Consider the following 55,463-nt stretch of genomic DNA (forward strand, 5'->3'; position numbering starts at 1 on the left):
TTTGCTGTTCCACGCCATCGCCTCGCCCTTTTCCATCCCGTTCGTGTACCGTTCCGTCGGGATTGGACACGATTTGTTCCCCGGCAGCGACTTCCCGATCGGCGGGCTCGCCCGCGACATCGTCACCCACCAGCGCTGCTTTGCGCGGAAAAACCGAATCAACTCGCCGAGTGCGTGAGCGTACGAGAACACCGAGACGCCGTTCTTACGGGCGTCCGCGAAGTCCTTCGCGAACTTCTTTATCTTCTGATACTCCTCGTGGACGTCTTTCTCCGCGTCCGGGTCGAACAGGTTCCCCGCCTCGTCGACGAGAATCGACGTCCAGTGATTGAACTCGGAGAACTTGATGCGAGCCTGGATAAACGCGAACCACCACTGGTCCGCTGGCGTCGACGACGACGGCCCCGGCTCTCCGACCGGCGTCACCCGGTTCGGACCGTGGAACGCGTGTCGGCTCGCCTCCTCACACCCGCGGTGGAGCGGGTCGGGATACACGACGTAGAACTGTCCCTCGAGGAGCTGGTTAAGCAGGTCACGCGGCGACTCGTACCGGACCACGTCCCGACAGATATCCGCGAGGTCGACGTGGAACGGCGCCACCTGTGGCGACTCCGGGACGATCCGCACGTCGATCGGGATGCCCGCCGGAACCGCTATCGTCGCCCACGGCGCCAGCGGGAGCCACTCGAGCCGTTCGTTCGTCCCGCTGTCGTCCATCGTGTCCGCGAGAAGCACGGTCTCGTTGTTCAGCTGCATGAGCCACGAGACCGTCGCCTGCATGAGCGTCGACTTTCCGCGCCCCGGCGGTCCGTACGCGAAGTAGTCCGACCCTCCGGCCGTCCACGCGTCGACCGTCCGCGCACCGGAAGAGCCGAATCCCGTCCGGTCGCCCTCGTCGTCCGCGATCCATTCGAGCGCCTTCGCCCGCGGGAGCGGGTATCGCTCGAGCGCCTCGTGAGACGGGTGCGGGTCGTTCGGGTCGTACTCGACCTCTCCGACCAGCTGCTCGAGCAGTTGGATCTCCCGTTCCTTGAGGTGGATAAGAGGCGTCGCCCACGCCGACGGGTAGGTGGCGACGTTCTGGTCCCGCTTCTCGCAGAGTGCGAGGTACTTGTGGAACGGCGCCATACTGAGCCGCTTGTACATGTCCTCGCCGTCGTTGTGGTTCGACAGCGTCGGGTCTCCGAGCGCCTGCGCGCTCTTCTCGTGCGTGTCGAACACCCGCTCCATCTGGTCGCGGATCTCCGCCTCCGTTGATACCTCCTGTATTAGTTGTGTCTTACTCATGAACTCGGGTACTCCACCGCTGAGTGGTCCGTCGTCTCGCCGCCGGAGATCGCCTCCCCGGCCCGGTCCGATACCTTCGCTACCGCCGTGTTGAACGGCGGGAGGAACTCCGTCGCGAGGAACGACTCGCGAAAGAACTCCGCCGCCGTGTCGTCTCGTGCCGTGAACATCTCGCGGAGCGGCCGCTCCGACCAGAACGCTCCCGCGAGGTCCTCGTCGAGCTCGCCGTACGACGCGTGGATCGCCGTCGGGATCCACGTCTCCACGATCTCCTCGAGGCTGCCGAACCCGCGGAGCCCCTGAGTGACCACCCATCGCTGTCGGTCGGCCACCTCTCCGAGCCCCGGCCGCATCGCCGGCGCCTCCTGGTCGTCGACGTCCACGACCGTCGGGTCGTCCGTGTCGTCGTCGTCCGCGTATTCCACGGCCGACCAACGCACCTTTCGGAGCGCACGTTGACACGCCGGGACCAGGTCCCGAGACGCCACCGCGAGACGCCACTCGCGGGCTCTCTTCTGTGAGAGGAGCGCGTCCTCCTCGACCCACCGCTCGCGCTCCTCCTCGACCACCAGGAGCGTCGACAGCTCCGACAGCGACATGAGCCGGTCGATGTGCCACTCCGGCGGGAGTTGCCCGAGCGTCGCCACAGTCGCCTCGTGCGACCACAGGAGGAGGTCCTCCCGCGAGCCGAAGCCCGACAGCCACGACGAGATGAGCTCCCGCTGGTCTCGCGAGAGCGTCTCGAGCGCTGGCCGTGTCGGCGACTCGAAACGCGGCGCCTCGAGTATCGACGCGGTCCCCTCCGCATACGGGTCGTCCGTGTCGACGTCGTCCGCGAGGTCATCCCACTCAGTCATCGGCCGACGCACCTCCTTTCGAGGTCGCGTCGTCCGCTAACACGTCCGTCAGCGATTCCGTGTCGCCGTCCTCGAGCGCACCGATCACCTCGTCGAACTTCCGGAGCTCCGTCTCCTCCCGCGCCTGTTTGCGTTCGGCGACGTTGCTCCCCTTCTCCGCAAAGTAGTTCTCTTTGAACCACTCGCGGTCCGCCAGTTCCTCCAGCTCCTCGCCAGCCTGAATCATTTGGAGCACGACCGACCCGAACATCCCTGGCGCCGCGTTGACCTCGCACCGACCTTTGACCGGTCGTGCGACGTACATAGCGCCCGGGACTGTCGCCGCTGCTGCCCCCAGGACGCCAGCGGAGAACACCGCCGCTCCGAGGAGGTAGCCAGCAGAGACGATCCCGAGGAACGCGAGCACTTCAGCCCACGCTACTCCCTCGAGGTAGATCGCCAGCCGGTCGATCGACGTCGCATCGTCCGGGATCTCCTCCGGGTCCGGAGACCGGTACAGGTGCGATATCGACCAGCCCTCCCGCTCGAAGTTGATCGGGTCCGGATCGAACGGGTCGGTGAACACGATCTCGTCGGCCCTCCCCGTCCCGTTGTACGTCACGCTCGCGTCCCCGCCGATATCGAACTCCGGGATCGCTCCGCGGGTCCGTGCGAGGTAGGCGCTAATGCCCTCGAGGACGACTCCCTCCGTCTTCTTACGGCCAGCTCCGCCGACCTCCGCCAGCGGCCACGTCGACGTGTGGATGTCGAACCCGCCCGACCCGTCTTCTTGGACCTCCGGATCGTCGAGCTTGAATTGGATCACCTCGACCGTCCGGGTCTCGTCTCCCCACCAGGTCACGGCGGCGACAACCGTCACGAGCGCCACCACCGGGATGAGTATCCACGGAGCCTCCGCGAGGGTGTTTATGACGTTCTGCCAGCCGAGTAACACCGTCATGAACCCGATCGGGATCGCCGCCGCCCCGTAGAGCCAAATCGGGTATCCCGGACCGGCGCCCGCGTTCCGGTGGAACTGCCGCGCGACGTAGAGGCTCGCGAGGATCACGACCAGCGCCGCACCGAGTACGCCCGCGATCCATAGTGCGAGGTCGCTCCGCGTGTCCACCGCCACCGGCTCCGCCGCCCGCGACGTGTGTATATCAAACGTCCACTGAGCCGACCCCTCCGAGCCCTCAACGAACATCGTGGCCCGCCGCGGCTCGTCGTACGACGCCGCCAGGTCCACCTCAGTCTCCGCGTACGACTGCGGTATCTCCACCGTCGTCTCTCGTACCTCCTGGTTCACCGCCGCTGGCTCGTATCGCACGTTCCCGTCCGCGTCCTCCGTCCGCACCTCTCCGCGTTCCCACGTCACGATCGTCACGTCGAGCTCCTCTCCGCCAGCACCCCAGCCGAAGGAGCCACCGAGGTACAGCGACGATCGTTCGATCGTCGTCCGCGGCTCGAGGTAATCCCACGTCGCCGGGTCGCCGCCGACACCGGCGATACCGCTCGGGACGTAGCGAACCCACAGCGACCCCGCCTGTCCCCACCGACGCGTCGACGCCGGAGCCGCCTCCGACGCTCGCACGCCAGCGTTGTCGAGCTCGTCGAGGTCGTACGGCCCCGTCGCCTCGACCGTTGTTCCGTTCCGTTCCTGGTCGTCCTGTGCCGCCGCCATGCCCGACGCTCCCGCGACGACCAGGACCGCCAGCACCGCGACCACCGCGACCAGAGCGCCGCGAGAGCGTCGCGACATCTACCGGGTTCCCCCGTTCGTCAGCGCCGTCGACGCCACCAAGACGCCGACCACTAACAGGCTAAACCCGACGACGCCAACCTCGATCCATCCCTGGAAGCCAGCGATCGCCAGCGCCCCGAGCGCCAGTTGCGTCACGCCGCCCGGGAACATCGACACGACGTCACCGACCACTCCGAGGAGCCCCGCCAGCTCCACGAACGCGATCGCCACCGCGAGCACCGCGCCCGAGATAACAGCGACCACTCGCCGAGAGGTCTTTCGCGTCGCCTCCGGCGCGTCGACGCTGTCCTTCCGGTAGTTCCGGACCCACAGACCGCCGACCGTCGCGACGCCAGCCAGCGCCGCCACCGCCGCGAACGTCAGCATCCAACTACCGCCTAACATCCCTCTACCTCCGTCTCTCGACCCCCACCCGCATGCGGGGGGCTCTCTCCGTCTCGACTCGCCGTCGTTGTGTGTTTCATAATCTCTCTGATAAGGACCGCCGACTCCGGCGGACCAACTGAATTAGTGCGACCAGCGCCAGGAGGAGCGAAACGACGGTAAACGCCGTCCGAATCTCCGCCGCTGGAAGCCACGATACGTCCGGAGCCGCCGCGACGAGACGCGACAGCAGCAGGTACACGAGACCGCTTTGCTCCGCCGCGACCATCACGATCGCCAGCACGATCTCCCCGCCGTTGATGAGGAGGTCCGCGAGCACCGCGAACACCGAGCCGACTCCTCCCGCGAGGAGCCCGTCGCGAGCGCTCATATGAATCTCACCACCCGGTAGATACCCCAGACGATTCCGGCCACGATCGCCGCCGTTAGCGCGAACGCCAGCGCGGTCACCAGTGGAGCCAACGGTCCCGCGCTGGCCGCGACTCCCTCGACCGTCTCAAGCGGGAGCGCCACCAGCGTCGCCAGTGTCGACCATATCGAGTCCATGTTCCCGAGGACTGCGCTCCCGGATCGCTCGAGCACACCGCGGAACATCGCCGTGATATCCAGCCCGAGCTGCACCGCGAACGTCAGCGCCGACAGGAGCCCGCCGACGAACACTCCGAGCACGATCTCCCGGATGTACCCGCGCGGGTTCGAGAGGAGCGACGACGCTTCCGAACCGAGCGCGAGCGTGTCCTCCTCACCATAGTTGACGTCGTCCGACTCGCGGAGGTCGTCGTCGAGGATCTCTCCGCTACCGGACAAAGCGGTTCACCCCCCACAAGACCAGAAGGACGCTCGCGACGACGATAACTACCGCGGCCGGGAACGCGAAGATACCGAGTGACGGAACGAACGCCGCTGCCGACGCGAACGACGTCGTTATCACCGACTCGCCCGCGACGAACGGCGCCCGAACGACGCCACCGATCGACTCGCCCGCTGCCGTCATGTACGCCACGACACCCGTCGAGACGAGGTTCAAGAAGTCCGCGATCGCGATCGCGACCAGCGTCACGAACGCGCCCGCTGCCGTCTCCGTGAGAGCCGCCCACCGAATCGACCCGTCGTCGATGAACTCCTCCGACTCCGGCGGCTCCGCATCGGGCTCACCTCCACCCCCGTCTAACAGGTTCGTACTCATGGATCTAACTCCGGCGCTCGCGGACCAGTTGTAACGGCGACACGGAGATCCGCCGCAGGAACATCAGGAACAGGAACATCCCGGCGAGTGAGACGCCCATAGCCACCGGGAACGCGAACGGTCCGAGGAGCGCTCCGGTTCCCTCGAGGAACGACGTCGCGCTCGCCGTCGCTCCCGCGTCAGTCACCGAGACCGGCGCGAGGAGCGTCCCGCCGATGAACGTCGACATGCCGCTCGCGAACGCCTGTACCGGCGCGAGAAGCGTCGACGGGATCCCGATGAGGATCTCCACCATCGTAATCGCCAGCGCCGTCGCTCCGCCACCGAACACGACGGCGCGACTGTAGTCCACGACGCCCTCCTCTCGGACTCCGTCCGCGCCCTCGTTGACCACCTCCTGAGCGTCGTAATCTGAACCTGATTCGGAAGTCTCTGAATCACTCATCTTACCTCCCCACTGCGGACGCCGCCCGGCGACGGGCCAGCGCGATCGCGCCGACGAAGCCGGTCACGATCGCCGCTGCCCACCCCCACAGGTTCGACATGACACCCCCGCTCCCGCCGAGCGCCGGCGCGCCACCGCCGCCCGCCGACATCGACATCGCCGACACGATCTCCTCGTCCTCCGTGAGGTCGTAGTGGAGCCCGATCGTGTCTCCCGCGGAGACCGTCGTCGACAGCGTCACCTCGTCACCGATATCCGCGTCCTCGAGGACGCTCGTCGCGTCCGTCCACGAGATATCGTCGAGGTCGTCCATCGTCGGGACCTCCGTCAGATCGTGCGCGTACTCCACCGTCCGGTACACGTCCTCCGGGTGCCGCACCTCGTCGGTCAGCTCTCCCGGCTCGACGACCTCCACCTCGTAGAGACCGCCCGGGAGCTCGAGCGCGCCGACCAGGTGGTACCGCTGGTCGTACGAGCCCCGCTCGACCTCCTCGACCGTGACCTCGAAGTTCGACACCGGCGCCTCCGACGCCCGGATCTCCACATCGTACTCTACGTCCCCGAGCGTCGCGTCCGTGAACTGGTTCGTCAGCGACGTGAGAGAGACGATTCCGGTCCGACCCGTCGGCTCGACCAGCGTCTCCTCGACGACCTCCTCGTCCCCCGTGTCGTACACCTGCCGCGTCCCGAACGACCACTCCGAGTCGAGCTCGAGATTCAGCCCGTGGACCGTCAGCGCCGCGTTCGCGTCCGACACCGAGACGACGATCTCCTCGAGCGTGTCCAGCGTCGACCCGTCGGGGAACTCGCCGATCTCCGTTTGGAACACGACGCCCGACCCCTGCGAGGTCGCGATCGTCGACGCCGCCGCACCGTCGGCGTCCGGGTCGATCGTCGCCGCCACCGACGCGCCGCCCGCGTCGACGACCTCGACGTCCACCGTCGCACCCGCCTCGAGCTGGTCCACGTCGACCACGAGCTGCAAGACCTTCCGCGCCTCTCCCGAGTCGATCGTGAAGTTACTGAACGTCGCCGACTGCGACGCACCGGCCGCCAGCGCGTCCGACTCGAGCACCAGAGCGTCGCCGTCGTCCGAGATAAGGAGGTCGCCCGTCCACTCCTCCGCGTCGAGCGCCGACACGTCCTCCTCCTCGTCGTCCGCGGTCGTCCGCGTCACTCCGCGCGGGAACGCCGTGTACTCCGAGGTGTCGATGAGCGACGGGTGGAACGAAACCGGGTTGTGCGTCTCACCGTCCTCTTCCGGGTCCGGCGCGAGCACGGCGCCGTACTCCGACGTGAGACTCCGCACGTTCCCGTCGTTGTCGACGTAGTCCAACTGTTCCATGTCCGCCGTGTGCTCGTCGGTCCGCCACCGACCGGCGTCGACTCCCGGGAACGGCGTGTACTCGTTCCCGAAGTCCGGGACCAGCCCCGCCTCCTGTGCGGAGACCGTCCCCGCGCCCGCTGCCGCCGCCGCCATCGCACCGACGCCCGCCATGAACACGCGCCGGTTCATGGGGTCGTTGAGCGCGTCCGCTGCCGCTGTAGTTTCTACCTGTTCTCCCTCGTCTGCCGATGTTGCTGACATAGTCTCTGAAAAGTGGGCGTTTCCGCCGCCCGCGGCGTAGTTGCTCGTCTCTCTGAGGTCCTCGACGTAGTCCGCGAACGCGTCGCTGACCACGATCCCGTCCGGATCCCAGGTCATGCGTCGTCCCTCCGGTCGCCTCCGTCAGTCGCTGGTGTTGGTTCGGGATCGGATTCGACGCGGTCTGTCGACGAGCTCGACCCGAACGATATCGTCCCCGTTTGGGTGAGCGTGAGCGCTGTAAACGCAACGACGATGACCGTCTCGGACGCGCTCGGACTCGCGGCCGTGCCGAAGGTAATGTACCAGAACAGCCCGGTCATCGCAACGAGTATCGCGGTCCCAGCGTCGCTGACATCGAAGTTCATGCGCCAGTTCCCCGCATCCGGGTCGGTTCCGAAAGCGCTAGAACAGCGCCGCCGCCCGCGATTAGCGCTCCGCCGGTAACGACCGAGTCACCGAGCATCAGGAGTCCGCCCGCGAGCACCACGAATCCCGCCTCGAGGTCCTCGTCGACGTCAAAATAGCGAGCGACTGCCGTCACGCGTCGCCCCCGTGGTTAGACCAGTCTGTCCACCGCCTCACCTCGCCGTCGGCGGGCTCTTCCCCCGAGCCCGTGTCGTCGTCTTTCATACCTGTCACCGGCCCGCGACACGAGCCGATATAAAAGACGACCCGTCAGCGAGGGGATAAAACGGCAGAACCGAACGGGTGTGAGGGGGTCTTCGCCTAGTTGGTCGCTTGGTGGTTCTTCAGCATGCGTTTCGCCTCGTACTTGGGGATAGCCCACTTCTCCACGACGTACTCGATCTGCCGCTGTGTGACCTCATCCGTAGATTGTTCAGAGTCCATAGCTCAGGAACCCCACGACGCCCGCGATGATCGTCGCCGCGAGAACCCAGAGCGGCGGCGCTATCGGTCCGATCTGCGGATCTTCGCCCGACTCTTGCTCACGGTTCATAGTGCCCCCGTCATCCATACGATCGCGGCCACGACCAGCGCGAGGAAGCCGACCAAGAGGCGGAACCGAACCGTGCTCGCGACCTCGAGGCCCGCTTTGACTCCGGAAAGGAAACCGCGATCATCATCTACAGCGGATTGATCCCGGATCACGCGAATCCCGCCTCCTCGAAGGCGTCGTTTACGACGTCGGGCGTCGGCGCGTTCAGGTAGGGCTCGATCGCCTGGAAGGAGTCCCACCCGCCGACCTGCATGACGACGCGCGGGTTCACCTGTTTATCGACGAGGAGCCGTTGAGCGAACCGCCGACGGAGATCGTGGCTCGACACGTGGTGAAAGTCCTCGTCGCCGGTCGCGTCGGCCGCGCGCTTGGCCGTGCGTTTGACCACCGCCCGGATACCGCTCTCGGAGAGGTCCACGATCGGATCGTGGCGGCCGACGTCCTCCGACCGGACGTACCGGTGGATGTCGCCCTCGACCTCCCGCGGGAGGTAGGCGTCGCGAGGCTTCCCGCCGCTTCCGGTCGTGTCCTTCCCCTCCGGGACGCGGAGCCGGAAGTGGTCGCCGTCGGGAGTCCGCTTCACATGTTTCGGCGCGACCTGCGGGATCTCGAAGGCGCGGAGCCCGACGAATCCGCCGAGCTGTATCACGAGGTCGTCGCGGTGACTCCCCGCGGCGCGGCGGAGCTCCTCGAGGTCGTCGTCCGTGAGCCACACTTTGTGCTGGTCCGGTTTCGCTGTCGCCTCTAAGCGCATACGACCTTCCAAAAGAAGCTATCACTTAATGCGGCAGAACCGAGCGGGTCCACGGCGTGATCGGGGCGGTTTCGAGGGTCTATTTATCGACTTGTATAACAAGTCGGGAACCTTGAAGTATCACCTTACTCAGCATCCGATACATGACACGTGACGGCGAAGTCGACAGCGACGTGAACCCTGCCCTCTGGCAGATCGGTTGGAACTGGCTCTACGTGTTCGTCGGAGCTCCGATCCTCGGGATCGTCCTCGGGTACATGATCGGCGGCGGGCTCGGGTGGGCGATCGGTCTCCTCGCGTTCTTCGGCGGCCCGGCGATCGCGATCGCGGGACTCGCCTACGTCCACATGAACAAGAGCGACGCCCTCGCGGACGGGACCGAAGTCGTGAAGCGCGAGGCGGCGGAGGTCGCCCGTCTCGACGGCGACGAAACTGAGACGTACTCTCTGGTCACCAATATCGGCGACAGCCTTCCGCTCCTCCCGAAGCCGAAACGGGCGGTCGCGACTCTGGTCGTCGATGATGCGCTCCTCCTGGTCCACGACAGCGCCGCGGTCGATCTCCCGAGCCTATCGTGGAGCGTCGGCGACAGCACGAACGAGTTCTACTACGACCAGGTCTCCGGCGTGAACTACAACCCGGTTGAGGACAAGGACGAGGAAGGCGGCACGTTCTGGGTGAACCTCTCCAATGGTAACGGACAGTCGTGGGACACGGTGACGGACGCGAAGGACGCCCTTAGCGCGGTGCAGGACCGTATCCGAGCGTACAAGACTCAAGTAGGAAAGCAGACTGCGTAGCTATTCTCCGTCTGCTTCCTCGAGGTCGTCAGCGTCGAGCTGGCCAGCGAGGTAGTCGCGGCCGCAGCCAGTAATCTCGTAGTAACCGCGTTTTGGTTTGTCTACGAGCCCGTAGTCCGTAAGATCGGAAAGTCGCCGACTGACATGGGTCCGTGATTTGTCGATGTTCTCGGCGATCACTGCCGGCGTGAGTCGGAGCCCACCTTCGAGCGCCTCAAGAATGCGGTCGTCAGTAGGCATCTGCATCCATTCCGCCGGTTTTCGCATGCGAAACGCTGCTCAGAACTGCCAGATAGTCGTGTTGATACGGTCTTTTTGCGATACTTAAGGGTAGCATAAATGTAACCAATTAGTAGAAGAGCTTAATACCCCCGAACCTACAAGTGACATTCACGGACCCTGACTGGTCACTAAGTAGACCTGAAAAGTGCGGGCCGCGCTGGTGGATCAGCTGGCCCGTGTGGGGTTCCGTGAGACAGCACGAAACCCATGTACGGAAACACTACGGGCGGGCTTGAAACCCCCGGCCGACGACGCGCATCGCGCTTTACTACCACTCCCGATCCGCTCGCTGTAATCGTCCGCGCGGACCGCGCCGCGCACGACGTGGCGCAAACCTCGCTCGGCGAGTTTGTCGGAGAGATCGACCTGTATCCCGAGAATCATGATTAAGACTCATAGCGGCAGAATCGGTAAATCAGAGCTTAACGCCCGACGGCACGACCACTTTCAGTTTCACCGAGCGCCTTTGGCCGACCCCCTTTATACGGGGACGGCTCGGTCCGGTATGGTCGAAATCGACCTTGACGAGGAGACGGATCGGTGGCAGTGGCGGTGCCCGGCGGGGCACCGGTCGTGGGAGCCGACGAACTACCACTTCTGGTGCGCTCAGTGCGCCCGGTCGAACGACCGGGACGCCGAGCCGGAGTTCCAGGAGCTTCGGAACGTCCGGACCGATGAGACTTTCGAGCGCGACGAGGTCGAGCTCGTGCGCGGCTCCGACTCCTACCAGAGCCTCCGGGGTGAGGAAGCGTGAGCCCCGCCGGCGATTCCGAGGAGATCGAAGTCGAGATCCGTCGGAACGGGAACGGCTCGGTCCTCGCGTACGCCGACCGAGATCGCGCCGAGGAGGCGTTCGACGACCACCGGCAGGTCCTCCGCTCGCTGTACGAGCTGGTCGATCGGCGCCACGGTGAGAACGGCGAGACGGTCGCCCGCCTCGAGGTGCGTTCGGACGGGCTCGGGCAGATTCTCGTTCGTGACGAGTTCGTGCGGGAGATCGGGACCGATCGCGCCCTCGAGGTCGCGGACGACATGCGATTTCATGCCGACACTCGGGAGTTGGCGACGGACGGCGGTGTCGATCAGGACGAGGGTGAAGGTGAATACCCGATGTACTGCCCCGAGTGCGACGAGATGATCCCCGAGCGCTGGGACCGCTACGACGAGACTTTCGTCTGTCCCAGCTGCGGGTCGAGGACGTACGAGGACAAGGAGGAGTACATCGATGTCCTCCATGGAACGGCGCGGTGGCAGCGTGAAAACGGGTACGAGGTGACAGCATGAGCGGTCAGTCCGACGGAGTTAGTGATCAGTACCCCGAACAGTGGGAGTTTGACGCGATAATGGACGTTGCTGAGCGGTGGGCGATTACCGGTACTGAGGCCGAGAATTACCTAATTGAGGTGGGCTTCTTTGACGAGTGACGCTGACCCCGACGGAGAAGTTACCCACTTCTGCGAGGACTGTGAACACGGTCTAGTCGTTCTCTACGACACGAGAGACGACTTTAGCACGCCGATAGTCTGCGGCGACTGCGGCGCAACGAACACGCGCCCGATCTCGGAGGCTGACCATGGCGAGTGATCGCTCCGGAGACGAAGATCCGCAGCCGGCGCAGAGGTTCGGCGGGCAGGCGATTAGTAGTCGCGTTCGGATCGAAGACGCGCCGTTCACGGTGCAGGTTTACGAGCCCTACCGGGGCGAGCTGCAATTCATTCGGCTCGGGACCGAGAACATCTTTCAGATTCGGGCGAGCGGTGACGACGCTCGCGGGACGGCCCGCGTCGAGATCTCCAACGACGAGCTCGAAGAACTGCACGAGGCGATCGGTGAGGTGTTGAGCAAATGACCGACGGTGTCGAACGCCGCCGCCCCGACTGGTGGGCGTTAGACCCGTGTGTTCACCGCCGCGACGAGCCTGCCTACGAGGTCGGCCACCACTCGATCGTCACCAACCACTACGTCGTCGAGATCACCCGAGAGATCAACCACGGCCCGTACAACGCGGCCGACGAGCTCGGGCTCCGGGTCGAGCACAAACTCAACGAGGTCGTCGACGAATACGACCGCGTCCATACTGACGTGAAGCGGATCGCCCCGATCTACGACGACACTCTCGCCGGTCGGAGGCTGATCTCTCATGTCTGACGACTTAGACGGAGAGATCGATCACCGCGACGGAAGTCGGCTGGAACTCGAAGACCCAGAACACTGTAAGAAGTGCGGAGGCGAACTCCCGACCGGCCCCTGCGACGCGACGGACGATCTCGGCCGGCCGATGATCTGGAGCACCGCCCTCGCCGACTGGGTATCGATCGAAAAATGTCCGGACTGCTGGGCGCGCGAACGGATCGAGGGCCTGATCGCCGAGTCCAACGACCGGTACGCAGGTAGGGTCCCGGAGGTGTTAGCCGATGCCGCCGAGTGAGTTTGCCTGCCGGCAGGTAGACCGCGACATGATGCGTCGGGTGTACCGCGACCTCTGCGATCCGGGAGATCACCATCCGGACTGTGGAGGGCGGGCGTTTCGCTGTCCCCACACGGAGGGCGCAGATGACTGACGACCGTGCGGAATGCGGAGACGAAGATCCGCGAGTGCTCGACCTCTACTCGGGCCGCGGCGGTGTCGGCCTCGCGCTCGACGAGCTGGACGTCGTCCACGTCGGCGTCGACATCGAAGACTACTCTGACACGTACCGCGGCGAGTTCCTCCGCGGAGACGCCTCGGAGTTCGTCGGTGGGGGCTTCGACGTCGTCTGGGCATCGCCGCCGTGTACCGCGTACTCGGACCTCTCGCCGACGGCCTACGGTAGTCGCGAGGCTGCCATGGACGCCTGCCCGACGATCCCCGAGCTCCGCGTTCGCGAGATCGCGAAGGCTGCGGGTGCCGAGTACGTCATCGAGAACGTCCGCGGGGCGTCCCGTGCGGGCCACCTCCGAGACGCCGCCCGCGTGAACGGGCTGGCGTTCGGGAAGCCGTATGACCTCGTGCGGCACTTCGAGACGTCGTACCCGCTCCCGGACGCTCACGAGCCGGGCGACCCGACGGTCAAAGTGCAAACGCGTGAGGGACAGGACCAAAGCGCCGCGTCGCTCGCGGAGGCGAAGGGCGTCCCGGCGTCGTGGGGGAAGCAGGGCGTCCGCTCGGCTATCCCGTCCGAATACGTCCGCTGGGTGCTGTCGTTCTGTCCGACGCTCGACGTCCCTCGTCCGGCGCGTGAGCAGGCGATGCTGACGGAGGTGAGCGCCCTTGCCGAGTGACGATCAACTCACTGAGAAACTTGAGCGAATCGCGGACGCCCTCGAGCTCCAAAACGCGCTCCTCTTACAACTCGTGCAGGACCGGGAGCGCGAACGCGCTCAGGAGCATCCGAACCCGGATCACTCGGGTCGGTCAGACCACGCGACGGCGACCGACGTGGTCGACTCCTACGGCGACCTCTACGGCGGTAGCATCGCCGGGTGGGAGTTCGACCCGGTCAGCGACCAGGTGGAGGACATGGGGGACTCGCGGTGAGCCCGGCCGGTTCCGCGCCCGCGCATCCGTCGGAGCTCTCACCGCGCCAGGCCCGCGATCGGTTCCTCGACAAGCGCCGCATGGAGAACTCGGAGAAGACCATTCGGAGCTACCGGAATCGCCTCACAGAGTGGGTGCACTGGTGTGAGGAGCGCGGTGTGGAGCGCGTCGGCGACCTCTCCGGCTGGTCGTTTGACGAGTACGAGCGGTTCCTCCGCGCGGAGGAGAACGCCCCGGCGACGGTGAAGGGGAAGATGACGGCCGTCTCGCAGCTGGTGCAGTACCTCGAGACGATCGAAGCGGTCGACGACGATCTCGCGGAGAAGGTCCACGTCCCGAAGCTCACCCGGTCGCAGGAGACGAGCGACACGATGCTCGACACGGAGGACGCGAAGGAGCTCCTCGAGTTCTATCGGAACGATCCGGGTCACTTCGGGACCGCTCCGCACGCGGTCCTGGAACTGTTCTGGAACACCGGGTGCCGCCTCGGAGCGCTCCGCGGGCTCGACCTCGGTGACTACGATAGCGACGCCGGATACGTCGATTTCAATCACCGGCCGGAGTCCGGGACGCCCCTGAAAAACGACGAGGAGGGAGAGCGAGTCGTCCGTATCTCGGAGGCGGTCACGGACGCGCTGGATACGTATATCGCTCGCGAGCGATCGGAGAAGCGCGACGACGGAGGTCGCGAGCCGCTCTTTTCAGGTCGGCAGGGGCGCGTCTCGGAGTCGACGATCCGAGCGTGGGCGTACCAGGGGACGCAGCCCTGTCTGTACATGCAGTGCCCGCACGGGAGTAGCCGCGGGAGCTGTAAGTTCATCCAGCGGTCCCACGCGTCGAAGTGTCCCTCCTCGAGGGCGCCGCACCACATTCGGACGGGCTCGCTCACCTGGCACTGCGACCGCGGGCTCCCGATCGAAGTGATCAGCGAGCGCGTCGACGCGGACCCAGACACGATCAAGCGCTACTACGACAAGGCTGATCGGCTCCGGAAGATGGAGGAGCGGCGCGAGGAGTTCACGGCGGATCTGGATATCGACGAAGAGAGCGGCGACCACGACGACGAATCCCAATCATGAACACGACACCGAAAATCGATGTCTCGGCGTACCGACACACCACTGAATCTGAGTTGCGCGACTCCCTCCGGCCCCATTCTCTGCTGCCGCGAGCACATTCGCGAGCGGCAGCAATGTACCGAGGATGATTTGAATCAGGAAGCGTCAGCGATCGTAGTACACAACGTCTCAGGCCCGTTTCTACCGCCGCGAGCGAACTCGCGAACAGTCGGTCATTCTGATAAAGTCAGCGAAGACAAAAGCTCACTTATAACGGGAGAATCCCGTCATCGTCGTCATCCGAATCGTCGTCGGAGCCGCCATCTCCGTCGTCGGTCGAGTCGTCATCTGTCGAGTCGTCAGAGCCGTCTCCGTCGCTCCCGTCGTCCGTCTCGCCCCCTGACCCGTCATCGTCCGTCTCGCTATCAGCTGCGGTCTCATCGTCTTCATCCGACTCAGACCCGCCCGACTCCCGCACCGCGTCGCCCTCGTCGAAGACGTCCGTCTCGACCGTCTCCTCGTAGGTCAGTTCGTCGAGCGGGACCGTCACCTCACCACCGCCCGGGAGCTCGATCACCGCGTAAAACTCGATCCGGAGGTCGCTCACCTGGTGGCCGTGCACCGACTCGTCGAGGTGGGTGACCCACCAGTCGTCGAGCTGTCGGTTCTGTAACGCGGTCGTGAACTCGACCGTCTCCGTGCTCCGCGAGGGGACGACGTACCCCTCCTCGGTCTGCCCGGTGGCCATCTCGACGCCGTTCATCGTGACGTCGTACCCGATCTCGGTGATCGCGTACGGCTCGAGGTTCGGGTTGTACACCACGAACTCCATGTCGATGGGGGTCTCCGAATCGCCGAGGACGCCCCACTCGGCGCGCGTCTCGTTGACGTACAACACGGGGTCGCTCGTCAGCGGGCTGTCGGCGTTCACCGGCCGCGTCTCCTCGGAGTTGAACGCGCCGAGCAGGTCGGTGTCGATCTCGTGGCTCCGCGCGAACGCCACGCTCCGGTCGAGTCGCCCGGAGGTGACGGTCGCGTCGATGTCGACGGTCGTGCGCTCCCCGTTTCGGACGTGGCTCGTCCACCACGGCGGGATCGCGGCGTTCTCCATCGCCGTCTCCAGTTCCACGGTGGAGTTCCCGGTCCCGATCCGGACGCCCTCGCGGCCGCCTTGTGCCATCTCGATCCCGTTCATCGACACCGTGTAGTTCACGGCCACGTCGTCGAGACCGACGCCTACCGGGTTGGGGTTCGAGACGACGAGATCCGTCTCGATCGTCGTCGTCTCGTTCGTGACGTCGCCGAACGTGTTGTCGATCGCCGCGACACCCGGCACGCCGACGACCCCGAGCGCGTACGCGCCGCCGACGGCGGCTCCGACGACGAGGACGCCGCCGAGCGCGATTTTGAGCTTCGAACTCATCAGTCCGGTGACGACGCGACGGAGGCCCATACACGCTCAATCTGATCGCCTCGTAAAATCGTGCCGCTTTGCGATGCGTGCTTATAACACGTCGCCGATACGAACCGGTTCCCCGTCGAGTTCGGGCTCCTCGGCGACGATCTGTAACACCTCGTGGTCGGTGACGTCGCCGTACGCCTTCCCCGTCGCCTCCTCGATCAGCTCTTTTTTCAACTCGAATTTGGTGCCCTCGTAGACGACGTCGACGCCGTCTTTGGTGAACGACAACTCGGTGGTCATGCAGTGGATAGTCGTCGACCGAATAAAAGGGGCGTGAACGGACGAGCACGGAGCCTGCCCTCACGTCGTCGCGCTTGCCGTCGACCGCACACCGCCGTCTCGTCTACGGCGGCGACTTACGCGTCGTCGTCGTCTCCGGCGTCTTTCATCTCGGAGAGCCGCCCGACGAGATCCTCGGTCGAGGCGCCGCCCTCGATGGAGACTTCGCCGTCGTGGTCGTTCTCGTGGACGTTCACTGCGGCGTCGTCGTCGGTGTCAACGTCTTGGTCCTTCTGTTCGCTCTCGTCGTACGATCCAAATCCCATACGCGAGTCTGTCGCGCGGTACTCAAAAGGGTAGTGACCCGGCCGCGTCTCGTGAGGGAGACACACGCACTTGCGACGGTGAAACACGTGCACCCGCGACGACGGGCCTCCGCGCCGTCCGACGGGCGTCTGACAGCCCACACGGTTTATACGTTCGGAGGGAGTTCCACTCGGTGTGTCGCTGCGAGGAGGCAGTCCCATAGACGAGCTCGCGGTCCCGTCCGAGACGACCGTCGAGGAGCACGACCTCGTCACCGACGGCGACGTGCTCGTCGGCGGCCAGTCGACGGTGGAGTTCGGACTCCGCGGTCGAAACGTCGCCATCGGCGAGCGCGTGAGCGTCGAGAACGATATCGAGGCCGAAGGCGACTGCCGACTCGATACGTGGTGTTCCGTCGACGGTAACGTCCTCGTCGGCGAGGACGCCTACCTCGGCGAGCGGGTGACCGTCACCGGCCGACTGATGGTGTCCGGCGACCTCGACATCGGCGACGACGTGTCGATCGAGGAGGGGTTCGAGGCGAACGGCTGGATCGTCATCCGCAACCCGGTCCCCACGCTCGTGTTCTACTTCATCATTCTCTCGCAGCTCCTGCGCGTCGGCGAGACCGACGCGGCCGACGAGCTCGCGGAAGCGCTCGCCGACGGCGACGACGTGCGAGAGCCGCTTCTCATCCCGCGGAGCGCGGAGATCTCCGACGACGCGTGGCGCGTCTCCACGCCCGCGACCGTGGGCGACGACTGTCGCCTCCACGGCAACATCCGCGCGGAGTCGGTTCACGTCGGCGAGCGCAACGAGGTGTTCGGGTCCCTGCGCGCCCGCGAGGGCGTGACCGTCGGCGCGGAGACGACCATCCACGGCGACGTCACCACCCGCGGCGGGACGGTCACGGTCGAGGCGGGCGCGCGGATTCTCGGCGACGTCTCCGCCGGCGACCTCGTCGTCCACGACGGCGCGGAGATCGACGGGACGCTCCGCGCTCGGGGAGAGATGCGACTTATTCAGGAGACCGACGACAAATCGGCGACGGCGGGCGAAGAGAACGACGATCCGGCGGACGAAGCTGAATCGGGGGATGAGGTGGAATCGGAGGATAACGCCGACGACGACGCCGAAGCAACGGCTTCGGAAGCTCCTGAGTCCACCGAATCCACCAAACCGAGTGAGTCCACCGAATCCACCGAGGAGGAAGAAGATCCAGAGGGCGACGAGACCGATTCCGAACTGGACGGCGAGACAGGCGACGATACGCCTGACGACGAAGCGGACGGAGACGAATTGGAGGGCGACAAGTCAGAGGACGGCGACTCAGAGGACGATATCGACTCCACAGATGACGACAGCTCCGCCTCCGTGAGAGACGACGCTCCCGATACGACTCAGGAGGAGGAGTCTGACGACGAGGCACCGGCAGGTGAAGCTTCGTCCACCGGTCTCCGGTCCGACGAGACGGAGATCGCGACGGATGCCCCCGACGCAGACGTGGAACCCACGTAGTCGTCACTCGGACAGAAGAGAGCCGTTACCGGTCCGCGGTCCCGTCGACGAACACGTCCTCGTGGAGCGATTCGCTGACCACGTCCGCGAGCGTTCGCAGGTTCTCCGTGTCCTCTCGATTGTACGACACGAGCGTGTCGAGCGCCGCTTCGTCGCCGCGCTCGTACTCGTGCCAGAGACGGACGGCGTCTCGACCCGACAGATCGGGGCGGTCGCGGTCGATACCGAGCTGTTTCTCGATCGGTTTCAGGCCGCCGGAGAGCCCGATCCGCTTGCAGGGATACATGAGATCGAGGTGCGGCGTGTCGACGTCGATCCCCAGCGACGTCTCGAGGAACGGCACGTCGAAGCGGGCGCCGTTGAACGACGCCAGCAGGCTCGCGTCGGCGAACTGCTCGCGGACCCGCTCGGCAGTGAGATCGTCGCCGGCGACGAGCGTCGTCGTCTCGCCGTCCCGGTGAAAGCTCACGGTCGTCACGCGGTCGCGGTGCTCGTCGAGCCCCGTCGTCTCGATGTCGAAGAAACACGTCTCCGCGCGGAAGTTCTCGTAGAGCCGCCAGCGCTCCCCGCTCGGAAACGTCCGGTCGAAGTAGGCGGAGTCGCCGTCGTCGAGGTGTGTCAGCGCCTCGGCGATGAACGACTCGATCCGGTCGGCGGTGGTCGAGCCGACGCCTCGCACGTCGACCGCGGGATCGAACGATTCCCACGTCGTGACGCCTGCTGCCCAGAGCCGGCGCTCCGTCGACTCGCCGACTCCCTCGACCGGGATGAAACTGTTCTCGATGCGCATACCGAACCGCGGCGACGCGCGGGCAAAAACCCGACGGGAGACGACGGGGCACCGCCGATCGCTGTTTAAGTATCAACGCCGCCAATAACGGCTATCCATGTGCGGCCGATACACCCTCTTCACCCCCGCCGCCGATCTCGCGCCCCGCTTCGACGCCGACTTCGGGGGCATCGAGCCGAGCTACAACTGCGCGCCCGGCCAGCGGCTTCCGGTGATCACCGACAATACCCCCGCCCGAGCGACGCGGATGAAGTGGGGACTCACTCCGTCGTGGGCCGACGAGTCGTTCGGCCTCATCAACGCCCGTGCGGAGACAGTCCGGAAGAAGCGGAGCTTCGCCGACGCCTTCGAACGCCGACGCTGTCTCGTTCCCGCCGACGGCTTTTACGAATGGGTCGACGGCGGCGGCCTCGACGGTGACCGCGGCGGCTCCGGAAAGACCCCCTACCGCGTCGCCTTCGAAGACGACCGCCCGTTCGCGATGGCGGGGCTCTACGAGCGGTGGGAGCCTCCCGAACCGGAGACGACGCAGACGGGTCTCGACGCGTTCGGCGGCGGGACCGACGACGAAACCGGGGGCGACGACGCTGACGGACCGATAGAGACGTTCACCGTCGTCACCACCGAGCCGAACGACCTCGTCGCCGACCTCCACCACCGGATGGCAGTGATCTTGGGTCCCGACGAGGAGGAGACGTGGCTGGAGGGCTCCGCCGACGAGGCCGCCGACCTGCTCGACCCGTATCCCGCGGACGAGCTCACGGCGTACCCGGTGTCGAACCGAGTGAACTCGCCGAGCGTCGACGCGCCGGATCTGATCGAGCCGGTCGGCGGAGAGTGAACGGGCGGACTACCCCGCTGGCTCAGGGCGCGACTAGATCCACGACCGTCTGATCGTCGACGACGACGTTGTACGCGCGTTCGTCGTCGTTCCAGAGGACGAGCCCGTTCTCGACGAAGAGGACCGCACCGTAGTCGGCCGCGGCGAGGTCCCGGTTGAGCGTCGTCTCCCGCGTGCAGACGAGGTAGTGATCGACCGCCTGCGAGCCGTCGCCGACGCGGTACAGCGCGTTGCCGCCCGAGCTGAGGTCGTGGCTGAGCTTCACCGCGAGCAGGTTCACGCGGTCGGTCACGTGGTCCTCTGAATCGGCCATGCGGGCGCAGCGGCCAGCGCTCGCCTGTACGTCGACCCGACGCCGACCGTCTTTCCGGAGGATAGCGTACGCGAACTGGACGTCGACGTTACTGAACTCCCCCGGCTCGTCGGTCGACCCCCGTGCGGCCGCCTCGTCCAGCCGACGCTGGAACGGCGGGACCGCGAGGTCGTCGGCGACGTCGAACGACCACCCGCCGTCCGAGGGGGTCGCGTCCGGCCAGAGCCGCAGCGTGGGTGCGTACGTCTCCACGCCGCTCGTCGGCGTGACGACCGCGCGCTCGACCTCTCGGAGCCCCATCGCGGTGTTCCGGTCGGCGGGCGCGAACGCGACGACGCTGCCGTCGTCCGCGAGACGGTCGAGCGCGGCCTCGACGACCGCGACCGGGTCGGTCAGCTCGGAGAGGACGTTCCCGAACACGACGAGGTCGACGGGGCCGTCGAGGTCGGTCGCGTCGGTAGTGCCCGCGTGCCCGCCCTCGTCGGCGTTGGCGTCGATCCCCAAGAACGCCTCCGCCGTCGTCTCGTGTACCGTCGTCCGGAAGTTCCGTCCCGTCTCGTCGAGCAGCCGGTCGAGCACCTCGGTCGCCGCGCTGGGTTCGATCGCGTGGTACTCGACGACGGCGTCGTCAGGGAGGTAGTCGTGCAACCCCAGCGCCGGGCCGCCGACGCCCGCACCAATGTCGAGGACGCGGAGGGTCCGGTCCACCAGTCCGTTCTCGACGAGGTCGTCGAGGACGTAGCCGACCGTCGCGTAGTAGGCGGGGAGGTGGTAGATCGCGTAACCGAGCGCGGCGATTCGGTCGTACTCGACGTCGTTCTCGTAGAGGTAGTCGGTCTTCAGTCGGCGGATCGCCTCCCGCAGCTTATCACCGGAGTCGCCGCGGTGCCAGTTCGCGCCGAACTCGCGAACGAGCAGGTCCTCGACGGCGAAGGCGTACTCGTCCGGGAGCCGGTCCGGGTGCCAGCCGGGGTCCGGGATCGGTCCCTCCTCGACGGGCTCGAAGCGGCCGTCCTCGCGCTCGCGCAGCCGGAGGTCGAACGCCTCCTCGCGGAGCGCCTCGCGGACGACCGCCGGGTGCGGCGTCCCCTCGATGTACTCCGATATCTCTTCCGGGTCGATCGGGCGGACGTTACGCAGGTAGTTGGCGTTGTCTCGAACGGCGTCTCTGTCGATCATGTGCTCATGTTGTCGTGCGGCGTCGTCGTGTTCGTCTCACTCGTCTCACTCGTGTCGCTCCCGCAGGGTACCCGTCTCACTCGTGTCGCTCCCGCAGGGTACCCGTCTCACTCGTGTCGCTCCCTGCCCTCGCGGTCGCCACGGGCCGCCTCGTACAGCGCCGCGAACGCCTCCGCGTCCGCCTCGGCGATCTCGCGGGCCGCCTCGGCGACGTCGTCGGCACCGTCGAAGGCGCGCTGGATCTCGGCGTACACCGCCGGTGACCCTTCCGTGACGGTGTCGGCGACGTCATCGAGGGCGGCAGAGACGGGCGTGTGGAACTCATCGCGCACCTCGTCACCGGCGAGGCGCCACGCGAGCACCGCCGCGTGCGCTCCGGCCTGCACCGTTTCCATCGCCGCGTCGTGCTCCTCGGCGGTCGTCTCGAACACGTCGTTGCCGCCGGCCGCAATCGCGGCCGACACCTCGTCGAGCGTCGGGCCACCGGCATCGACCACGCAAGCGACGTTTCCGGGGACGCGCGGCGGCGCGAACAGCGGATGGTAGCTCGCGCGTTCGAGGTCGGGAGCGTGCTCGCGCATCGCCGCGATCGCCGCGGACATCTCGCCCGAAACGTCGAATATCGCGTTCCTGGCCCGCGGTGCGTACGCTTCGACCGCAGCCGGTACCGCCGACATCGGCACCGCGAGACAGACGGCGTCGTGCGTCGTCTCCGCCTCGACCGGGAGCGCTTCGGCGCCGGCTCGCGAGGCGGCCGCGCCCTCGGCGATATCCGGATCGCGGTCGGTGAACGCCACGGCGGCGTCGACCGGCGCAGACCCCGACGAGACCGTGTCGGCGACCCACCGGCCGATCTCGCCCGCACCCACGACGAGTAGATCCATCGGTTGCGCGAACAGAGGGCTCGCGAGCCTTAAAAGGGCTCGACTCAGCCGTCCCAATCGCCGGGAGACCGCGACGGTCGGTGATCCGCCGCCTGCTCATCCCCCCGTGCTCGCCCGTCCGAGCGCGCTGTTTCGGGGGGCGACCGCCCGTACCGCCGGTAACAGCGCCACGGCGATAGCGAGCTCGAGGCCGCCGACCGCGAGAAACGCGGGGGTGTACCCGAACGCTTCCGTCGCGGTGCCGCCGACGAGGAAGCCCGTGAGGAAGCCGAGCGACCCGAACACGTTGAATAACCCCATCGCCGCGCCGCGGGCCTCCGGGTCGACGAGGTCCGTCACCAGCGCCATCGTCGCTGGCGCCATCAACGCGCCACAGACGCCGACGAGGGCCATCAGCCCGGCCGCCAGCGGGTAGGTCGGCGCGACGCCGACCCCGATCGTGACGAGACCGTACGCGAGCGAGCCGAGGACGACCGGATAGAACCGACCGATTCGGTCAGAGAGCGCCCCGAACGGGGCCTGCAACAGCGCGAACGGGACGAAAAACAGCGCGAGCGTCGCGCCCGCCGCGGTCGCCGAGAGCCCGAACGTCGCGGGGTCCTGAAAGTAGTACACGCCGACCAGCGCGAAGAACCCGGCAGTGAGCCGGTCGACGAACCCGAACGCCAGCGGAACGAAGAGTCCGGGCGTCTCCCGCGTCCGGGCGAGCACCTCCCGGAATCCGACGTCGTCGCGGCTGTTGCGTCCGGCGTGAGCGTCACCGGTGTCGCGGGTGTCGTCCGCGCCGGACTCGGGCCCCTCGCCGACGGTGACCGCGAGCAGGCCAGCGGTCGCGAGCACCGCCGCTCCGGCGTACACCGGGTAAAAGGCCGAGAGGTCCGCGAGCGCGCCCCCGGCGACGGAGCCGATCGCCGCGCCCAGCCCGATCGCGAGCCCCGCGACCCCCATGTTGCGCCCGTTGCCGCCGCGTAGGTCCATCAACAGCGTGATAGCGAGCGAGAACGCACCGATGGTGAGCGCCCCGCCGACGACGCGGACGAAGAGCGCGGCCTCGAAGCCGAGCCCGAGCGACGGCAGGGTCGCGAGCGCGAGGTACGACGCCGCCCCGCCCGTCGCACCGATCACGATGAGTGGAACGCGGCGGCCGATCGCGTCGCTCACGGCGCCCCAGACGACCGCGAAGGAAACGAAGGCGCCGAACTCAGCGACGAGGAACCACATCCCCGCGTTGATTCCGCCCGGCGCGCCGAGCGCGACGACGAGCTGCGGCACCCCCGGGTACAACAACACCTGCGAGATCAGCACCGCGAGCACGACCGCTCCGAGTCGCCGACGGACTCCGCGGTCGTCGTCGGTCATTACTTATAAATCGCCCCGGACGGGCAAAAGACCGACGCTCGCTGTCGGCGGTTCGGTCGCCGTCCTGGCCTACAGTTCCGCGTCGATCGCGGCCATGACGGACTCCGCGGCGTACCCTTCCTCGACGGGGCTGCCGTTGACGAATATCGTCGGCGTTCCGCTGACGCCCATCGATTCGCCCTCTTCTCTGTCGCTCATTGCCGCGTCCTCGTAGGTCGCGAACTGCGCGTCTGCGAGCGCCGCGCAGGGATCGGCACCGGCGGCCTCGGCGGCGTCGCCGATCGACTGTCCGTCGTAGCTCCCGTGCGACTCGTAGACGGCCGACGCGAACGCGAAGAACGCGTCGTCGCCCTCGCGCTCGCCGACGCCCCGCGCCGCGCTGGCGACGGGGACCGCCCACGCCTCGTCGACTGGGATCGGAAAGTCCCAGTGTTCGTATCGGACCTGTCCCGTGTCGATGTACTCCTCGCGGATCGTCGGGAAGTGGTCCAGCTTGTACGTCGCGCAGTGCCCGCAGGTGAAGTCCTCGAACGCCCGCACGACCACGTCGGCGTCCCGGTCGCCGATGACGGGTCGATAGCTCTGGTCGGCGTCGGCCGGCTCGCCGAGCTCGCAGTCGTACGCGCTCGTGTCGAGATCGGTTCCGCCGCCTCCGCCGCTTCCGCCGCCGAGACAGCCAGCGACCCCGGCGACGCCGGTTACCGCTGCGCCCGCGAGCAGGGACCGTCGCGTGTGCTCCATATCTCACATCAGAATGGAGCGCACTTAACCGCACCGCGACCGCCGTCGCGTCGAGGAGCGGCAGAATCGACGGGAAAAAGAAGCTCCCGATCGCGACAGAACGCTTTTGCCGTCGCCTCGCAACCGTTCGGTATGAGCGACTGGGATCTCGACCTGCGGGACGCCGAAGCGCAGATGGACGAGGCGTTCGCGGCAGACGGGGACGTCGTCCTCGGCGTCCTCGACGGCACCACCGACCCCGAGGAGTGGGTCCGCAGCGTCGACTACGGCAACACGCTCGTGTTGTCAATCGACGGTGATCTCAACGAACTCGCCGCCGGGTTCGCTCGCGAGATCAAGGACATGGACGGCGAACTGATGCACTTCCGCGGCTTTCTCGTCGTCACGCCGCCCGGCGTGAGTATCGACACGGACCGGCTGAGCTCGTAGCGGGTCGACTTCGTTCGTCGCCCGCGTTATCTCCGCCGTCGTTTTGAGTGTTGACCCGAGCACAAGAGGTATGTCATCGGCGTGAGATTGTGGTCGTATGAAAGCCGTCGTACTCGCGGGTGGCTACGCGACAAGACTCTGGCCGATCACCGAAACCCGACCCAAAATGTTCCTCCCGGTCGGCGAAAACACCGTCATCGACGAGATATTCGAGGACTTCGAAGCCGACGACCGCGTCGACGAGGTGTTCGTCTCGACGAACGAGCGCTTCGCCGACAGCTTCGATAGATACCTCGCCGACAGCCCGTTCGAGAAGCCGACGCTCTCGGTCGAGGAGACCGTCGAGGAGGACGAGAAGTTCGGCGTCGTCGGCGCGCTCGCACAGCTCGTCGATCGCGAGGAGGTCGACGACGACCTCATCGTCGTCGCCGGCGACAACATGATCAGCTTCGATCTGGCCGACTTCACCGACTTCTTCGAGTCGAAGGGGACGCCGACGCTGGCCGCCTACGACGTCGGCTCGAAGGAGCGCGCCAAGTCGTACGGGCTCGTCGAACTCGACGGCGACGAGGTCATCGACTTCCAGGAGAAGCCGGACAACCCGAAGACGACGCTCGTCTCCATCGCGTGTTACGCGTTCCCCGCCGACACGCTCCCCGACCTCGACACGTACCTCTCGGACGGCAACAACCCCGACGAGCCGGGCTGGTTCCTCCAGTGGCTCCAGGAGCGCGGCGCGGTCCACGCGTACACCTTCGACGGGGCGTGGTTCGACATCGGCACCGCCGACAGCTACCTCGACGCGGTCGAGTACGCGCTCGAGGGCGGCACCCTCGTCGCCGACGACGCGACGGTCGAGAACTCGCGGCTCGGTAACGTCGTCCACGTCATGTCCGGCGCGACCGTCACCGACTCGAACCTGGAGCGTGCCGTCGTCTTCCCCGACGCGACGATCACCGACTCGGACATCCGCAACTCCGTGATCGACGAGGGCGTCACGCTGGAGGGCGTCGACCTCTCCGGCGCGCTGATCGGCTCGTACACCTCGATCACCGAGGGCGACGAGTTCTAGCGGCTGTTTCGCAGGCCTCTCCGATCTTCTGTCACCTCGAATCCGCCGGGCTCTCCGAACCCGCTGATCCCGCCGAGCGAGCGGTTTGCTTATGTGTGTGATGGTAACAGTCGAGCGCGGCGTCCTCGCCGTCGCTCGTCGGGTCGAAACACACCCGTCGGTACCGCTCGTTATCGAGCAGGTTGACGACGAATCCGCCGGTGTGACGCGACACCGAGTCGTAGGGATCACCGCAAGTGGGACAGGTCGACGGCGGGTCATCGGGGACGTGCATAGCTGGCGAAACAGCGCGTACCCTACTCACGAAGCGGGAGCGTAAAACGGGTTCGTCGAGCGAGGTCGGCGGAGCCGGTACGACTGGCAGACAGGGATCTCAGGACCCGTTCGCGCTCTCGCCACCGCCGCTCTCGACGCCGAGCGCGTCGAACAGCTTCCGGCGGACGGCCTCCTCGGTGAGGTGGAGGAGCGTGTCGCGGTTGTCGCCGCTCGATTCGATGCCGGTGAAGATGCCGAGCGGTATCGACAGCGACCCCTGCGTCGAGTGACCGGCCGCGTCGCCCATCTCGGAGAACGCCTCGTCGAGCACGTTGCCGATGTTCAGCCTGATGTCCTTCGAGCGCGCCGCGAGATAGATGGTGTCGTCGGCGATTCCCAAGACCGCGGTCGTCGTGATCCCCTCCAAGTTGAGGAGGTGTTGAGCCGCCTGCGCCAGCGCCTCGCGGTCGCGAATGAACCCGGCCGTCGAGAAGAGGTGACTCCCCTGCACCTCGCGGTTCTGGATCGCCTCCGCGAGCACGTCGAGCGTCTCCGGACTCATCGAGGGCGACTCCACCTGTTCGAGCGTGTCGTGGTTCGCGAACGGGTGGAGGTACGCGGCCGCGGTCAGGTCCGCAGGCGTCGTGTCGCGCTTGAAGTCGAGCGTCTCCGCGCGGATCCCGTACAGCAGGGCAGTCGCGACCGCTTCCGTCGGCGATTGGTCGAACTCCTGGAGATACTTCGTGAGGATCGTCGACGTCGAGGAGACGTTCGTCCGCACGTCGACGAATCGCGCGTCGAACGGCACCTCGGCCTCCATATGGTCGAGATAGATGTCGATGTCGCCGTCGAAGTCGAAGTCGCCGTCGGCCGACTTCGCGAGGTCGACTGCCGCGACGGTCTCATACTCGGAGAGCGGGGCCGCGTCCGCGCGAGAGACCAGATCGATACCGAGCAGGTTGACGAACGCCCGGTTCTCTTGATGACCGACGTCCCCCGAGTAGATGATGTCGGCTTCGACACCGAACGCGTCGGCGATCGCCTGAAGGGCGGTCGCCGACGCGATGGAGTCGGGCTCCGGATTGTCGTGGGTTAAGATCGCCATCCGGCCGCCTCCCTCCTCGATGATCTCCGCCAGCTGGCGGGCCATGTACTCCAATTCGCCCGTTTCGAGCGACTGGAGGGCGCTGTCGGCGATCACCGTCGACGGGTTAATCACGACGTCTGCGCCGCGGTCGCGGAGTTCGTCCTCGCTGACCGGGTCAGACGCCCTGACGACCACGTAGTGGTCGCCGCCGGTGTCGCGTACGGCCGAGACCGCGGCCTTGTTCGCCTCAACGTCGCTCGCGAGGATGAGCACGATGTCTCGGTCTGCGAGCTCATCGACGACATCCGCCTCGGAGATGTCCTGAACGCGGGCGTTGAGGTCCTGATCGCGAAGCGCCTCCACGCGGCTCTCGTCGCGGTCGAGGATGAGCACGTCCTTGCCGCGATCGGTCAGTTCCTCGGCGACGGCGTGGCCGACGCTTCCACAGCCGAGGATCGCGTATCGCGTCCGTGCGGATCCGGATACCCCACTACTCATTGCCGTGATTTCCGCGGGACGACACTTAACGAGTGCGCTCTCGGCGTGCGAGCGTGGAGAAACCGAGTCCGGCCACGATTCGTATACCCGATCACGACCGCCGAGAGTCGCGGAATCGGCGCGAGAGGAGCCGATGTCGGCGCTACGCGCTCGCCTCGACGGCCTGATCCGACTCGTCTCGCGCCGTGTTGTCCCTCCTACGCGCTCGGCGTCGGTTCCGGACCAGTCCGATGGCCAGCATCACCGCCCCGAGTCCGCGGGCGATGAGATCGTTCGAGAGGGTGTACAGGGTCACGTCGAGACCGACGAACCCGAGCGCCGTCCCGAGCGGCAACAACACCATCCCCGGTACGGACAACAGGACGGAGGCGGCGAGGAGCGAAGCGCGCGACCCGGACCGCACGTCGGTGTGGTAGAACCCGATGATCGCGACCCCGAGGGCGTACACGCCAGCGAAGGTGGCGACGACGGGGGCGGCGACCTCCGGGAGGAAGAAGCCGAGGTCGGTGATGTCTGCGACCGTCAGGATCGATCCCTCGCCGTCCCGCGTCCGCAACAGGAGGATCCCGGGCGAGAACACGAACGCGAACGGAACGAGGATCTTGTTCAGCGAGAGCAGAAACGCCTTCTTCCCGGTCTCGAAGGGATCGGACTTCGCGATCCCGGCCGCGGCGTAGGCGGCGACCATCACGGGCGGCGTCACGTCGGCCATCAGTCCGAGGTACAACACGAACAGGTGGACCGCTAAGATCGCGATGCCGAACTCCGGCAGGACGGGGCCGAGCAGCACGACGATGATGATGTACATCACCGTCGTCGGCATCCCCATCCCGACAATTACGGCCGCGAGACCGGCGAGAATCAGCAGGATCACGAGCGATCCGCCACTCACGTCGATGATAAGCGCCCGGAGGCTCCCGCCGAGTCCGGTGATCCCGATGACGCCGGGAATGATTCCGGCGGCAGCGACGGCCACCACGACGATCGTCGCGGTCTGTGCGCCGTTGTCCATCGATTTGAGGACGAACGACGTGAACCGACCGGTCCGGGAAGAGGCGATCCCGAAGCCAGTCCGTTCGTCGAACCACAACGCGGCCTCGTCGACCTCGTCATCGAGGTTGAGCAGCGGCGCGTCACCGTGCGGATCGGCGAGGAGGAACGCGACGCTGATCGCGGTCACGATAGTGGGGAGCGACGCGGCCGCCTCCCGGAGCGCTCCAACGGCGCCTATGGTAGCCGATTCAGCGCCGTACACGAACTCGATCGGCGTCACACCGGCGTAAAACAGCGAGACGGCGAACAGGACGTATCCGCCTGCGATGCCACCGACGAGCGCCGGACCGGTTCGCTCGTTGTAGGCGGCGACCATGGCGATAAGTGCCACCGTTGCGGCGATGGTCAGCCATCCGGCCCGGCCGACCGAGAGACGGGCGATAACGAGGTAGTACAACAGGAGCCCGAGGGGGACCAGATAGAACCAGCCGCGCCGCATGTGCGGCCCCATGTCGAGCAGTTCCGAGCGGCTCAGTCCGCCGATCCCCTCCTTTGCGGCCTCGAAGTGGACCATCACCCACATCCCGAAGAAGAAGGCGATGGCGGGCAGCGTCGCCGCGATGACGACGTCGCGGAACGGCGTCCCCGTGTACTCGACGATGAGGAACGCCGCCGCGCCCATCACCGGCGGAAGGATCTGTCCGCCGGAGGAGACCGACGACTCGACCGCTCCGGAGAACTCCGGCGAGTAGCCGGAGCGTTTCATCAGCGGGATCGTGAGCGCTCCCGTCGTGACGGTGTTCGCGACCGACGAGCCGGACAGCATCCCCATGAATCCCGAGGCGACGACGCTCGCCTTCGCCGGGCCGCCCTTCCGGGTACCGGTGATCGAATACGCGAGGTCGATGAACCACTTCCCCGCGCCCGACATCTCCAGGAACGCCCCGAAGAGGATGAAGATGTAGATGAATCGCACAGAGACGCCGACGGGAACGCCCAGTATCCCCTCGACCGTGTACCAGAGGTTCTGGACGATCTGATCCCAGCGGAGCTGCGAGGTGGCGAACGTTCTCGTGACCGGCAGGTCTCGGGGGAGCAGGTAGCCGTACTTCGCGTACAGGAGGAAGAGGCCGACAAGCAGGGTGAGGAGGAGCCCGAGCGCCCGCCGGGTCGCCTCCAGCACGAGGAGAATGGCGAGCACGCCCATCAGATAGGCGAAGGTGTACTCGGCGAGCGGACCCACCTCCAGCGGTGCAAAGATCGGGTATACCTCGCCCAGCGTCCCTGCGCCACTGAGTCCGCGTACCCGAATCACGTTCGTGATCTCGTCGAACTGGGTGACGTAGTAGGCCGTGGGGAACGTTGACAGCAAGATCAACGCGAGATCGGACGGCGTGATGCGGTTCGATTCCTCGTCGACGAACACCCACCAGACGACTCCTCGAATTCGGTCCGCGACCCGCGTCACCGGAGACTCGCCGAACCGGTCCCGGAGTGCGGGCGGAATCGCGGCGATACGTCGGGTGAAGACGCCGCTTCCGGTCGATCCCGGGAAGAGAAGAAACGCCATCACGAGCGCGAAGTTAACGTGAATCGCCCGTATTTGCAGCGACGCCAGCGAGCCGATACGAATGGTGTCGAGACCCGGAATCGTGAACTCGAAAATGAACCCGCGCGCGCCGATCCACAGCTGAAACGCGGAGAAGGTGATGCCGACGAGCGCGACGGCAACCACCGCGGCGCCGGTTAGCGTCCGGCGCTTGTCAATTTCTTCGAACACTTGTTCGGCTGTTTCGCTTCCCTCCGGATCCGGTTCGACCGTTTCAGATGTGTTCGTCGTCACAGTTGTGTCATCCTCCCGTGTGTGGTCCGTCTCCCTCTCGAAACGCCGGCCAGCGTCTGTTGACCGGCTGCGTCCCGTCCGGCGGCGTGTCCTCTCTTACAGCGGTGTCGATATCCGCCGCTCGACCGTCAGTTCGACCGCGCCGTACCCGCTCAGCGCCGCGACGTCGTACCGCTCGTCACCGACGATCAGGTCGTGGTCCGCGACGGCACCGGTTTTGAGATGCAACGTAGCGTACTCTTCCGGTGGAGGTTCATATACGTACCGCCCGTCGCGTTCGGTCACCTCAGCTTGCGAGGGGAGCCCGGCTCCGAACGAACTGAACTCCATGCGGGTCATGACGAGCGTTTCGTCCCCGGCGACGTACACGTCGCGAACGAGCGTCTTCTCGACGCTGTGAGTGTACTCGATCACGACCTCCGTGTCGTCGTCGAGCGGAACGGCCACCAATTCGGTGCCGTCGCTTCCGGTGACGACGAGCGTCGGCTCACTGGCGACCGCGTCGGCTGCGCCGACCGCAAAGGCGATCGGTACGAGGATCGCGAGGGCCGCCGCGACGAGGATCCCGCCGCGGACGAGTCGACCTCGCGACCGGGAAATCACGCTAGTTGAAGTAGCGGTCCGCGCCCTCGTGCAGCTCGATGGACATCCCGTCCTGCGCGGAGTCGGCGGTGATGAAGTCGGTCTTGATCGACAGGCGGTCGAGGTTCTCGAAGATGGCCTCGGTGACCGCCTCCACGGTGTCAGCGGAGAACTCCTCGCGGGTCGCGATCATCGCCTGCACCGAAACGGTGTTGACGTCCTCGTCGATCCCCCCGTAGGTCCCGGCAGGGATGGTGTCGTCCGCGAACCAGGAGGCGTCGTCGCGGGCCGCCTGTCGCTCTTCGTCGGACATATTGAGGATCTGCACGTCGGTCGTCGTCGCGATCTCCTCGACCGCGCCGACGGGCCAACCGCCGACGACGAACGCCGCGTCGACGTCGCCGTCGCGGAGCTGGTTGGCCGCCTGCGTGAAGTCCGTGTTCTGCTCGTCGAAGTCGTCCGTGGTGAGTCCGGCCGCGGATTCGAGGATCTGCAGGGCGTTCACCTGCGTCCCGCTGCCGAGGTCGCCGGTGTTGACGCGCATGCCCTCCAGGTCGGAGAGCGACTCGACGCCCGCGTCCGGGTTGAGGAGCACGTGGATCGTCTCCGGGTACAGCGTCGCGACGCCGCGGAGGTTCTCGATCGGGTCGCCCTCGAACGCCTCGAGTCCCTCGCCGTTGCGGGCGAAGTAGGCGATGTCGTTCTGGATCATCGCGAAGTCGGCGTCGCCGTTGCCGAGGCTGCCGACGTTCTCGACTGACGCGCCGGTCGAGGAGACCTCGACCGGGTAGTCGGTGTTGTCCTCGATGATGCCCTCGAACTCGCCGGACAGCGGGAAGTACGTCCCGCCGGTCCCGCCGGCGTGCCAGCGGATAACGTCCGTCTGACCGCCGTTACCGTTGTCGTCGCCGTTGTCGTCGTCGGTGCCGTCGTCGCCGTTGCCGGTGCCGTCGTCGTCGCCGTTACCGGTGCCGTCGTCGCCGTTACCATCGTCGTCTGCACAGCCTGCGATTCCGATGACGCCCGCTGCTGCGGCTCCGCGAAGGAGCGTTCGGCGGTCGACCCGCTCGCTGATTAGGTTGTCTGACATACGACACGTAGTACACCACGACCATTCATAACGGTTTCCCTACATAGAGACAATGTCCGGATCGATCGGGTGATACGGAAGCTGCCGGAGGATCGTGCGCTGCGGACGGTGACCCTGCGCCGCCGAATGAAAAGGTCTTTTAATGGGACAGCGGTACGATTCAGTGAGGGCCGGTAGCTCAGTTAGGGAGAGCGACGGACTCTTAATCCGTCGGTCGCGTGTTCAAATCGCGCCCGGCCCGCTTTCTGACGGACGGATACCGAGTCGGGTCAATAGCGTTTGTCTCATTGCTATACCCCTGGGTATACATCGAACCGTCCTGAGAAACGCACAACTAGCGTCAGTATTTGTTTCGCACGTGCGCTTCGCAACGCACCACTCGGACCACAGCGTAGTCGATACCAATTGGGCTACATCCGATTCCGACTGAATAGTATACCCATCACCGAGAGACAGGCCACGCGTACGGCAGCCAACCGGAAAAATACGAACGTGAGGAAACGGGTTAGTTACCCGTCCTCAGGAGTTTCTGGCTGTTCCTCGTCGCTGTCGTCTTCGCTGGAGCCGTCTTCTTCATCGTTCTCATCGTCAGCGTCGTCGGCGTCGTCACCGTTCTCATCGTCTACTCCATCGGAGTCGTCTGCGTCGTCGGAGTCGTCTGCGTCGTCGGAGTCGTCTGCGTCGTCGGAGTCGTCTGCGTCGTCGGAGTCGTCTGCGTCGTCTGAGTCATCAGAGTCATCAGCGTCGTCCCCGTCGCTCGGCGGTCCTTCGCCGGGCGTTTCGATCATGATGATCGCGTCCTGTCCGAAGTCGTTCGAGAAGACGCTGTGGATGTACGTTCCCGGGGGGCCCGTAGCCCTTATCTCGAACTGAATCTCAGTCGAGCTCTCGCCGTCGATCTCGACGTTTCGAGTCTCCACGAGGTCACCGTCGAACCGGAACTGGACCGGCTGTTCGACGGCGAAGTCGTTGGGGTTCGAGACGGTGGCGGTCACGGTAACGTCATCGCCCACATTCGCCGACTCGGGTGCGGTGAGGTCGGTGATCTCGAAGGAGTCGATCTCGTCCACAATCATGACCTGAGCCGGCTGTCCCTCGTCGCGCGTGTACACGCCGTGGATGTACGTATCGGAGTCGAGGTCAGACGTGTTGACTTCGGCGGTGAAACTGGTCGATTCCCCGGCATCGAGCGTGATTTCCTCACGAGCCGACACGGCACCGGCGAATCGGTACTCCACGGTCTGCGTGTCCGCCTCGTCGTTGGGGTTCTCGATGGTCGCGTTGACGTTCAACGTGTCACCCCGTTCGACGGCTCCGGGGGCAGTCAGATCAGCCACGACGAACGACTCGCCGGTGGTCTGCGCGGCTTCGACGGTAACGTTCGCCGAATCGGTGACCGCCGTTCCGTTAGCGAGGTACGGACCGTCCTCGGACCCGTCGGTCGCGACGAAGTCGTAGGTCTCGTTCGCGTTCGTATCGCGGTGCGGCATCGCGATTAGCGTCTCGTCTTCGGTCAGCTCCGTTTGGTCGAACGTCGCTCCCGGAACGCCATCGAACAGCGTGACCGTTACGTCCTCGTTCTGTCCGGGATCAAGATACTCCGAGACACCGATCACGCTCCCGGTAACCTCTCCGTCGAGCAGGCTATCATCGTGGATCACCACGAACCCGCCGTCGGACATGTTCACGGAATCAACGGTGACCGACGTGCCGTCAGTCATCTGATCGGAAAACGATACCGTCGCGTCGTTACCCGCCGGAGAGTCGACCTGTGGCCGGGGGTCTTGAGCACCGACCATCCCCACCACGGAGGTCATCATCACCGCTGCCAGTACGACCGCGATTAGTTTTTTTGTTGCAACTTCCATGCGTACAAGTACTCGTGTCCCCGCTCAAAAAGTGTATCTCAACTTTCATGAATGGGTGACAGTCCGGATCTGCAGTGAATGAACAAATGTCTGGTAATCAGAATGAACGTTCCCCGACGCATTCCGTGAACGACCGACGCGTTCGTCGAGACTCGCCCCGTCGACCCGGCCGTCTCCTCCTCGACGCGACCTTTTATACTCGCCGTCGACGACGGGCCGTCCATGGGAACACTCGACGACACGACGGCACTGGTAACTGGCGCGAGTTCCGGTATCGGGGAGGCGACGGCGCACGCGCTCGCGGAGCGCGGCGCGAACGTCGCCCTCCTCGCTCGCCGCCGTGAGGCATTGGAGGCGGTCGCACAGCGGCTAGAGGCCGACTACGACGCGCGAACCATCGTCGTCGACGGTGATGTCCGCGAGCGCGAGACAAGCGAGACGGCCACCGAGGCGGTCACCGAGCGATTCGGTGGGCTCGACGTGGTCGTCGCCAACGCCGGCGTCGGCCGCGGAAGCGACGTGGAGACGATGACCGACGAGGAGTACTTCACCATGCAAGAGACGAACGTCGACGGCACGTTCTTCCTCACGCGAGCGGCGCTTCCATATTTGACAGAGAGCGAGGGAACGCTCGTGGTCGTCGGCAGCTTCGCGGGTCAGTTCCCGCGCTCGTTCAACCCCGTGTACGCCGCGACGAAGTGGTGGGCACGCGGCTTCGCTCACAGCGTCGCGGCGCAGGTCGGCGACGAGGGCGTCGCCGTCTCGGTCGTGAACCCCTCGGAGGTTCGGACGGAGTTCGGCAGCGAGGACGGCCAACCGTTCGAGGAGCGCTTCGAGCCCGGCACCGTCACCGAACCGGAGGAGGTCGCAGAGGCTATCGCCTTCGCGGCGACGCGTGAGGGGTCATCTGCACAGGAGATCGATCTCTACCGGCGAGATAAGTTCGCGGAGAACCTGTGAGAGTCGTCGCTACGAGACCGTAGCCGCTCACTGTTCGGGTTCGATCGGCGTCCCGCACTCGGGACAGTCGTCGGCGGCACGCGAGACGGCGAGGTCGCAGTTCGGGCAGAATCGACGATCGCAGGCGGCGTTTCCCATGACGAACCACAGTCGTCGCCGCAACAAAAAATCCGAGGGACGACCGTTGGCGGCGGGAGCGAGATCCCTCGAATCGAAACCCCTTTTGAACCGCTTCGCGCCGATCCGGTGTGAGCAACGCAGACAGGCGGTCGCAGTTCTGGGCCCTCTACGTCACCCGATTCGCCGAGGGGTTCGGGTTTATCACCCTTATCACGCTGCTCGGACCGTACATCAACACGCTCGACCCGCAGGCGACGACGATGCTCGGCCTCTCCGTCTCCGCCGGGTTCGTTATCGGGATGTACACGACCGGCTTCACGCTCGCGCAGACCGTCGCCGTCGTCCCGCTCGCGTGGGCCGGCGATCGCTTCGACAAGCGGACCATCTTGCTTTGGGTGCTCGCGGTCGGTGCGGGCGTCTACGCGCTGTTCCCGCTCGTCGACTCCTCCGCGTCGTTCATCCTCATCCGTGCGCTTCAGGGAATTGTCGTCACCGGTGCGGGACTCATGACGCTCTCGCTGGTCGGGCAGATCGCCGACGTCGGCACTCGCGCCGACAAGATCGGAAAGGCGAACGCCGCCTCGTTCGGTGCCTCGATCCTCGGGTCGCTGTCAGCCGGCGGGATCTACGACGCCGTGGGCTTCGGTCCGGTGTTCACGATCATCGCGGCGCTGATGGTTCTCGCGTGGATCACGACGTGGCTGTTCCTCGACGCCGACGAGACGCGCGTCGAGGGATTCCCCTTTTCAGACCTCGCCGTGAACCGTCGGCTCATTACCATTTCGACGTTCCGCGCCCAGTACGCGTTCGCCGTCACGATGGTTCGGACGTGGATCCCGATCTACGCCGGCACGTCGATGCTGGCCGGTGGGCTCGGCGTCGCGGGGATCGCCATCGCGGTCACCGTGACCGCCGAGAAGGCGACGAACATGGTCGGACAGCTGTTCACCGGCCGCCTCTCCGACCGATACGGCCGCTCGCTGTTCGTCTTCGCGGGCGGCGGGGCGTACGGCGTGATCGCGATCCTGATCCCGCTCGCTCCGGTCGCTGGCACGGTAGTCGGTGCCGACGTGACGCTTCCGCTCCTCGGCGACCTCCCGCCGGCGTACCTCCCGCTGGTGGTCCTCTCCGGTCTGCTCGGCGTCGCCGACTCGTTCCGCGAACCGGCCAGCATGGCGCTGTTCGCGGACGAGGGAACCGACGAGGGCGGCGTCGCCTCCAGCTTCGGCATCCGCGAACTGGTCTGGCGGCCGGGCTCGGTGGCGGGCCCGCTCATCGCCGGCTACCTCATGGTCGAGGTGAGCATGGACTCGGTGTTCTACGTCGGCGGCGCGTTCGCGATCACCGGCGTGCTCGCCTTCCTCGCGATCCTCGCGCGTGACCACGGTCGGGCGGCGTTGACGGCGTGGTAGGACGCGAGGTCGGCGATGCGGCAGGAGATGGGAGTAGAGCGTCAGTACTTACGCTACACTGAAGGGACGAACAGACGTTCGCGGGCCGTGCCGCCGCGAGACGTCAACACCCTCACCCTCTCGGTCTCCCGAGATCAGTCGTCGCCTTCCGTTGACGCTGCCGCGGTCGAGTCCGGGAGTCGTTTCGTCTCGCTGTCCACGCTGATCCCTTCCCAGTCGTCGTCGGTGTGGAATCCCTCGCGCTCCTTGGCTCCGGGTGCGACGCGGATGAACTCCGCGTCGTCGCGGGCCCGTTCGATCGTATGGCCGCCGCAGTACGACAGCCCGGACCGAATCCCCTGACAGAACTCGTCGGCGACCGTCGCGACGGGCCCCTTGTACGGCGTCAACGCCTCGACGCCCTCGTCGGCACCGACGTCGGATCCCTTGTCGTCGCGGTCCTCGGCCGCAGCGGTCGTCGCCATCCCGCGAGAGCGCTTGTACCGCGTCCCGTCGACCTCGACGACCGCGCCGGGAGCCTCTTCGGTGCCGGCGAAGAGACTCCCGAGCATCACCGTGTCTGCGCCCGCCATAAGGGCCTTCACCGCGTCACCGGACGTGCGGATCCCGCCGTCCGCGCAGATCGTCACATCGAGGTCCTCGGCCGCCTCCGCACAGTCGTCGACCGCCGTGAGCTGCGGGACGCCAGCACCGGCGACCTTCCGAGTCGTGCAGTGTGACCCCGGGCCGATCCCGACTTTCACGCAGTCCGCACCGGCGCCCGCGAGGTCCTCGACGCCCGCGGGCGTGGCGACGTTGCCAGCGACGAGGTCCACGTCCGGGAACTCGTCGGAGATGGTCTCGACCGCTGTGATCGTCCGGTCGAGGTGCCCGTGCGCCACGTCCACGACGAGCGCGTCCACTCCGGCGTCGACCAACGCGGCACTCCGTGCGACGTAGTCCTCGTTGATGCCCACCGCGGCGGCGACCTGCTCGCCCGCGGCGGCCACCCGTTCGACCTGTGCCGCTTGCTCGTCGGCGGTGAGGAATCGATGGAGCACGCCGACCCCGCCCGAACCGGCGAGTTCGATCGCCAGTTCGGCCTCCGTGACGGTGTCCATGGCCGCCGAGATCAACGGCGTCTCGAGTTCGACTGACGGCGTGAGCCGCGTCGAGAGGTCCACGTCGGTCCGGCTGTCGACCGGTGACCGCTGCGGCACGAGCAGCACGTCCCCGTAGCTCAGTCCGGTTCGTAGTTCGTTCATTCCCTCACGAGGAGCGGGATGCGGAGTAATAAACCCCTCGCTGAGCGTTCACCCGTTCGGTCCGCGACGGGAGCGGTCCGCGACCGCGTCAGATCGCTCCCTGCTCTTCGAGCGCGTCTTCGAGCGCAGAGAGGACGTACTCGACGTTCTTGGGTCGTGCCGAGTATCCCATACAGCCGATCCGCCAGATGTCGCCCTCCAAGTCGCCGAGCCCCGAGGCGATCTCGAGGTCGTACTCCTCCAGGAGGTAGTCGATGACCGCGCCGTCGTCGACGCCGTCGGGGACCTGGACCGCGTTCAGGCTCGGGAGCCAGTACTCGTCCGGCGCGTTCATCTCTAAGCCCAGCTCTCGGAGTCCGGCCTTCAGGTCGCCCGCGACGGCGCGGTGGCGGTCCCAGCGGTTCTCGATCCCCTCCTCGGCGACGAGCCGGAGCGCCTCGCGGAGCGCGTACACGTTCGTGATCGGCGCGGTGTGATGGTACGAGCGGTCGTCGCCCCAGTACCCCTCGAGGAGCGAGAGGTCGAGGTACCACGACCGCGGCCGCTCCTCGCGACCGAGCACCTTGTCCATCGCGCGGTCGTTGAGCGTGAGCGGGCTCGCGCCCGGCGGGCACGACAGGCACTTCTGCGGGCCGGAGTACGCGACGTCGACGTCCCACTCGTCGACGCGCATCTCGACGCCGCCGAGCGACGTGACGCAGTCGGCGATCACGTACGCGTCGTGCTCGTGCGCGATGTCGGTCAGCTCGGGGACGTTCGGCTGGAGCACGCCCGTCGACGTCTCGGCGTGGACGAAGCCGAACACGTCCGGCTGGTGCTCGTCGAACGCGGCCTCGACGTCGACGGGATCGAGCGGCTCGCCCCACGGGGCGTCGACGTCGACGACCTCGCCGCCGGCGCGCTCGGCCATCGATCGCATCCGACCGCCGAAGTACCCGTTCGTCGGCACCAACATCGTGTCGCCCGGTTCGACGAGGTTCCCGATGGCGGCCTCCATCGACGCGGAACCGGTGCCGGAGACGGGGATCGTCCACTGGTTGTCCGTGCGGAACGTGTACCGAAGCAGCTCCTGTACCTCGTTCATGATCTCGACGAACGAGGGGTCGAGGTGACCGACGAGCGGCGTGCTCATCGCCTTCAGGACGCGCGGATGCACGTCGCTCGGCCCCGGCCCCATCAGGGTGCGGTCCGGCGGCGTCAGTTCGCCGACATCTGGGACTTCGGAACGCTGTCTGGTCACTTCCGGTGTCTTGCTCATACGCGACTATATCAAAGGCACTGTCAAAAGCACGACGAAACCGGTCTCTCGCGTCCTACGCTGTCAGTTGGTTTTCCCGGAGTGATTCGGGGGCCGGGCCTCACTCGGCGTCGACGAAGTCCGGTTCCGTTCGCTTCTCGTCGCGCTCGGCGACGAGGTGATCGACGAAGGCGTCCCGCTCGACGTCGCCCTGCTGGTTCTCGAAACGGTCCCGTACGGAGACGGTCCCCGCCTCCTCCTCCTCGTCGCCGACGATGACCATGTACGGGAGGCGGTCGTCGTGGCCCGCGCGGATCTTGCGACCGACCGTCCAGTCGCGGTCCTCGACCTCGACGCGGAAGCCGGCGTCTTCGAGCTCGTTTTTGACGCGGTGGGCGTACCCTAGCGTCGCGTCCGAGACGGGGAGGATCCGGACCTGCTCGGGCGCGAGCCACAGCGGGAAGTTGCCGTCGAAGTGCTCGATGAGCACCATGAAGAAGCGCTCGTAGCTCCCGTACAGTGCACGGTGGATCATCACCGGCTGGTGCTCCTCGTTGTCCTCGCCCGTGTAGGTGAGATCGAACCGCTCGGGCATGTTGAAGTCGAGCTGGACCGTCGGGCCGTCCCAGACGCGACCTAAGGCGTCCTCGAAGCCGAAGTCGATCTTCGGGCCGTAGAAGGCGCCGTCGCCGGGCTCGACACCGTAGTCGTAGCCGCCGGACTCTAGTACGTCACGAAGCTGTTCCTCGGCGGACTCCCATATCTCGTCGCCGCCGACGGACTTGTCGGGGCGGGTCGCGAGCGTCACGTCGACCTCCAGATTCAGGGTCTCGACGACCTCGAAGATCATCTCGATGACCGACTCTATCTCCCGGCGGATCTGGTCGGGTCGGACGAAGAGGTGGCCGTCGTCGATGGTGAACGACCAGACGCGCGAGAGCCCGGAGAGCTCGCCGCGCTGTTCCTTGCGATAGACCTTCCCGTTCTCGAAGTAGCGCTGCGGGAGGTCGCGGTACGACCAGGACTGCTGGTCGAAGATCGTCGCGTGACCCGGGCAGTTCATCGGCTTGAGGCCGTACTCCTCGTCGTTGACGTCGAGGAGGAACATGTCGTCCTTGTAGTTCTCGTAGTGGCCGGACTGCTTCCACAGCTCCGTCCGGAACACGTGGGGCGTCTCGACCTCCTCGTAGCCGTTCTCGCGGTTGAGTTCGTTCGCGAAGTTCGACAGCTCACGAAGCACGGTCTTGCCCGGCGGGTGGTACAGCGGGAGGCCGGGGCCGGTCACCGTCGGGATCGAGAAGAGATTCATCTCCTGGCCGATCTTCCGGTGATCGCGCTCTTCGGCCTGCGCTCTGAGCTCCATGTGTGCTTCGAGGTCAGACTCGGAGGCGAACGCCGTCCCGTACACGCGGGTCAGCGTGTCGTTGTCCTCGTCGCCGCGCCAGTAGGCGGCCGAGACCTCCAAGAGGGTCGCCGCGCCGATCTCGCCCGTCGACTCGACGTGCGGTCCCCGACAGAGGTCCTGCCAGTCGTCTTGGACGTAGAAAGTGACCTCCTCGTCGTCGGCCTCCTCGTCTAAGATCTGCAGCTTGTACTCGTTGTCGGCGTAGATCTCCTTGGCTTCCTCACGGCTCCGGACGACTCGCTCGATGTCGTAATCGGCCGCGATGATCTCGTCCATCTCGGCTTCGATGGCCGCGAGGTCGTCTTCGTCGAGGTCGACGTCGGCCACGTCGTAATAAAAGCCCTCGTCGGTCGGCGGTCCGATCGTGAGGGTCGCCTCCGGGCGGAGTCGCTGAAGGGCCTGCGCGAACACGTGGGCGGCGGAGTGGCGCAGCACCGTGAGGTACTCGTCGGACTGGTCCGTGACGATCTCGATCCGCGCGCCGTCGTGAACGCCGGCGTGTTTCTCGACCAGTTCGCCGTCGATCTTCCCCGCGACGGTGTCGCGACCGAGCCCGGGGCCGATCTCGTAGGCGACGTCTTCGACGGTCGATCCCGCCGGAACGTCCAGTGCTGATCCGTCCGGGAGGACGACCGTCACGTCGGCCTGCGCATCCGTCTCGCTCATACGTTTCCGGAACCGGACGAGCGGCATAAGTGTGTTCGATCCACGGTGACACGCCGAGCGTCGCTCCGTGCTCTCGGCAAGTGCAACCGCCATCAGAGACAAGCAGCGGGCGACGCAGTCATGGAAACACGCAAAAGGGGCGGCAACGTTTGCGGGTACATGACGACCCATCGGGAGCCCCTATCGTCCGTGTTGGAGACGATCGGGGAGACGCCCCTCGTCCGGGTGCACGACTCGCCGGACGCGGTGCCGGTGTACGCGAAGCTGGAGTCGTTCAACCCCGGCGCGAGCATCAAAGACCGCATCGGGAAGTACATGCTCGAACGGATGCTCGACCGCGGCGACATCGGCCCCGGCGGCACCGTCGTCGAGCCGACGGCGGGCAACACGGGTATCGGACTCGCGGTCGCGGCGAAACAGCTCGGACTGAACGCCGTCTTCGTTGTACCGGAGCGGTTCTCGGTCGAGAAACAGCAGCTGATGCGAGCGCTCGGCGCCGAGGTGGTCAACACGCCGAGCGAGGACGGGATGGGATTCGCCATCGAACGTGCCCACGCGATCGCCGAGGAACTCGACGACGCGGTCGTTCCGCAGCAGTTCTCGAACCCGCTCAACGCGGAGGCCCACTACGAGACCACCGCCCCGGAGGTCGACGAGGCGCTCGCTGGCGAGGTGGGCGCGGTCGTCGCCGGGTGCGGCACCGGCGGCACGCTGATGGGGATGGCGCGGTACTTCCGCGAGCGGCACGCCGAGACGCACGTCGTCGCCGTCGAGCCGGAGGGGTCAGCCTACCGCGAATTCCTCGGGGAAGAAGTCGCCCACGAGGAGTACAAGACGGAGGGGATCGGCACCCACGACATCGAGACGAACGAGCTGTTCGACCCCGATCTCGTCGACGAGATTCGCGCGATCCCCGACCGTGAAGTCCACGAGGAGATGGGTCGATTGGCCGCGGAGGAGGGACACCTCGTCGCCTCGTCTGCCGCCGCGAACGCCATCGCCGCGAAGCGGACCGCTCGCGGGATTCGTGACGGCGACATCGACGCGCCACACGACACCGTCGTGACGGTGTTTCCCGACTCCTCGGAGCGATACCTCTCGAAGGGCGTGTATCGGTCTTTCGAGGAGTGGGACGGGTAGTCAACCGACGGGGCGGTATCACTTGTCTTAGCCGCGCAGCCGTCGGTGCTCGACTTTCATACACCGATCCTGGACGACCTCGATGCCGTCGCTTTCGGCCGCAGTCGCCGCGTCGTCGTGACTGATTCCCAACTGGAGCCACGCGGCCGTCGCGTCTCCCCGAGCCGCGTGTCGCTCGCGCACCGCGTCGAGAATCTCCGGGACCTCCTCGCTCGGTCGGAAGACGTTCACGATATCCACGTCCTCCTCGACGTCGGCGAGCGCGTCGTACGCGTGCTCACCGAGGATTTCGTCGGCAAAGGGGTTCACCGGGATCACGCGGTACCCCTGCTGTTGGAGGTACGCAGGGATATCGTGAGCCGCTTTCCCGGGCGTCGTCGAACAGCCGATCACGGCGATCGTCTCGGCGTCGAGCAGGCGATCGAGGTCGGCGTCGTCAGTGAGAGGCATAGCTCGATATTGCTTGCGGCGCGGATTAAACCTATCAGTCGCGGTCGTTTCCCGGGTCGGCTTAGGCCAGTCGGATCTCGGTTTCGCCGTCCTCCGACACCGTGATGATACCGTCGAACAGCTGCTTGAGCGTGTTCATCGCCTGTTCGTCGTGTGACGTCGAGTCGATACTGAACAGGCCGAGCCCGTTGACACTCTGGATCCGACCGGTGAAGACGTGGAGGAATCGGAACACCGTTTGCAGGTCCGAGTACATCAACAGCGTCGACAGCGAGTGAACCATCACCCGGTTCTGTTCGATCCCGCGGTCGCCGAACGCTTGGAGGAACTCGGAGAGCTTGATTCCGATTCCGGTCATGTCGACGGGAGACGAGGCGTACTTGATGCGGTCGGACTCGCGGGCGTCGTTCACTCCCTGCTGGCGCGTGACGCAGTCCACGACGGCGACCGGTTTCCCCTCGTACGGCGTCCGCTTGGCGTAGTCTTTCAGCACCCGATCGGCGCCGTCCTTCGTCGTCACGACGATGGCGCCGTCGCCCAGTTCCGTCCCGGCAGCCAACACGTCCATCATCAGCTGCCGCTTTCCCGTGAGCGGCGGCCCGGTGAGAAGCAGGTTCGTGCCGGGTTCGACCTCCTCGTCGAACTGTGGTCTCAGGTCATACATGGGCGTACCTCGGCGACGGCAAGACGGATTCGGGCCCCTCGTTCGGCTGGAACGCCGTACGACCAAGACACATCTACTACGAAAAACATACCCGGTCCGAATAATATTCTTTTTGATCCCCTACCGCCGTCTCGACGACTGAACCGTCGGGCGCCCGTTCGAATGTCCCTTACCGATTTGGAATCGCGGGACTTAACATCCTCTCCGCGATATCGTTTCGTAGGGGCGCTTAGCTCAGTCTGGATAGAGTGCTTGGCTTCGGACCAAGTTGTCGCGGGTTCAAATCCTGCAGCGCCCATCATTCTGCGTGACGGGTAACATTTGGCAGACGGCGGTACGGCGCTTATAAAGGAACCCCTCTTCGGCCGATTTGATTTCATCACGTTTCGGAACGGGGGTCGCCGGTGTCATGCGATTCGCTTACATTTGAATGACAGCGCGGCCACATAATACTAGGGTGTATAGTGTAATTGGCGGTGCGCGCGCGAGGATTACGAAGTAAACCAAACCCGTATGCCATCGATTGACGCGGTGATCAGAACGAATTCTACTATGTCCACTCAGTTGTAGTCCTCAGAGGTCCCAATTCCTCTTCTCGAAATTACCCCCACTCAAGTACGTCTCTACGTACGTACCTATGTACACATGCAGGCACGTGAGTAAGTACCATACTATTACACCGTCGGGCACGGCAGCCTCAAGAGAATATGAACAGCGATAAGATGTCTATGAAGTGCTTCTATGCCGTACTGAGTACAAGCCGTTGAAAGCGCAGTACGGTGTGACGTAAGTTTATCCACTACTATGCCACTTGCGAAGTACTGAACCAATTCGCTCGATCACCGCAGCTTCGCTCTGATTATGTCGCGCCGCCTCACAGAGGTCATCGAAACACTCGGCAAGCGTGGCAACGACGCTATTGGGAAGTTTTCTCGGGTCAATTGCTGGGATGTCTTTCACGTCCCCTGGTTCGACCTTCAGTAACCCATCTACGAGTCGCCGTTGCTGCTGAGAGATTCCGATATCGTCGAAGACAAAGTTCAGGTACGCCAATAGCGCCTTCTGGCCTTGCTGGGTTATCTCTGGGTTCGGATAGATTCCGTAGTAACTGTTCAAGTGTTTAGCGGCGGTCTCATTGCGTATCGCGCGGAATTCTGATCGGCCTGTCGACGTCACGAGTATCGGTGCGGTATCACCGCGCTCTACTCGGTACCATGGATTCCGACCGTGTACTGTTGACCTCGTCGAGAGTGATTCGTGACCGGTCAGACCATACCGCAAATACTCGATGATCGGGGTTGAAGATTCTATGGTCAGTGAGTCTTCTGCCCAGCGGGCACACCCCGTTTCGTCGTCATACGTCGTTTCGGGGACTCCCATTATTCGGTCGAGGTGGTAGAGCAGCCACGTTGGCCGCCCGTGGCTATCGTACTCGTTCCAGTCCTCCGGACGGATATCATACCCATCGACGTACCGCCGGCTTGGAACGATGCGTGACAGGTACTGCGGGTCGATTCCCCAGTCATCGACTTGGTTCTGGGAGAGACAGAAGAAGTCGTTCTCACCGGTCTGCAACCCGCGGTGGACGTCTGCGATATCTGAGAGTGGCGGTAGGTCGGACACCTCGGCAGCGTTCAGGTCGAACAGATTCTCCCATCGTTCCTCCGGGCTCAGCTCCGACTGCTCGATACAATTGATTACTCCCCAGTCCGTCTCTCCATGAGTACCATCCCGAGCTGCCTCCAGTTTCGTCTGAACGCCAGGGTCCTTGTCGACACGAATGAACCGTGTCACCCCGACATCCGCTTCGTCATCGGTCGCTTCGAGGAGCACGACCATACTGGTTGTCTGCGCCGTTTCGAATTTCGACTCGTTCTCTGGATTGTCCAAAAGAAGCGCCGTAATGTCGAATTCCCGGAGCAAGAATCGCTTGAGGGGCTCACCGAAACCCCGCGAGAGGAAGTGGTGAGGCGTGAGGACGGCCGCCCGATCCCCGGTGTCGAGGAATTGTCCGAGATGGTAGTAGAAGTACGCGTACAGCGGGGACGTTTTCGGGATCTCTAATCCCGTTTGATTCTCGGCTTGCGCGTTGATTTTGTCTCTGTACGCCGAGGGGAGCGAATCGTGACGCGTGTAGGGGGGATTACACAGGACTGCGTCCACGTTTTGGACTAAGTCCGCTGGACCCAACTCGAAGAAATCAGTTCTACGGGTCTCGTGCCGTTGCCCGGAAATCGCCTGTGCAACTCCCCCCATGAGCGCTGCAAGTGGACTGCGATCAACCCCATCAACACATTCGGGGTCCGTGCTTATCTCCCAATCCGGGTGGAACGGTGTCGATAGCTCGCCAGCTCCCATCCCAGGATCAAGCACGGAGTCTCCACCGCTGACAGCCCAGGTTCGCATCAACTCTGCAAGTTCTGTCGGTGTTCGGTACTGTCCGAGAACCCGACGATGTTCCCTGGCAACCAACGTCTCGTACAGACGTCCGATATCCGTTGCTGGCTGCGTGGACTCCAGAAGCTGAGTTCGTGCTTCTGTGACGGCGACGGTGTTAGCTTCGACACTCCAAAGGATCTCATCTAATGCACACGCAGTAAACGCCGAGTCACCGGTCTCCTCGTAAGCGATCTTGAACTGTTCCTGCGTGTTGCCGGTGAAATCCGGGAGATAGCCGCGTTGATGGTACCATTCGTAGAGCGTGGCCTTCAACAGGAGTCCGAACACCGCTTGGTGAGCAATGATCGAAGGTGTCGCGTCGTCACTGGGAACGTACCCGTGGAGGCCACACCACGACTTGACTGCTGCTTGAATTTCGGGTGACGGGTCCGCGATTCCGGACTCAAGCTCTGCAGTAGTTGCTTCTAATCGCTCGACGAGGCCGTCGCTGTAGGCCGACTGGTTCCTCAACCCAGTACTGACGTACTCGCTTCTCGGCGGCGCTGGTTTTGACTGAGCAAGCGGTGACGTGGTGGCGATACTGGTTACCGATATGTCTGGTTCACTATCGACAGCCGCATAGGTGCGGTGTGTCACTCGGCGAAATCTGTCTCGTTGAGTTGTCATCGGAGTGCCTCGGCTTCATGAACCACCCCAATTTAAAACTCAGCCCTCAAACCCCCGAATCCAGCGACTTCACCTCTTCTAGAGCGTAACTCGACGCAATATAATGTGATATTCACCGACGCGGCGTCCGTCCTACGCAAGGCTGCAATGGAATGTTCGGAATCGCCCAACGTAGAATCGTCCTCTTCTAACAACAATATGAGGGGTTTTTCTGGACACCCCCCGTGATCTGTCCAGAAGTACTGCTTGAAAACGGCTGTAGACCCCAAATAATTCTGGACACCCCCCGTCCAGAACCCAAATCATCGATATGACAAGATCTCTTGTTCCGTACTCTACGCTTCCTGTTGATCCCAAACGAGACCGAGCGCCGCTCCGAGGGCCATTCCGACACCGACTCCGAGACCAATATTATCCATCGCCACCCCAATGCCAACACCGAGAGCGAGGCCGACACCAACACCAATCGCAACTCCCTTCCCAGTTGTTTCTGAGTCAGACACGATATGAAACAGAGTCCCGTTGAGGGTATAACGTTACTCTCCGGTACTCTCATTCGTCGAAGATGGTCTCTCGTACCCGACCGCGCGCGATTTACTGTCTGATCGAATCCTCAGTGTTCAGCCAGAACCAGTGAAACTGATACAAGGGGTATAATCAGCATCGGTTTGAAACGGAGGTTGATTTCCTCAGTTTCGTTGGCGGTCAAGAGGCAATGAGGTGCTATTGTACTGCCTCGTCGATGGCCTCAACGAATTCCTCTGGGTGTTGAGACCCGACAAGCACGCCACGCTCGTTCGTCCGTTCGATCCAAACCCCTCGATTACCATATACGTTGTAGGCAACCTTCCCGGGTGTCCAGCGGATTCCCCATCCACCGAACTCTCGGAGTGGCCTGTACTGTTTGGCCTCGTACTGTTTGATCTCTGACCACGGTATTCGACGGAACGAGCGATGAAGCGGCCACATTTTGAGGTAGATGCCGTCGGCTCTCACTTCTGTCTTGAGACGAAGACTGTATACGAGTCCAGCGACCGCGCCGACAATAACGAGTCCGCCCCACGAAATGGGTCCCAGCACGAGCATGAGGAGCGCGACACCTCCGAGGAGTGCCCAGATCCACGGCTGGCGAAACCGCTGTACTTCATGGAACAGTGGGGCCTTCTCCATGAGTTAGTGGTACGCGAGTACCGCTATTCAGTACTGGGATTGACGGACATCAAGAGGCAACTGAGACAGGTACAGTACTGTGTCTGCAGCATCCAGCTGTTCTTTGTTCAACGGATCTGGGTACGTCAAAGGAGGGTGACCTACGCGGCGTCCGCAGGTGCTGGTTTGCCTCGACGATAGCTCCGAACGAACGCATACAGCAATCCAAGCAGGCCGCCCACACTCAGGACACCCGGGCCGAGGCTGATCGAAATCTCCTCTGCGGTGTTGACGAATGCGAAGAGGTACGTGAGTGTCCCCGGCGTCCCGACCGTTATCGACTCGACACCGAGTGCCGAGAGGAGTATCGGACCACCAAGCGCCAGGAGAATTCCCACGGCGAACAACGACACTGCGGCTCCGGAGAGTGCATCCCAGACGAGGGACGTAATCGACAGCGAACGCTGTCTATCGCTGTCCCGCCCGAGGATTCTGACGCCGCTTTCGTGATCGACGATGCGAATGTGTGCTGGGTAGCTTACCACCATGAGTGTCATCCAGATGTCCGCGACTGCCCCAGCGGCGTTCAACGTCAATGGAATGGCCAGCCAGCCCCACTCAAGAAGGATCATCAGGGGGATGCCGACGACCGTCATCACGACGAGGGGCGTCAAGAGGACCACGATGAACTGGTTGCGCGTGAACTCGTGGTCGGTCGTCGCATACGCATACGGGAGGACGAAATGAGCGACACCGACGCCGTAGCGAGGCTCGCCACCGTAGTATCGGATAGCGAGCCCATGAAGCCACTCGTGGGGGACGAGAATCGCCGTTCCGAGAAACACGAGGACGAGGATGTTCACTGGGGTTGCAAGCCACCCGACCGACTCCGGCGCAAATTGAAACGTTACAGCGTTCCCGGTTGTGAACTGGTAGAGGCCACTGAAGAGCGTCCACCCGACGAGCATTCCTAGCGTGCCGATTGCCAGCATCTGAATCGTAAGCCCACGAGTAAGTTCGAGATCGGCGAGAACTCGCTCAGTAGACAAGTTATCCATTTACCAGATTGTCATCCCACCTGCAGAAAAGCGTTCTCACGATACCAGATGCGCGCTCTCGATTCAACTTCGTCTGAGCGAGGCCTCAGAACTTAGTCAGAAGCAGCGAGACCGATACAGAGGGGAGTTCAGCAAGGGAGTTATGGAACACTACCTGGGCTGATTATAGGATACACGTGGACCGATATTTCGGTAGATTACCGCTGATATTGCGCTATCGGGTGGCGATGAGCACACCGGCCGACTCGGTGATGATTTCGACATCGGTGAGCGTGAAGCCTGCGTCTGCGAGGAGATTGGCGACCGTTCCCATCCGTGGCAGCGTTTCGTAGTCACTCTGGGTCTGCGTCGGCCCGAAGCACATCTTGTCGGCCACCACGACACACCGCGGATTCAACGCCGCGAGACCGTCGACGGCGGCGCGTAATTCGTCCTCGCCTCCCTCATCGTAGGCCATATACAGCGCGTAACTCGCAACGACGACATCGACTGATTCGTCAACGTTCGGTTCACGGAACGACCCGTGGTCGAACGAGACGTTCTCGATGCCGCGCCCTGCAGCCTTCTCACGGGCGTACTGGAGCCACTCGTCGTAGATATCCCGCCCGATCACGTGGTCACACGTAGACGCAAGTTCGAGCGCGACGATACCGGTGCCCGTCCCGATATCGACCACGGTATCCTCACGCTTGATGGGTGCGTGCGTGAGCAGATATGATAGGCACCGCTGGTACACCTCGTCTGTCTCGCTGTCCGCATCGTAATCCATCGGGGTGTAGCCGTGGTACTCGTGTTCCGTGTTTGTCATTGATACAGCGAATAGGCTGTGATGACAGATAAGGGTCTCAAGAATTATTGCTGACACGTACGAGCGATTCGCGCGCTGTATTCAGCAAGACTGCTGAAACCGATCACCGGCGGAAAGTTTCAACAAGGATAGGTGAAAAAAGCGGTTAGGTACGGTCTGCCCTCCCGCTCATTGGTGTGAAGCATTGACCGTGAGATCAGCTACCGAGTAGTCGCCGGAAGAAGCCAGGTGAGTCTGTTTCGTCGGGAGTTACGTCTGATTCTGCCGGCTGGTCGGTGACCTCACCATTTTCTGCTGGTCCGTCAAGGAGCTCGTCTACCGAGTAGCCGACCCACTCAGCGAAGTCTTCCGGTGCACCGATGTAGACACTCGTCCCGGATTTGTCAGACATGAACCGCTTGTCTAGGCGTTTCTCGTAGTCGTAGACCTCCCAATCTTCGCGGTCGAAGTCAGCGTTCATCCCATCGGGTTCCGATTCGAACTCGACACGACCACCTTGGATGTCGCGCTGCCATTTGAGCCTCCCCGTATCGTACATCTGCTCCGCTGGCTCTTCTGCAGGGAAGTACTCCGGGGGTTCCCGACCAGCCTCCTCGTAGAAATCACAGAAGATCTGGCGGACGTCTTCCACGGTGCCATTACCTTCGGTCCACGGCTGCTCTGCTAGCATCCGGCGAGCCACGTAGCTGAAAATCGGATTTTCCCGCTCTAACACTTCTGCGAGATCGTCTTGCGCCGCATGGAACCCCGGATCTTCTGGATTCGAGGGGAACGACACGTCCATACTGAGGATCTTCATTCGGTTCCGGAACTCCGATTTCGGCAGTGAATCGTTGGTCGTGAAAATCAGACACGGCTGATCGACACTGGTCGGCGTCCAATCACCCCAGTAGTTCCGGATCGGGCTCCACCCCTCGATCTTGCCCTTCTCCGCGTCGATAATAGCGTACGGGAAACAGGTGTCCCACTCCCGAACCCCGCGAATCTCATCAACACCCACGTCGTCCGCATCGACTCCGGAAATGACGGTGTTGTCCGAAACCAGCCGGAGAATGTATTCAGTGAGTTTGTCTTTCCCAGCGTCGCTGTTCCCTTCGATATACAGGTGCTGCAGGACGTTGTCGAGGGTCCGCGACGGAGATGAGAGCGCCTCAGCGTACTGGTTGGCGAACGGAGCCCAGAAACCGTAGAGGAACGCTTCGTACATCTGGGCCATTACGGCGGTCGGTGTCTGGGTGTACCCGTGGTTTTCCACCGTCTCGACATAGGACTCGATAGTATCGAGACAATGGTCCAGAACCTCCGGGGTCGGCGGATCCGTAGCGACTAAAATCAGGTCCTCATTATCGCCGATGATCACCTGCTCGGCTTCAGGGACGACGGACATCGTAGGGATTTCCGTTGATTCCCGAACCTGATTGTTGTAGGCGCTCAGCGGCGCTGTGATACTATGATCCTCGACAGTCGCACCGCGGGAACGGAGCGTAGAGCTGAACTCGTCGGCGACGTCTCTGTCCACTTTACTGGTCCCCATTCGGATTTTCTTCTCCGGCGTCCGAACCCGAGGCCGGTCTAACGTTTCAGTAAGGGCTGTTTCGTGGTCTGACTCAACGAGCCCCACATCGGGGGAGTCCTCGCTGTCGTCCTCTGCTTCCGAAGGGTCGTTCGGATCAGCTTCATCGTCGTCACCCGACCCATCTGGTTTGACGACCGTCCGGTCGGCCTTCTCCGGTTCATCGACGAATGCGACTGTTTCATCCGCTTCCTCAGGGTCTTCGACCGCTGCTGTTACCCGATCTGCGATCTCCTTCAGATCCTCCGTCGCATCTTGATTGAGCGCAGCCGTATCGCTCACGTCTAGATCTCCTGCCCCGACCCAGTACTCGATGCGGTTTTCGCGCTCTTCAGGAGTATCTGCGTCTTCGATGGCTTCGACCAGGCCATCAAGAAGCGTCTGGCTACTGTACCGGTCACGGTACTCGTCGATAAACGCTGCAAACTCCTCATCAAGCTCCGTCCCGACCTCAGTAGTGATTATCGAGATCTGGTTCGTATGGTACTCCCACGAGTTGACGGACAGATTCGCGGACCCATGAACGAGCTTCACCGTATCGTCCGGCATGACGATACGGTACATCTTTGAGTGGACGATCTTCCGATTCTTCAGTCGGACAGTCAGCCGCTCGTCCTGCCGGAGCTGAACGAGCGACCGCGCGGTCGAGACATCGTTGACCTGATTCGCGTAGTCGTTCGCATTCCCGACCAGCACGTCGAGCGAATCGATGTCGTACTCGGTCAGCATCCGAACCATCAGTTCCGGCGTCTCAGCGTACGTCACCGCATCTACGTGGCGAGCTCCCTCGAACAGGTCGAGAAAGTCTTCTCGCTTTTTCACCATCACCAATCGATACCCCGCCTCACCGGAACCGTAGAATTCCGGCATATCTGCGTACTTGTCGAACGAAATCTTCGCTGTTATCTCATCCATTGTCCTGACTGTGTTTACCTGATAAGTTGGACGCTCGTTCTTCTCACGGTGTCTCGACGACACTCACGCTCCACAGTGGCTGTCTCGAACCGCCGATCTCGCTCAATCAAGACTCTGTACCCCCGTCGAATCTCCTTCACCGAAGTCGGCAGACTCCGAGTGAGTAGGTTCACGCTGTTGTTGGTCGTGGGCCTCGCGCCATTCCTCAATGACGTCCCGGCTCCCGGCACCGTGGGGTGTGCGTCGACGCCGTACTTGAATCAGCGCTGGCGTGTTCATTGCATCTCCAGAGACGACCGCTTGCCCGGGCGTCAGGCCGGGCAACTCGCGGAGGACATCTTCACCCGCCGCCTCGACGGATTTCTTGATCGCGTCTTGGTCGTTCGGGTTCTGGATCTGCATCGAGATTTGCGTCCCGCACTGAGAGAGTACGTCCTGGTCGATTTTCGATGGGCGTTGACTGATGATGCCCAGTCCGAAGCCGAACTTGCGCCCCTCGGACGTGATTGTGCGCATGATATCGAGCGAGGGAGCGTCACCCGACGCCGGTGCGAATCGGTGGCCCTCCTCGAACAGCGCGAAGATCGGGTGATCGATTTGAGAGTCTCGGTCTCGGACGGCATCGAGACGTTCTCGGTACATTCGCCGCAGCAACACGGTGGTGATGAGTTGCTGGTTCCACCGGTCCAGCGTATCCATCTGCAGAACGGTACACTGCCCCGGGTCTACGATCTCGTCCAGCGGGACGTTGTCTTCGGGGTGGAAGAGATCGTTTCGCTCTATCGACCGGCGGAGCCGCCACTCCAGTGCACCGACACTCGCGTCATCCTCGTCGTAAATCCGGTGCATCTGAGCGATGAGCTCATCGACGCCCCACGTCCGACTCTCCTGTCGCTGCATCGCGCGCCATGCCGTCGACAGCCGCTCTTGCATCCGGTTGCTCGGGTTGTCCAAGATGGCCATGACGTCGCTGATGTTCAGCTCGGAAATGCGAACGCGAAGCCGCTCGGGATCGTAGTAGACGACGTCTGGTTCGTATCCGTCCTCTCCCTGGAACGCTTCTCGGCCCTGCATTTCCGCGAGAGTATCGTACTCACCATGCGGGTCGAACACGAGCAGGGATGCACGGGTGCTTGGGCGCATCATCTCTTCAATCAACACGGACGCTGTGTACGATTTCCCGCTGCCCGTGGATGCGAGAATCGCCAGGTGCGTCGAGGCGAATTCCTTGATCGGGACGTGGATGTTCGTCGCTTCGGGCGACCGATTCAATAGCCACCCCAGGTACGCAGTTCCGTCCAGTTCGGTTACGTCTGCGCTGTCCGTCTCGCACCCGAGGTTCGGAAGGACGGTTTCGAGTTGCTGATCCGGTGCAATCGATAACGGCGTTCCCGGGGACGGGAGCTGTCGCGGGTTGGCGAACGTGGTCATATCGGTGTCGTAGTACCCGATGACCGTCGCCCTGAGTCGGTACAGTTCGGTGTCGTCGGTCTGCACGCCGAGCGTTGCTGCGACGGTATCTGGACCGACTTCAGGGTCCGCGAGGAAGCCGTCCGGGAGCCCGCGAATCAATTCGCGATTCGTCACGCGGGCGAGCACCGACCGGTTCTCCCCATCGACGGCGACCGTATAGGTGATGAACTCCCCGGTTTTGATGGATTTGTCCGCAGGAGTGACGAAGACGAACTCGTTCGGATCCTCTCCAGGCCCGGCGACGGTGCCGACGACCGATTGCTTCCGGGACATCAGACCACCCCCCGGCGCTCGTGCGCCTGCCACTCGATGTTTTGTTCCACCACGTCCAGCACCCGCTGGTTCGGGTCATCCTCGGGGAGCATCCCCCGGAGTCGGTCGATGAGGGCGACAATGACTTCCGAGCCGAGGTCACCCGCGATATCGACGAGCCGGTCGAGGTAGGCCAGTTGGATCTGGTCGTCGACGGTGTGGAAGGAGACAGTCACCTCGTCCGGGCACTGGTAGACGGTGTCGTCGACCTCTAAGGTCCACCGTGGCATCCGGTGCGTTGGATCCGTAATCGTTCCGTCGTCGGTGATGACGGCTGTCCCGAGTAACGCGACGCCTGCGAGGGTCGTTCGCTCCTCGATATACCCGGGCGTGAACTGGGCTTGATCGTCTTGGGCTAACCGCGGGCCAGTGCGGCCTTGGTCAGGGTCGACGAGTTTCGTGTCGTAAATGACGCCCATGACCGCGTGTTCCGTGCCGTCGATGACTTTCTTGATGAACACGGGTTGCCCGAACTCCCGCTCGTGGAGCTCTGGCGGCCGGTCACAGTCTCGTTCTTTGAAGATCTCGACGACGTAGTCGAGATGGCTGTTCGAGGAAACGATGCTTCCAATCCGGACACACGAATCGAGGTTCGGGCTGTCCGAGTCTGTCGCTGGTTCTGTCATAGGGTCACCTCTGTAGTGCTGCGTGGTGGTCGAGCGAGCGGTGCGTCAGTCGTCTTGGTGGTGATGGCGTTCGTCATCGGCGGCGGAGTTCCTTGCTGAGTGCTTTGGCGTTCCATTCCAACGGGACGTCGTTCGATTCGGCCCAGCGCTGCACGACTCGATAGAACTGCTGGCGGTCCTGGTGATCCAGCACCGCATCGCTGTCCACCTGCTGGAGAATCTCTGGATACCCGCGCCCGATACCGGCCTCTGCGCGAACGATCTCGACGGTGTACTCGTACATCGACTCGTACCCGTCCGGGCCGTCGCTGCGGCACAGCCACCCAGGGAACTCGATACGGTCAAGCCCAGCTCCTGGCGGCACGTTCAGGTACGAGAACAGAATGTCGTCGCGGAACTCGTACGACGCTCCCTCGTAGGTCGCTTGTAAGGCGTCGATACTCCCGTCGCGTTTGGAAATGAACGGGATTGTCGTGTCACCCCAAGGGCTCATCAACTCTGTCAGCACGTGCGCGTCCGGGATGACGCGATCATCTTCGAACTCCTCACGCCAGAGAAGCCGCGTCATCTTCACAAGCTCCGTTGCGCTCGACCCAGCAACGTACCCCACCAGCGGGATCTCGTGATGCTGACTCGCCGCAATCACTCGGCTCAGCGTCGAGAGGTATCGTTCTCGGGTTTCTGGCTTCAACGGGTTCGCAAACGACGCGATCAACGGCCCGTCGTAGAACACTACTGGCGTGTGTTCGATATCGCCCGCGTCACGAGCCGCGGCCAGTTCCGACAGCTGGTCGATGAGGAGTTGCCCCTCGTGTTCGAAGCGGTGATGGCCGACGAGTTGCGAATCGACGAACCGATAGTCGCCGTCGTCCGATTCCTGCGTCACTTCGTCAGGGGTGAGCAACCGACCCTCGACACCTCGGTCGAGCCGCCCCTCTGCGTGGTGGTGATTCACCGCCCACGCCGACTGGACGTACGCGAGAGGAACGTTGAATT

At 64.2% G+C, this 55,463-nt stretch carries 58 protein-coding genes, 2 tRNA genes and 1 pseudogene (2 of these 61 cut by a window edge); 19 read left to right on the top strand and 42 right to left on the bottom strand.

The genetic code is table 11. The features are described 5' to 3' along the window. From ACNSN4_RS05465 to ACNSN4_RS05525, 13 genes are all read right to left on the bottom strand, one after another. Nucleotides 1-1,287, bottom strand: the 5' portion of a protein-coding gene (locus ACNSN4_RS05465; RefSeq protein ID WP_418284770.1) for a hypothetical protein. The gene continues 96 nt to the left of window position 1, outside the view; only the first 1,287 of its 1,383 coding nucleotides appear in the window; its start codon is at nt 1,285-1,287; the stop codon falls past the left edge of the window. Next, nucleotides 1,284-2,144 (bottom strand): hypothetical protein, encoded by an 861-nt coding sequence (locus ACNSN4_RS05470; protein WP_418284771.1) that lies wholly within the window; start codon nt 2,142-2,144, stop codon nt 1,284-1,286. The genes ACNSN4_RS05465 and ACNSN4_RS05470 overlap by 4 nt, the downstream gene beginning before the upstream one ends. Beyond that, entirely contained in the window at nt 2,137-3,885 is a 1,749-nt protein-coding gene (locus ACNSN4_RS05475) for a hypothetical protein (RefSeq protein WP_418284772.1), read from the bottom strand. Before ACNSN4_RS05475 ends, ACNSN4_RS05470 begins: the two co-directional genes overlap by 8 nt. Beyond that, the gene (locus tag ACNSN4_RS05480) at nt 3,886-4,272 is read right to left on the bottom strand and encodes a hypothetical protein (RefSeq protein ID WP_418284773.1); all 387 of its coding nucleotides are present in this window, start codon (nt 4,270-4,272) and stop codon (nt 3,886-3,888) included. Between the two features lie 76 nt (nt 4,273-4,348). Further along, a complete protein-coding gene (locus tag ACNSN4_RS05485) occupies nt 4,349-4,642 on the bottom strand; it encodes a hypothetical protein (RefSeq protein ID WP_418284774.1) in 294 nt (97 codons plus the stop codon). Next, nucleotides 4,639-5,079 (bottom strand): hypothetical protein, encoded by a 441-nt coding sequence (locus tag ACNSN4_RS05490; RefSeq protein WP_418284775.1) that lies wholly within the window; start codon nt 5,077-5,079, stop codon nt 4,639-4,641. The genes ACNSN4_RS05485 and ACNSN4_RS05490 overlap by 4 nt, the downstream gene beginning before the upstream one ends. Further along, nucleotides 5,069-5,458 (bottom strand): hypothetical protein, encoded by a 390-nt coding sequence (locus ACNSN4_RS05495; protein WP_418284776.1) that lies wholly within the window; start codon nt 5,456-5,458, stop codon nt 5,069-5,071. Before ACNSN4_RS05495 ends, ACNSN4_RS05490 begins: the two co-directional genes overlap by 11 nt. A 4-nt stretch (nt 5,459-5,462) precedes the next feature. Continuing rightward, a complete protein-coding gene (locus tag ACNSN4_RS05500) occupies nt 5,463-5,903 on the bottom strand; it encodes a hypothetical protein (RefSeq protein ID WP_418284777.1) in 441 nt (146 codons plus the stop codon). Nucleotide 5,904: 1 nt separating this feature from the next. After that, entirely contained in the window at nt 5,905-7,608 is a 1,704-nt protein-coding gene (locus ACNSN4_RS05505) for a hypothetical protein (protein ID WP_418284778.1), read from the bottom strand. After that, nucleotides 7,605-7,856: a hypothetical protein gene (locus ACNSN4_RS05510; RefSeq protein ID WP_418284779.1), complete on the bottom strand. Its 252-nt coding sequence runs from the start codon at nt 7,854-7,856 to the stop codon at nt 7,605-7,607. The genes ACNSN4_RS05505 and ACNSN4_RS05510 overlap by 4 nt, the downstream gene beginning before the upstream one ends. Next, the gene (locus ACNSN4_RS05515) at nt 7,853-8,032 is read right to left on the bottom strand and encodes a hypothetical protein (RefSeq protein WP_418284780.1); all 180 of its coding nucleotides are present in this window, start codon (nt 8,030-8,032) and stop codon (nt 7,853-7,855) included. The genes ACNSN4_RS05510 and ACNSN4_RS05515 overlap by 4 nt, the downstream gene beginning before the upstream one ends. A gap of 185 nt (nt 8,033-8,217) precedes the next feature. After that, a complete protein-coding gene (locus ACNSN4_RS05520) occupies nt 8,218-8,340 on the bottom strand; it encodes a hypothetical protein (protein WP_418284781.1) in 123 nt (40 codons plus the stop codon). A 257-nt stretch (nt 8,341-8,597) separates the two neighbouring features. After that, nucleotides 8,598-9,203: a site-specific integrase gene (locus ACNSN4_RS05525; RefSeq protein WP_418284782.1), complete on the bottom strand. Its 606-nt coding sequence runs from the start codon at nt 9,201-9,203 to the stop codon at nt 8,598-8,600. A gap of 143 nt (nt 9,204-9,346) precedes the next feature. Between ACNSN4_RS05525 and ACNSN4_RS05530 the strand changes: the two genes are divergently transcribed. Then, nucleotides 9,347-10,003, top strand: coding sequence for a hypothetical protein (locus tag ACNSN4_RS05530; RefSeq protein WP_418284783.1), 657 nt, complete (start codon nt 9,347-9,349; stop codon nt 10,001-10,003). Here the strand turns inward: ACNSN4_RS05530 and ACNSN4_RS05535 are convergent, their stop codons facing one another. Beyond that, nucleotides 10,004-10,270 carry a winged helix-turn-helix domain-containing protein gene (locus ACNSN4_RS05535; RefSeq protein ID WP_418284784.1) on the bottom strand — a complete coding sequence of 89 codons (267 nt, stop codon included), beginning with the start codon at nt 10,268-10,270 and terminating at the stop codon, nt 10,004-10,006. Nucleotides 10,271-10,790: 520 nt separating this feature from the next. Here ACNSN4_RS05535 and ACNSN4_RS05540 point away from each other — a divergent pair. The 9 genes from ACNSN4_RS05540 (at nt 10,791) to ACNSN4_RS05580 (ending at nt 14,881) form a co-directional block, all read left to right on the top strand. Next, the gene (locus tag ACNSN4_RS05540; protein WP_418284785.1) at nt 10,791-11,039 is read left to right on the top strand and encodes a hypothetical protein; all 249 of its coding nucleotides are present in this window, start codon (nt 10,791-10,793) and stop codon (nt 11,037-11,039) included. After that, a complete protein-coding gene (locus tag ACNSN4_RS05545; RefSeq protein WP_418284786.1) occupies nt 11,036-11,569 on the top strand; it encodes a hypothetical protein in 534 nt (177 codons plus the stop codon). The genes ACNSN4_RS05540 and ACNSN4_RS05545 overlap by 4 nt, the downstream gene beginning before the upstream one ends. Further along, nucleotides 11,566-11,709 (top strand): hypothetical protein, encoded by a 144-nt coding sequence (locus ACNSN4_RS05550; protein WP_418284787.1) that lies wholly within the window; start codon nt 11,566-11,568, stop codon nt 11,707-11,709. The genes ACNSN4_RS05545 and ACNSN4_RS05550 overlap by 4 nt, the downstream gene beginning before the upstream one ends. Nucleotides 11,710-11,858: 149 nt before the next feature. Further along, nucleotides 11,859-12,134, top strand: a complete 276-nt coding sequence (locus ACNSN4_RS05555) for a hypothetical protein (RefSeq protein ID WP_418284788.1) — start codon at nt 11,859-11,861, stop codon at nt 12,132-12,134. Further along, nucleotides 12,131-12,433, top strand: a complete 303-nt coding sequence (locus ACNSN4_RS05560) for a hypothetical protein (RefSeq protein WP_418284789.1) — start codon at nt 12,131-12,133, stop codon at nt 12,431-12,433. Before ACNSN4_RS05555 ends, ACNSN4_RS05560 begins: the two co-directional genes overlap by 4 nt. Then, nucleotides 12,426-12,713 carry a hypothetical protein gene (locus tag ACNSN4_RS05565; RefSeq protein ID WP_418284790.1) on the top strand — a complete coding sequence of 96 codons (288 nt, stop codon included), beginning with the start codon at nt 12,426-12,428 and terminating at the stop codon, nt 12,711-12,713. The genes ACNSN4_RS05560 and ACNSN4_RS05565 overlap by 8 nt, the downstream gene beginning before the upstream one ends. A 125-nt stretch (nt 12,714-12,838) precedes the next feature. Then, nucleotides 12,839-13,546: a DNA cytosine methyltransferase gene (locus ACNSN4_RS05570; RefSeq protein ID WP_418284791.1), complete on the top strand. Its 708-nt coding sequence runs from the start codon at nt 12,839-12,841 to the stop codon at nt 13,544-13,546. Beyond that, complete coding sequence (locus tag ACNSN4_RS05575) at nt 13,536-13,802, top strand: hypothetical protein (RefSeq protein WP_418284792.1); 267 nt, start codon at nt 13,536-13,538, stop codon at nt 13,800-13,802. The genes ACNSN4_RS05570 and ACNSN4_RS05575 overlap by 11 nt, the downstream gene beginning before the upstream one ends. 80 nt (nt 13,803-13,882) lie before the next feature. Next, nucleotides 13,883-14,881 carry a tyrosine-type recombinase/integrase gene (locus ACNSN4_RS05580; protein WP_418284984.1) on the top strand — a complete coding sequence of 333 codons (999 nt, stop codon included), beginning with the start codon at nt 13,883-13,885 and terminating at the stop codon, nt 14,879-14,881. Nucleotides 14,882-15,128: 247 nt separating this feature from the next. On the opposite strand, the gene ACNSN4_RS05585 is transcribed toward ACNSN4_RS05580, so the two are convergent. The 3 genes from ACNSN4_RS05585 to ACNSN4_RS05595 all read right to left on the bottom strand — a co-directional run bounded on the left by ACNSN4_RS05585 (nt 15,129) and on the right by ACNSN4_RS05595 (nt 16,867). Then, nucleotides 15,129-16,313, bottom strand: a complete 1,185-nt coding sequence (locus ACNSN4_RS05585; protein WP_418284793.1) for an LEA/WHy family protein — start codon at nt 16,311-16,313, stop codon at nt 15,129-15,131. A 51-nt stretch (nt 16,314-16,364) separates the two neighbouring features. Further along, a complete protein-coding gene (locus ACNSN4_RS05590) occupies nt 16,365-16,562 on the bottom strand; it encodes a DUF5800 family protein (RefSeq protein WP_418284794.1) in 198 nt (65 codons plus the stop codon). Nucleotides 16,563-16,678: 116 nt separating this feature from the next. Beyond that, nucleotides 16,679-16,867 (bottom strand): DUF5786 family protein, encoded by a 189-nt coding sequence (locus ACNSN4_RS05595; RefSeq protein ID WP_418284795.1) that lies wholly within the window; start codon nt 16,865-16,867, stop codon nt 16,679-16,681. A gap of 175 nt (nt 16,868-17,042) precedes the next feature. On the opposite strand from ACNSN4_RS05595, the gene ACNSN4_RS05600 reads away from it, so the two are divergent. Beyond that, a complete protein-coding gene (locus ACNSN4_RS05600) occupies nt 17,043-18,365 on the top strand; it encodes a polymer-forming cytoskeletal protein (RefSeq protein ID WP_418284796.1) in 1,323 nt (440 codons plus the stop codon). Nucleotides 18,366-18,390: 25 nt separating this feature from the next. On the opposite strand, the gene ACNSN4_RS05605 is transcribed toward ACNSN4_RS05600, so the two are convergent. After that, nucleotides 18,391-19,155, bottom strand: coding sequence for a ribonuclease H-like domain-containing protein (locus ACNSN4_RS05605; protein WP_418284797.1), 765 nt, complete (start codon nt 19,153-19,155; stop codon nt 18,391-18,393). A 97-nt stretch (nt 19,156-19,252) separates the two neighbouring features. On the opposite strand from ACNSN4_RS05605, the gene ACNSN4_RS05610 reads away from it, so the two are divergent. Beyond that, on the top strand, nt 19,253-19,996 hold the full coding sequence (locus ACNSN4_RS05610) for an SOS response-associated peptidase (protein WP_418284798.1): 744 nt from the start codon (nt 19,253-19,255) through the stop codon (nt 19,994-19,996). Nucleotides 19,997-20,018: 22 nt separating this feature from the next. Here the strand turns inward: ACNSN4_RS05610 and ACNSN4_RS05615 are convergent, their stop codons facing one another. From ACNSN4_RS05615 to ACNSN4_RS05630, 4 genes are all read right to left on the bottom strand, one after another. Beyond that, the gene (locus ACNSN4_RS05615) at nt 20,019-21,488 is read right to left on the bottom strand and encodes a small ribosomal subunit Rsm22 family protein (RefSeq protein WP_418284799.1); all 1,470 of its coding nucleotides are present in this window, start codon (nt 21,486-21,488) and stop codon (nt 20,019-20,021) included. 107 nt (nt 21,489-21,595) lie between these two features. Then, on the bottom strand, nt 21,596-22,372 hold the full coding sequence (locus ACNSN4_RS05620; RefSeq protein WP_418284800.1) for a prephenate dehydrogenase: 777 nt from the start codon (nt 22,370-22,372) through the stop codon (nt 21,596-21,598). 96 nt (nt 22,373-22,468) lie between these two features. Continuing rightward, nucleotides 22,469-23,731: an MFS transporter gene (locus tag ACNSN4_RS05625; protein WP_418284801.1), complete on the bottom strand. Its 1,263-nt coding sequence runs from the start codon at nt 23,729-23,731 to the stop codon at nt 22,469-22,471. Nucleotides 23,732-23,800: 69 nt separating this feature from the next. Then, on the bottom strand, nt 23,801-24,472 hold the full coding sequence (locus tag ACNSN4_RS05630) for a DsbA family protein (protein WP_418284802.1): 672 nt from the start codon (nt 24,470-24,472) through the stop codon (nt 23,801-23,803). Nucleotides 24,473-24,604: 132 nt separating this feature from the next. Here ACNSN4_RS05630 and ACNSN4_RS05635 point away from each other — a divergent pair. Both ACNSN4_RS05635 and ACNSN4_RS05640 read left to right on the top strand, forming a co-directional pair. After that, nucleotides 24,605-24,895: pseudogene (locus ACNSN4_RS05635) on the top strand (DUF5779 family protein); the annotation flags it as partial. A 103-nt stretch (nt 24,896-24,998) separates the two neighbouring features. Beyond that, nucleotides 24,999-25,973, top strand: coding sequence for a nucleotidyltransferase family protein (locus ACNSN4_RS05640; protein WP_418284803.1), 975 nt, complete (start codon nt 24,999-25,001; stop codon nt 25,971-25,973). 31 nt (nt 25,974-26,004) lie between these two features. Here ACNSN4_RS05640 and ACNSN4_RS05645 read toward each other — a convergent pair whose 3' ends face one another. The 5 genes from ACNSN4_RS05645 to ACNSN4_RS05665 all read right to left on the bottom strand — a co-directional run bounded on the left by ACNSN4_RS05645 (nt 26,005) and on the right by ACNSN4_RS05665 (nt 32,321). Then, nucleotides 26,005-26,247 carry a DUF8145 family protein gene (locus ACNSN4_RS05645; RefSeq protein WP_418284804.1) on the bottom strand — a complete coding sequence of 81 codons (243 nt, stop codon included), beginning with the start codon at nt 26,245-26,247 and terminating at the stop codon, nt 26,005-26,007. Between the two features lie 99 nt (nt 26,248-26,346). Further along, complete coding sequence (locus tag ACNSN4_RS05650; RefSeq protein WP_418284805.1) at nt 26,347-27,813, bottom strand: DHH family phosphoesterase; 1,467 nt, start codon at nt 27,811-27,813, stop codon at nt 26,347-26,349. 142 nt (nt 27,814-27,955) lie between these two features. Further along, nucleotides 27,956-30,649, bottom strand: a complete 2,694-nt coding sequence (locus ACNSN4_RS05655; RefSeq protein WP_418284806.1) for a TRAP transporter permease — start codon at nt 30,647-30,649, stop codon at nt 27,956-27,958. 96 nt (nt 30,650-30,745) lie between these two features. Further along, entirely contained in the window at nt 30,746-31,252 is a 507-nt protein-coding gene (locus tag ACNSN4_RS05660; protein ID WP_418284807.1) for a DUF1850 domain-containing protein, read from the bottom strand. A 1-nt stretch (nt 31,253) separates the two neighbouring features. After that, nucleotides 31,254-32,321, bottom strand: a complete 1,068-nt coding sequence (locus ACNSN4_RS05665) for a TAXI family TRAP transporter solute-binding subunit (RefSeq protein ID WP_418284808.1) — start codon at nt 32,319-32,321, stop codon at nt 31,254-31,256. Between the two features lie 167 nt (nt 32,322-32,488). Between ACNSN4_RS05665 and ACNSN4_RS05670 the strand changes: the two genes are divergently transcribed. Then, nucleotides 32,489-32,562: transfer RNA gene (locus ACNSN4_RS05670), tRNA-Lys, on the top strand. A 268-nt stretch (nt 32,563-32,830) separates the two neighbouring features. Here the strand turns inward: ACNSN4_RS05670 and ACNSN4_RS05675 are convergent. Continuing rightward, nucleotides 32,831-34,189: a DUF7282 domain-containing protein gene (locus ACNSN4_RS05675; protein WP_418284809.1), complete on the bottom strand. Its 1,359-nt coding sequence runs from the start codon at nt 34,187-34,189 to the stop codon at nt 32,831-32,833. Nucleotides 34,190-34,411: 222 nt separating this feature from the next. On the opposite strand from ACNSN4_RS05675, the gene ACNSN4_RS05680 reads away from it, so the two are divergent. Together ACNSN4_RS05680 and ACNSN4_RS05685 are read left to right on the top strand one after the other, a co-directional pair. After that, complete coding sequence (locus tag ACNSN4_RS05680; protein WP_418284810.1) at nt 34,412-35,149, top strand: SDR family oxidoreductase; 738 nt, start codon at nt 34,412-34,414, stop codon at nt 35,147-35,149. 248 nt (nt 35,150-35,397) lie between these two features. After that, nucleotides 35,398-36,681: an MFS transporter gene (locus tag ACNSN4_RS05685; protein WP_418284811.1), complete on the top strand. Its 1,284-nt coding sequence runs from the start codon at nt 35,398-35,400 to the stop codon at nt 36,679-36,681. A 134-nt stretch (nt 36,682-36,815) separates the two neighbouring features. Here ACNSN4_RS05685 and ACNSN4_RS05690 read toward each other — a convergent pair whose 3' ends face one another. The 3 genes from ACNSN4_RS05690 to thrS form a co-directional block, all read right to left on the bottom strand. Beyond that, nucleotides 36,816-37,925, bottom strand: coding sequence for a guanosine monophosphate reductase (locus ACNSN4_RS05690; protein WP_418284812.1), 1,110 nt, complete (start codon nt 37,923-37,925; stop codon nt 36,816-36,818). 88 nt (nt 37,926-38,013) lie between these two features. Then, entirely contained in the window at nt 38,014-39,183 is a 1,170-nt protein-coding gene (locus ACNSN4_RS05695; protein ID WP_418284813.1) for a pyridoxal-phosphate-dependent aminotransferase family protein, read from the bottom strand. 100 nt (nt 39,184-39,283) lie between these two features. Then, nucleotides 39,284-41,260 carry a threonine--tRNA ligase gene (gene thrS / locus ACNSN4_RS05700; RefSeq protein ID WP_418284814.1) on the bottom strand — a complete coding sequence of 659 codons (1,977 nt, stop codon included), beginning with the start codon at nt 41,258-41,260 and terminating at the stop codon, nt 39,284-39,286. A gap of 132 nt (nt 41,261-41,392) precedes the next feature. On the opposite strand from thrS, the gene ACNSN4_RS05705 reads away from it, so the two are divergent. After that, a complete protein-coding gene (locus ACNSN4_RS05705) occupies nt 41,393-42,373 on the top strand; it encodes a PLP-dependent cysteine synthase family protein (protein WP_418284815.1) in 981 nt (326 codons plus the stop codon). 27 nt (nt 42,374-42,400) lie between these two features. On the opposite strand, the gene ACNSN4_RS05710 is transcribed toward ACNSN4_RS05705, so the two are convergent. Next, entirely contained in the window at nt 42,401-42,823 is a 423-nt protein-coding gene (locus ACNSN4_RS05710; protein WP_418284816.1) for a CoA-binding protein, read from the bottom strand. A 61-nt stretch (nt 42,824-42,884) separates the two neighbouring features. After that, nucleotides 42,885-43,487 carry an RAD55 family ATPase gene (locus ACNSN4_RS05715; protein WP_418284817.1) on the bottom strand — a complete coding sequence of 201 codons (603 nt, stop codon included), beginning with the start codon at nt 43,485-43,487 and terminating at the stop codon, nt 42,885-42,887. A 223-nt stretch (nt 43,488-43,710) separates the two neighbouring features. Between ACNSN4_RS05715 and ACNSN4_RS05720 the strand changes: the two genes are divergently transcribed. Beyond that, a tRNA-Arg gene (locus ACNSN4_RS05720) sits at nt 43,711-43,785 on the top strand. 494 nt (nt 43,786-44,279) lie between these two features. On the opposite strand, the gene ACNSN4_RS05725 is transcribed toward ACNSN4_RS05720, so the two are convergent. The 9 genes from ACNSN4_RS05725 to ACNSN4_RS05760 all read right to left on the bottom strand — a co-directional run. Then, nucleotides 44,280-46,553 (bottom strand): Eco57I restriction-modification methylase domain-containing protein, encoded by a 2,274-nt coding sequence (locus ACNSN4_RS05725; protein ID WP_418284818.1) that lies wholly within the window; start codon nt 46,551-46,553, stop codon nt 44,280-44,282. A gap of 335 nt (nt 46,554-46,888) precedes the next feature. Beyond that, nucleotides 46,889-47,056 (bottom strand): glycine zipper domain-containing protein, encoded by a 168-nt coding sequence (locus tag ACNSN4_RS16550; protein WP_496923284.1) that lies wholly within the window; start codon nt 47,054-47,056, stop codon nt 46,889-46,891. Nucleotides 47,057-47,276: 220 nt separating this feature from the next. Continuing rightward, nucleotides 47,277-47,723 (bottom strand): DUF6141 family protein, encoded by a 447-nt coding sequence (locus tag ACNSN4_RS05730; protein WP_418284819.1) that lies wholly within the window; start codon nt 47,721-47,723, stop codon nt 47,277-47,279. A gap of 140 nt (nt 47,724-47,863) precedes the next feature. Next, entirely contained in the window at nt 47,864-48,760 is an 897-nt protein-coding gene (locus ACNSN4_RS05735; protein ID WP_418284820.1) for a DUF3267 domain-containing protein, read from the bottom strand. A 214-nt stretch (nt 48,761-48,974) separates the two neighbouring features. After that, the gene (locus ACNSN4_RS05740; RefSeq protein WP_418284985.1) at nt 48,975-49,568 is read right to left on the bottom strand and encodes a class I SAM-dependent methyltransferase; all 594 of its coding nucleotides are present in this window, start codon (nt 49,566-49,568) and stop codon (nt 48,975-48,977) included. A gap of 196 nt (nt 49,569-49,764) precedes the next feature. Next, nucleotides 49,765-52,056, bottom strand: coding sequence for an Aq_aa27 family P-loop NTPase (locus ACNSN4_RS05745; protein WP_418284821.1), 2,292 nt, complete (start codon nt 52,054-52,056; stop codon nt 49,765-49,767). Between the two features lie 102 nt (nt 52,057-52,158). Beyond that, complete coding sequence (locus ACNSN4_RS05750) at nt 52,159-53,802, bottom strand: ATP-binding protein (RefSeq protein WP_418284822.1); 1,644 nt, start codon at nt 53,800-53,802, stop codon at nt 52,159-52,161. Beyond that, nucleotides 53,802-54,467, bottom strand: a complete 666-nt coding sequence (locus ACNSN4_RS05755) for a DUF8166 family protein (RefSeq protein ID WP_418284823.1) — start codon at nt 54,465-54,467, stop codon at nt 53,802-53,804. Before ACNSN4_RS05755 ends, ACNSN4_RS05750 begins: the two co-directional genes overlap by 1 nt. 73 nt (nt 54,468-54,540) lie before the next feature. Continuing rightward, nucleotides 54,541-55,463, bottom strand: the 3' portion of a protein-coding gene (locus ACNSN4_RS05760) for a DNA double-strand break repair nuclease NurA (RefSeq protein WP_418284824.1). The gene runs 343 nt beyond the window's last position; the window shows 923 of its 1,266 coding nt (coding positions 344-1,266); its start codon lies beyond the right edge, outside the window — the gene reads right to left on this strand; its stop codon occupies nt 54,541-54,543.

Source organism: Halorubrum marinum, assembly GCF_048381195.1.
Classification (GTDB): Archaea; Halobacteriota; Halobacteria; order Halobacteriales; family Haloferacaceae; genus Halorubrum.

Excerpts from the sequence above, each read along its gene's own strand:
- ACNSN4_RS05470 (WP_418284771.1), bottom strand. The coding sequence starts at position 2,144 with ATGACTGAGTGGGATGACCTCGCGGACGACGTCGACACGGACGACCCG.
- ACNSN4_RS05475 (WP_418284772.1), bottom strand. The coding sequence starts at position 3,885 with ATGTCGCGACGCTCTCGCGGCGCTCTGGTCGCGGTGGTCGCGGTGCTG.
- ACNSN4_RS05480 (WP_418284773.1), bottom strand. The coding sequence starts at position 4,272 with ATGTTAGGCGGTAGTTGGATGCTGACGTTCGCGGCGGTGGCGGCGCTG.
- ACNSN4_RS05485 (WP_418284774.1), bottom strand. The coding sequence starts at position 4,642 with ATGAGCGCTCGCGACGGGCTCCTCGCGGGAGGAGTCGGCTCGGTGTTC.
- ACNSN4_RS05495 (WP_418284776.1), bottom strand. The coding sequence starts at position 5,458 with ATGAGTACGAACCTGTTAGACGGGGGTGGAGGTGAGCCCGATGCGGAG.
- ACNSN4_RS05500 (WP_418284777.1), bottom strand. The coding sequence starts at position 5,903 with ATGAGTGATTCAGAGACTTCCGAATCAGGTTCAGATTACGACGCTCAG.
- ACNSN4_RS05505 (WP_418284778.1), bottom strand. The coding sequence starts at position 7,608 with ATGACCTGGGATCCGGACGGGATCGTGGTCAGCGACGCGTTCGCGGAC.
- ACNSN4_RS05510 (WP_418284779.1), bottom strand. The coding sequence starts at position 7,856 with ATGAACTTCGATGTCAGCGACGCTGGGACCGCGATACTCGTTGCGATG.
- ACNSN4_RS05520 (WP_418284781.1), bottom strand. The coding sequence starts at position 8,340 with ATGGACTCTGAACAATCTACGGATGAGGTCACACAGCGGCAGATCGAG.
- ACNSN4_RS05525 (WP_418284782.1), bottom strand. The coding sequence starts at position 9,203 with ATGCGCTTAGAGGCGACAGCGAAACCGGACCAGCACAAAGTGTGGCTC.
- ACNSN4_RS05530 (WP_418284783.1), top strand. The coding sequence starts at position 9,347 with ATGACACGTGACGGCGAAGTCGACAGCGACGTGAACCCTGCCCTCTGG.
- ACNSN4_RS05535 (WP_418284784.1), bottom strand. The coding sequence starts at position 10,270 with ATGCGAAAACCGGCGGAATGGATGCAGATGCCTACTGACGACCGCATT.
- ACNSN4_RS05540 (WP_418284785.1), top strand. The coding sequence starts at position 10,791 with ATGGTCGAAATCGACCTTGACGAGGAGACGGATCGGTGGCAGTGGCGG.
- ACNSN4_RS05550 (WP_418284787.1), top strand. The coding sequence starts at position 11,566 with ATGAGCGGTCAGTCCGACGGAGTTAGTGATCAGTACCCCGAACAGTGG.
- ACNSN4_RS05555 (WP_418284788.1), top strand. The coding sequence starts at position 11,859 with ATGGCGAGTGATCGCTCCGGAGACGAAGATCCGCAGCCGGCGCAGAGG.
- ACNSN4_RS05560 (WP_418284789.1), top strand. The coding sequence starts at position 12,131 with ATGACCGACGGTGTCGAACGCCGCCGCCCCGACTGGTGGGCGTTAGAC.
- ACNSN4_RS05565 (WP_418284790.1), top strand. The coding sequence starts at position 12,426 with ATGTCTGACGACTTAGACGGAGAGATCGATCACCGCGACGGAAGTCGG.
- ACNSN4_RS05570 (WP_418284791.1), top strand. The coding sequence starts at position 12,839 with ATGACTGACGACCGTGCGGAATGCGGAGACGAAGATCCGCGAGTGCTC.
- ACNSN4_RS05580 (WP_418284984.1), top strand. The coding sequence starts at position 13,883 with ATGGAGAACTCGGAGAAGACCATTCGGAGCTACCGGAATCGCCTCACA.
- ACNSN4_RS05585 (WP_418284793.1), bottom strand. The coding sequence starts at position 16,313 with ATGGGCCTCCGTCGCGTCGTCACCGGACTGATGAGTTCGAAGCTCAAA.
- ACNSN4_RS05590 (WP_418284794.1), bottom strand. The coding sequence starts at position 16,562 with ATGACCACCGAGTTGTCGTTCACCAAAGACGGCGTCGACGTCGTCTAC.
- ACNSN4_RS05595 (WP_418284795.1), bottom strand. The coding sequence starts at position 16,867 with ATGGGATTTGGATCGTACGACGAGAGCGAACAGAAGGACCAAGACGTT.
- ACNSN4_RS05605 (WP_418284797.1), bottom strand. The coding sequence starts at position 19,155 with ATGCGCATCGAGAACAGTTTCATCCCGGTCGAGGGAGTCGGCGAGTCG.
- ACNSN4_RS05610 (WP_418284798.1), top strand. The coding sequence starts at position 19,253 with ATGTGCGGCCGATACACCCTCTTCACCCCCGCCGCCGATCTCGCGCCC.
- ACNSN4_RS05615 (WP_418284799.1), bottom strand. The coding sequence starts at position 21,488 with ATGATCGACAGAGACGCCGTTCGAGACAACGCCAACTACCTGCGTAAC.
- ACNSN4_RS05620 (WP_418284800.1), bottom strand. The coding sequence starts at position 22,372 with ATGGATCTACTCGTCGTGGGTGCGGGCGAGATCGGCCGGTGGGTCGCC.
- ACNSN4_RS05625 (WP_418284801.1), bottom strand. The coding sequence starts at position 23,731 with ATGACCGACGACGACCGCGGAGTCCGTCGGCGACTCGGAGCGGTCGTG.
- ACNSN4_RS05630 (WP_418284802.1), bottom strand. The coding sequence starts at position 24,472 with ATGGAGCACACGCGACGGTCCCTGCTCGCGGGCGCAGCGGTAACCGGC.
- ACNSN4_RS05640 (WP_418284803.1), top strand. The coding sequence starts at position 24,999 with ATGAAAGCCGTCGTACTCGCGGGTGGCTACGCGACAAGACTCTGGCCG.
- ACNSN4_RS05645 (WP_418284804.1), bottom strand. The coding sequence starts at position 26,247 with ATGCACGTCCCCGATGACCCGCCGTCGACCTGTCCCACTTGCGGTGAT.
- ACNSN4_RS05650 (WP_418284805.1), bottom strand. The coding sequence starts at position 27,813 with ATGAGTAGTGGGGTATCCGGATCCGCACGGACGCGATACGCGATCCTC.
- ACNSN4_RS05665 (WP_418284808.1), bottom strand. The coding sequence starts at position 32,321 with ATGTCAGACAACCTAATCAGCGAGCGGGTCGACCGCCGAACGCTCCTT.
- ACNSN4_RS05675 (WP_418284809.1), bottom strand. The coding sequence starts at position 34,189 with ATGGAAGTTGCAACAAAAAAACTAATCGCGGTCGTACTGGCAGCGGTG.
- ACNSN4_RS05680 (WP_418284810.1), top strand. The coding sequence starts at position 34,412 with ATGGGAACACTCGACGACACGACGGCACTGGTAACTGGCGCGAGTTCC.
- ACNSN4_RS05690 (WP_418284812.1), bottom strand. The coding sequence starts at position 37,925 with ATGAACGAACTACGAACCGGACTGAGCTACGGGGACGTGCTGCTCGTG.
- ACNSN4_RS05695 (WP_418284813.1), bottom strand. The coding sequence starts at position 39,183 with ATGAGCAAGACACCGGAAGTGACCAGACAGCGTTCCGAAGTCCCAGAT.
- thrS (WP_418284814.1), bottom strand. The coding sequence starts at position 41,260 with ATGCCGCTCGTCCGGTTCCGGAAACGTATGAGCGAGACGGATGCGCAG.
- ACNSN4_RS05705 (WP_418284815.1), top strand. The coding sequence starts at position 41,393 with ATGACGACCCATCGGGAGCCCCTATCGTCCGTGTTGGAGACGATCGGG.
- ACNSN4_RS05710 (WP_418284816.1), bottom strand. The coding sequence starts at position 42,823 with ATGCCTCTCACTGACGACGCCGACCTCGATCGCCTGCTCGACGCCGAG.
- ACNSN4_RS05715 (WP_418284817.1), bottom strand. The coding sequence starts at position 43,487 with ATGTATGACCTGAGACCACAGTTCGACGAGGAGGTCGAACCCGGCACG.
- ACNSN4_RS05725 (WP_418284818.1), bottom strand. The coding sequence starts at position 46,553 with ATGACAACTCAACGAGACAGATTTCGCCGAGTGACACACCGCACCTAT.
- ACNSN4_RS05730 (WP_418284819.1), bottom strand. The coding sequence starts at position 47,723 with ATGGAGAAGGCCCCACTGTTCCATGAAGTACAGCGGTTTCGCCAGCCG.
- ACNSN4_RS05735 (WP_418284820.1), bottom strand. The coding sequence starts at position 48,760 with ATGGATAACTTGTCTACTGAGCGAGTTCTCGCCGATCTCGAACTTACT.
- ACNSN4_RS05740 (WP_418284985.1), bottom strand. The coding sequence starts at position 49,568 with ATGACAAACACGGAACACGAGTACCACGGCTACACCCCGATGGATTAC.
- ACNSN4_RS05745 (WP_418284821.1), bottom strand. The coding sequence starts at position 52,056 with ATGGATGAGATAACAGCGAAGATTTCGTTCGACAAGTACGCAGATATG.
- ACNSN4_RS05750 (WP_418284822.1), bottom strand. The coding sequence starts at position 53,802 with ATGTCCCGGAAGCAATCGGTCGTCGGCACCGTCGCCGGGCCTGGAGAG.
- ACNSN4_RS05755 (WP_418284823.1), bottom strand. The coding sequence starts at position 54,467 with ATGACAGAACCAGCGACAGACTCGGACAGCCCGAACCTCGATTCGTGT.